Source organism: Sulfitobacter sp. 1A12056 (assembly GCF_043558125.1).
Lineage (GTDB): Bacteria > Pseudomonadota > Alphaproteobacteria > Rhodobacterales > Rhodobacteraceae > Sulfitobacter > Sulfitobacter faviae.
This window is the reverse complement of sequence record NZ_JBIFFY010000003.1, coordinates 279,231-329,232: the sequence shown is the minus strand read 5'-3', so window position 1 is coordinate 329,232 and position 50,002 is coordinate 279,231. Positions and strand designations below refer to the sequence as shown.

The following is a 50,002-nucleotide window of genomic DNA, read 5'->3' as shown; positions in this document are numbered from 1 at the left end:
CTCGGTAAAACGTGTCTTCTTCATCGGAATCTCCTCGTTCATCCTGCCGAGAAAATTCTACTTCCGCATCCCCTTAAGATCGGGGGGGATTACCCCCTCTGGCCGGCATGGTGCAATTGGCTACCGAGTGCTGCGTGGGGAAACCGGTAAGAACGCCGCTGACATACTTGTGGCACTGGATGCGCTGGAATTGGTGCTATCCAAAGATATACGTTGTTTCGTAATCGCATGTTTTGATGGTGGTTTTACCCAACTTACCGCCAGACTTCAGTAGCACGGAACAAAGGTCATAGGGCTGGAGCTGTGCGGGGGATAATCATCTGACCTTCGCTCCAGAACTCTGCTTTACTTTTCTCTCCGAGAGATAGATTTCGAATAGATCGAGAAATTAGTTGTGCTGCCTCATCTAAATCTATTGCGCCGGTAAGAATATGGGCTACGTCAATATCGATACTCGCGCCCCAATCCTCTAACGTCCGTGTATTGCCACAGATTTTGATGGTCGGCGCAAGCGGCATTCCTGAAGGATTAAAGACGCCCATAGCAAACAAGGAAACCTGTGCACCTCCCAATATCATTCCAGACAATGACACTGGGCTAAAGAACGGGGTATCCATAAAGAATAACCCCTGCCCTTCTGGCGCTTCGGCGAAATCAAGACAGCCAGAAAACCGATTTTTACCGATTTTACACAAGGCGCCCATAGTCTTTTCTGTAAGCGTAGTCAGACCAGCTTCGATATTTTCCTGCGTAGGATTTACACCTCTATAATCGTGTCCATCGGCCAGCATCAGATTCTCAACAGATTGAATTCGCGCGATTATTTCCTTAGCAATAGCAGGACTATCGCAAGACTGCTCAACCACATGTTCGCCACCTAAGAACTCGGCTGTTTCTGACACTATCGCGCGACCACCTCTGGACAAAAGATGGTCGACAAAACGCCCGATAGCAGGATTGGCGCAAATCGCAGAAGTGGCATCCGACCCACCGCATTCCAAAGCAACAGTCAAATCTCTCCATTGAAGTTCGACCTTTTCATTCTGTGCTGCCTGATCAGATAGAAATTCCAGCAAATTCGCCATTTCAGAAACGGCACTTTCCATACCGCTGAAGCCCATTAACGCACAAACTTTTATAGGCTTCGGAAGGACTGAAAACTCAGCTTCCAACGCAAGTGCAGCAGCGCGATCATGAGTGACAACGAGAGCGGCGCCAACATTGGGATGCTGCACAACTCGTTTTATGACCTCCGCCTGCAGTGTTGCATCATTTCCACGAAGCCCTCGTTCAAATTGTGGCAGCAGTTCAAGCGACCCGGGAACCCTCTCCGCGGCCATCGCCACCGCACGGTCAGCCAGTGCCACCGTTGAGAAAGCAATGACATGATTTCTGATACCTGGCGCGCTATCGGTTCGCGCCCAACCCAAACCGGGTTCAGGCCACATTATGGACATGCACGTGCTCTCCAATGCAGATATCTTCGCTCGCGGTACCAATGGTGATACCGTACTTAATGATCGGTTCTCCCTTCCGAATTGCGCAGATTGCGACTTTGTGACCAAAGGGGACACCTAATGCACAGTCTTTACCGTCAGCCAAACGGTTTACCGTCTCTTTCGCATCAAGCACTGTCGTCACATTATCTGCGGTATGCACAGTTAAGGACATACGCCCCCCCCGAGTGATTGCCCGTTCTTCAGTCATGCGCGGTCTTTCCGGTAGACAGCATGCTCAGTAGTATAGAATTGAATGGTCGATGCCCCGTTTGATCCACCCACGCCGAGAGCACTGTCCTTGACACCCACAAACGGCATGTGGTTTTCGGGAAAGCTTCCAGCATTAACGTGGATCATTCCGCTTTCGCTACAATTAACAAATGCTTCGATCACTGGGCTCTGTTCGGAGTACAGACACGAAGATAGACCGAAAGCAACGCCATTGGCGATTTGGAGAGCCTCGTCGATATCTTTATAGCGAAGTACAGCGACAACCGGCCCAAAAACCTCATCGCGGGCGATCTCCATATCGGGCGTCACGCCCGAAATCAAAGTCGCCGGGTAGTAATGGCCGCCGGAGTTCGTATCTACTAAGGTTCCGCCGACTTCTATTGTTGCACCGGCAGCACGGGCTCGATCGACAAAACCAGCAACATCCTCCAGGTGTTGGCCTGAAGACAAGGGTGCGAGGCCGCTATTCGGGTCGGTACCATCGCCGGGTTTGAGAGCGCTAAAGCGGCGTGTCAGCCCGTCGATAACTGAATCAAAAATTTCCTCACGTACAATGACTCGGCTGATTGCTGTACACCTCTGACCCGACACTGCCATAGCTGCAGCAGTTATCTGGTCCAGCGCAGATCCAATATCCGAGGTGTCATTTAGGATGACTGGGTTTTTCCCCCCAAGCTCCAAGCTTACTTCGGACAAATGCGATACTGCCGCGATCGCAACTTTCTTGCCTACTTCTACGGAGCCGGTAAAGCTGACCGCATCAATACCTGGGTGCTCGCAAAGAAACTGTCCCATTCGTCCGGGACCAATTACAACTGTCAGTAATCCCTGAGGGAGAAAATCACGCGCGACTTCTTCGATGAGGACCACTGCCCCAGGGCATAGGCTGGCTGGTTTTAATATGATCGCATTACCATAGAGGAGCGCGGGCGCCAATTTGCGTATTGGAGTAGAGAATGGAAAATTCCATGGGTTAATTCCAAGAACGACACCGCGTGGCCGTCGAGTTGAATATGCTCCCACGCCGTGGGTTTGTGACGGCAGCACCTCTCCCAGAGGAGCGCCAGCTCGTGAAATCGTTGCACGGGCCTCTGCGAGACCCTTACCAATCTCACCTTTGGATTCGCGAAGCAATTTACCCATTTCCAACGTGATCCTCTCCGCAATCTCATCCGTACGTGCCTCCAGTGCATCAAAGAATGCACCCAAGATGCGACCACGTTCAGGTTGAGGAACCCGCGCCCAAGTCAATTGAGCTTCCCGAGCTCTATCTACTATTGCGTCAAGTTCACTGGCTTCGGTTTCGTCGTAATGCGCAACAATTTTTTCGGGGTGCGCTGGATTAGAAATTTTAAGTTTAGACATAACCTACCTGAGAGATCTAAGGGTTTCTGGCAGCCACAGACTGATCTGGGGAATGATAATTAAGATCAGCATGGCGATGACCAATGTTGCCACGTAGGGCAAAATTGCTACGGCGACCTTTTCAAACCGGATTTTGGCCAGCGAACTCGCAACGAAAAGATTTACGCCGAGGGGAGGAGTTAAGAACGCGATTTCGACTGTCACGATCAGAATGATTCCGAAATGAACAGGATCAATCCCATAGCTTTTTACCAGCGGAACGAGAATCGGCGCCAAAATGATGATAGCACTCATGGTTTCCATGAAAGTACCAATTACGATTAGTAACGCACAAATCAGGATAAGCAGTTTTACCGGACTATCAGTGAGGCCTCCAAACACATCCACCACGTCCTGCGGTATACGCTCCAAAGTTATTACTGTCGCAAAAAGTGTGGAACATGCTACAATGATCATCAAGGCGCCGGAAAGGCGCACCGCATTTTCGAAAGCTTCCATCAACCGCGCCCAAGTTAACTCGCGATACACTACAACACTTACAATCAGGGCGTAGACTACGGCGCAAACTGCGGCTTCGACAGGTGTGAAAAGCCCAAGATAAATACCGCCGAGGATAAAAAGTGGTAGAAAAAGCGCGAATTTCGCATTCCAGACAAGCTTGAGGATACGAGGTTTCGGTTCTTCGCCCGGTTCGTCAACTGGCGCCTGCATAACAGCCCCCGTACGGAGCGCCATAACATAAGCTACTACGGCAAGGAGTAGTGCAACCAGGATACCTGGAATGAGCCCGGCAGCGAAAAGATCCGCAATTGAGACATTAGCAATAATACCGTAAATGATCAGGGGGTTCGAAGGTGGGATCATTACACCGAGTGTCCCGCCAGTAGCCGAAACGCTCGCGGCATATGCAGGCGGGTAGCCGTACTTGACCATCGCCGGAATCATGATCGCGCCAATCGCTGCAACTGTTCCGGGGCCTGAGCCCGATATTGCCGCAAAAAACATACACGAAAAAATCGTTACCAGACCGAGACTGCCTGGAATATGGCCAAACGCGCTTCGGAATAGGCCGATGATGTCTCCAGTGATTCCACCCCTTTCCATGATGTTACCTGCAAGGATAAACCCTGGAATGGCGAGAAGCGGAAATTTATCCAATCCATTTAGTACATTCTGGGTGGCAAAGACCAATGGCGCATCGGTCATGTAGCTGATTACCAATCCTGTAATCCCAAGCCCGGCATAAATCGGTAGGCCGATCAGTAGTAAAATCGGGAACAGTGTCAGAAGCACTATGACGACATCACTCATGAAGAGTACCCCCAGTCATAAGTACCAATAGGTCTCTAAGGTGGATAAGGAATATGACAACGAACCCAGTACACATCGCCACGAATAGGTGGTTTTGATTGAACCCAATGGCCGGAGAAATATTGGGATACTTTAGCCCATCAAGGAAATTGAGCCCTGAAAATACCACCATAACCCCGGCGAAGCAGAGTAAGATGATTGTGTGCACAAATTGAATTGGACGCTTACCAATCCACTTTATCATTAACTCTGCGAATACGGTCACACGAAGGTGCGAGCGAGTCAGCGTGCTGTATGCAGCTGCAAAAAACACCATGGATATAAAGGCGAACCGGCTAATCTCTTCAGTCCAGTCAACTGCCAAATTTAATTCTCGCGCCGACACTTGCAGAAAAAGAGAAGCCACCATTAGGGCAATCCCAGCTGCAGATATTATGAACAAGATTGTCCTCAGGATTGCCATTTAGCAGATCTCCATCATTCGAGTTCCCGTCAGCCCGGATGGGCTGACGAAATTTCGTTTATGTAGGCTTCATTCGTCGCCGGGGTAACCGTCGAGGATTTCGCGTGCCTTCTCGACAACTTGTTCGCCATCCGGTCCGATCGCGTCATAGTAATCCGGCCAGATGGCCCGAGCCTTCTCCATCCACTCGGTCTCATCCTCAATCTTTGTTATTTCGATCCCGGCCTCGCGTGCCATGTCCCAATAACGCTCGGCATCTAAAGGTTGCCACCAGCGAATATACTGCGTTGCCTCTTCACCCGCTCGCAAGATTGCCTCTTGATGGTCTTCTGACAGACCTTGGAACCACCGTTCAGAAACCATGATGGGGTGAGTTAAGATTGTGTAATGAAAGGTGGTCATACGGTTGACTACCTCATTGAACTTCATGCCCATGACGTCGGGCACCGGGTTGTCTCCCCCTTCGACGACACCCTGTTGAAGGGCACTATACAGCTCCGACCACGCGATTGGCGTTGGTTTGCCGCCCCAAGCCTCATACGAGGCAATCATAATCGGGTTAGGGGGTACACGCATCTTCAAGTCGGCAAGGTCAGCGGGCTTTTCTATTGGATTGTCGGACTTGTAAAAGAACGACCGCCAGCCCGAATTTTCCCATCCGACGATGCGAACACCTGCCTCTTTAATGACGCGCGGCACGAGATAGGGCGTCAACTCGTCCTGAAGATAGTTTACTTGGTCAGTTGACGTCGCGAGATACGGCAGAATGAACACGTTAAGTGAAGGCGCGAGAGCTGCCGCGTTGTTGGTCGCGGGTAAGGTAACATGCAATGCACCTTGACGTGCCTGTTGCAACATTTCGCGCTCTCCACCCAACTGTGCGCCGGGGTAAATTTCGCCGCGAATCTCGTTGTCGGTATAGATTGCTACCAATTCTGCAAACCTTTTCAGCGTTGCAGTATGTGACGACCATTCCATGTTTACCGAATGGCCAATCTTCATTGTGATCTGATCTTCCTGCTCAGGGATCGAGCGCCAGTCGAACGGATTGTGCTCCTGAGCCATAGCTGGCAGCGCGAATATCGCTCCCGCAAGACCAACTGCCGCAGCATTAAAGAAATGTTTCATTATTTTCCTCCTCCTGTTAAATTTTACTGGGCAAATGGGTTGCTCCAGCTTCTCCCAGAATGATTGCGGCTCCCTTCTCCGCGATCATGTACGTCGGCGCATTGGTATTTGCGGAAGTGATTTTCGGCATGACTGAGGCATCCACAACGCGGAGCCCTCTTACGCCCCGCACTCTGAGCTGAGGATCAACGACCGAGCAATCGTCTGAGCCCATGCGGCAAGTGCCAACAAGATGGTATACCGTACCAGCCATACGCCGGACCGCTGCCAAGATCTCTTCGTCAGTCTGGACCTCAGACCCCGGCACGACTTCATTTTTCCAACGATCGCGGAAAGGCTGCTCATTATACAGCTGTCGAACGATCCGGACACCCTCGACTATGACATCCCGATCACGCTGGGTACTAAGGTAATTGAGTCGTATCTCGGGATCGGCAAACGGATCGGCTGACGTAATTTGGATGCTACCTCGGCTTTCAGGATGACATTGCCATAGCGAAGTGGTGAAACCGGAATAGCGGTGAAGAGGCGCACCCGGTTTATCTACCGACAGAGGCATTACAAACAGCTGAAGATCAGGGCGATCGCCTTGTGCATACTTTGTTCGCACCGCACCACCGACCTGCCCGGCCCCAACAGTCAAGGGCCCCCGCGCATTAAAAAGCCAATCCAGTCCGATGCCCGCAAGCTTAAGCGGATTCCACACATGATCGTTTAGAGAGTCTTTTTTGTCCGATAATTCAACTATGGTACGCATCTGGAGGTGGTCTTGCAGGTTCCTCCCCACCTCTGGCGAGACATGTTGCGGCTTAATTCCCGCCTTTTCGAGAACGGTTTCAGGCCCTATGCCCGAGAGCTGGAGCAGCTGAGGAGTTTGCACAGCTCCACCGCAAAGCAGCACTTCTTGGTCAGCGCGTACCTCATACTCCCTTCCCTCTTTTAAGTAGGCCACTCCAACCGCGCGATCGCCTTCAAATAGGATCCGCGTAACCTGAGCTCGCGTTCGAAGGGTCAAATTTTTGCGGGTTAACGCTGGCTTTAGAAATGCCGTAGCTGCACTATCACGCCATCTTCCCCGCAGCGTCAGTTGATAGCTTCCCACGCCATAGGACTCAGCACCATTAAAGTCTAAATTACTGGGGTAGCCCGCATTTCTTGCGGCTTCGAGCCAGTCATGACAGGCAGGATTCTCATTACGAAGGTCCGAAATGCTTAGAGGTCCATGAGCTCCACGGAACTGGGAAGGCGGACCTTGATAAGACTCTACGCTTCGAAAATAGGGCAGCACGTCTCCGTAGCCCCATCCATCTGCGCCAAGGGCGGCCCAATCGTCGTAATCTTCGCGCTGACCCCGGATATAAATAAGCCCATTTATCGAAGAGGAGCCGCCTACCACCCTACCACGAGGGCAATCCATTTGCCGTCCAGCGATCCCATCATCAGGTTGGCTTCGGTAAAGGTGTGAAACACGCTCATTATATATTGAACGAAAATAGCCAACTGGAAGTTTGAGCCAAAATCCGCGATCCTCCCCACCCGCTTCAAGAACGAGGACGCTGAAGTGACCGCCTGCGGAGAGGCGGTTCGCAAGGGTGGAGCCTGCGGTACCCGACCCAACTATGACATAGTCATATCCCTGCACTGCCTCGACCCCGCGATTAATTCTAAAGTTCTACTTATAGACATAAGTGCGATTCGGGGTTGCATACAAGCATAAAGTGCTAACAATAGGACTATACAACTTTTTTGACCACGAGGCCTCTTTGAAATGAGCCAAACGCCATTGAGACAGGGACGATCCCCTCTCTATCTCCAACTGACAGAAGTATTGCGACAGCGGCTTGCTCGCGGCGTTTGGGCGGAAGGCGAAAAGCTGCCAACCATCGAACAGCTTACCTCAGAGTACAAAGTCTCGAGAGTTACAGTACGCCAAGCAATTAAAATACTTGAAGAAGAAGGACTGGTTTTTGCACAACGTGGCCGCGGGACTACCGTTCTCGCGAGACCAGATGGCCTTCGCCCACTCAAGGTCGAAACCAGCCTAACAGACCTTGTAGAGATGTATCGCGGTGACGAGGCCGACCTTATCCTCTTGGATGACACAGAGGCAAACCTTCCAGAAGGTGACTACGATGGGTCAATATGCGATAGCGGATATCACATGCTGCGCCGCGTGCATGCGCGTAAAGCAAAGCCATATTGCATTATTACCCTCTACTTCGCTAAGCCCATTTTCGAAAAGCATGAAGCTCGGTTGCGGAAAGACCTTGCTCTACCAGTGCTTTGGGATGAACCCGAAATTAACGTCGCAACAGCGCGTCAAACGCTGCTCATCGATCGGTGTGACATGGAAACCGCGAAGCTGATCGATCTGGAAATAGGTGCGCCGATCGCCGAAGTACGCCGAGTGTTGTGTGACAACGATGGAACCATAATATATTTGGCAGATGTGGTCTATCGAGGCGACTATATCCGCTTAGATATGGACCTCTTGGCATGAATACGGGAATGTCTATTACCCGGATTAATGCTTTCGCATATCGCGCTCCGATCGACACTCCCGTGGAGACTTCATTCGGAATCATGCGGGACCGGCCGGCTGTCTTTGTTCGCCTTGAAACGGAAGATGGGGCATTCGGCTGGGGAGAAGTCTTTGCAAACTGGCCGTCTGCGGGAGCCGAACACCGGGTCAACTTGTTACGCGATGATATCGCGCCGCTTATCATGGGGCGACGATTTGAAGCGCCAGGGGACCTGTTCAAGTTTTTGGATCGCGCAACCCAAATAAGAGCCTTGCAATGCGGCGAGGAAGGGCCGTTCAGACAGGTGATTGCCGGGCTCGACATAGCGATGTGGGATCTGTTTTCAAGAAGGGCAAGTTTGCCAGTCCGGGAACTATTGAACGGTAATGCGCCCGCTGCTGTTCCAATTTACGCCAGTGGAATACACCTACATGCAGCTCAGGAAATTATCCAGAATGCTGCTTCCAACGGTTTCAGCATCTTCAAAGTGAAAGTTGGGTTTGGGCCCGATGAGACCGCTGCCGTTAAGGAAATCCTGTCGGAGCTTGCTTCGGACCAAACTTTAGCCATCGATGCGAACCAGGGATGGTCAATTGCTGAAGCAAGTGCCTTTTTGCAAAGTTTCAGCGCAGATGAGCTTATGTGGGCAGAGGAGCCTATGCCAGCTTACGCGCCGCTTTCGGACTTGGATCGGTTAGCGGATATGATTGATGTTCCGCTTGCGGGCGGTGAGAATATTTCGGGTTATCGAAATTTCGCACATGCAATTACGAAGAGTCCCATGGCCGTGCTTCAGCCGGATGTCATCAAGTGGGGCGGCCTTAGCGGATGCTACCGAATCGGATCAGCCACGTTAGCCTATGGCAAACGGTACTGCCCTCATTACTTAGGCGGCGGAATTGGATTGGCGGCCTCAGCAGAGCTGCTGGCCAGCGTGGGTGGAGATGGAATTCTGGAACTTGATGTTAATCCTAACCCGTTACGGGAAGAGATCGTGTCGACCACCCACCATGTGAAAGATGGAAAATGGAAACTGCAACATAGCCCTGGATTAGGGGTCGATGAACTTCCTAAATCCCTTCTGCGCTACAGGACTTCGTCTATAGAGCTAACTAAAGGCGGTTAAGGTAGGTTTGGCAGCGTTTATACTTCGGCGTCGCAGTGAGAGATGATCTCGTCGGCCCATCGGGCGAAACACACTCAGCTGCCTTTATAGCACCCGGACGACCGAAGCCTTGGTGAATGACACTTCAAGGACACACCCAGCGGCGTGGGACACCCATCTCATAGACCATTGAATTCTATAGGCTTCGTTAAGGGAGGGCGTGGGACACTGTGTTGTTAAAAATCAGCTACTTATGCTCAGGGTTCGATTCCCCTACGGGCTGCCACTTTTCTTCTCCAGAATTCAAAGACAAGCCTCCAGAGGCACTAAAGAATCCCCTCGGAATCGCGCAGCTGATCCGGGGTTTTGGCGCTTGCCCGCCTGCGCCCTGCGCCCAACTGTCGCCCATTTATCGCCCTGACATTATTGTGAGAATTGCGCGATGGCTGGTGGCTTGTGCCTCTGCAACCTCGCTATCCGAAGGCACATAAGCTTAGTGGCCGACACCTAAGACAGATGATTACCCGGAACTTCAGAACCCTATAAGTCTCATATTTATTAACGACTTAATATCTCATCTACGCCTGCGCACGCCCTCCCCTCCACCATCGAACGCCACACATCTGCACCCCATGGCGCCCCCATAAGGCCCTCAACTCACTCCTAAATTCCCACCTGCCCGCCGCCCCGCGAAACAGTCTGTTTCTGAGAAAAAGGATCGAATAAGGCGAAAAGGTGGTAACAAATGATACATATCCTACCTGAACGTATAGGCCGGATAGGTCGTTGAGACGGAGCGGTGCGAAGGCGCCGTGGCCGAAACGGTCCGAATGAATGCGATTGAACCCTGGGGGGTTTGGAATGAAGTACTTTGACGCACACAGCCATGCCTATGGCTCGATGGAAGTGATCGCCGGTCCTGTGCTGGGCCGTGCACAGCCCGCCATGGCGGGGACTGCGGTGCTGCCCGCGCCGCGGGCGCTGGCGGCCCTTCGTCTGCGTCCGACCGGCCTTTATGGCCGCTACGCGAAACCGCTTCTCGACCGGCTGCTGATCCTCGCGTCCCTGCCCATCGCCCTGCCGATCATCGCGCTTTGCGCGCTGGCGCTGTGGATCGAAAGCGGTCAGCCCTTCTATACGCAAAAGCGCCTTGGCCGGGGGGGCAAAGGATTCTCCATCCTGAAGCTGCGCACCATGGTGCGCGATGCCGACGCGGTGCTGGAGAGCTACCTTGCCGCGAACCCCGCGATACGGGCCGAATGGGACGAGATGCAAAAGCTCAAGGACGATCCGCGCATTACGCGGGTCGGCGCTTTTCTGCGCGCCACCTCGCTGGATGAGCTGCCGCAGCTGTGGAACGTGTTCAAAGGTGACATGAGCCTGATCGGCCCGCGCCCGATGATGCCCGACCAGCTTGAAATGTACGGCGATGCGAAAGCCTATTTCGCGCTGCGCCCTGGCATCACTGGGCTGTGGCAGGTCTCGGCCCGTAACAACAGCCGTTTCACCTATCGCAATGAGGTCGACGCCGCCTATCGCCGCAATCTGTCGCTGCCGATGGACCTGACCATTTTGCTGAAAACCGTCGGCGTCGTCTTGCGCCGAACCGGGTGCTGAGCGATGCTCGCCGCGCCCGGCAATTACGAGAAATCCAGCGCCTCATGTTCAAGAAATCGAAAGGGAAGACGATGAGAGACCTCTACGCATCCGATGCCCTCGGCGCGGACAACAGCGATGTGACGGCGCAGTTCGGCGGCCCGGGGATGCGCCACAGCATCCGCCCGCGCCGCACCGTGATCGACCATGAAGATGAGTTCGACGGCGATTTCTCCGAAGGCGACCTGACCTTTGAAGACAGCCTGCCCGCCGCCCCTGCCGTTTCCCGCTACATCGGTGACGACCGCGCGCCGCGCTGGCAAGATTTGCCCATCGCCACCCCCGGCCCCGGCGGCGACATGCCGCTGGTCGACGATCATCGCAACAGCGCCGCCGCGCGGGCCTTTGACCTGCTGCGCACGCGCCTGCGTCAAACCACGTTAGAGCATCGCTGGGTCAATATCGCCATCACCGCCCCCACCTCGGGCTGCGGCAACAGCTTTTCGGCCACCAATCTGGCGCTGAGCCTGTCGCGCGTGCCGGGATCGCGCACCGTGCTAATGGACATGAACATGCGCAGCCCCGGTCTGGCCCGTGCGTTCGACATGCAGGCCCCCGGCGCGATGAGCGATCTGCTCAGTGGCCGTGCCGACCTCGGCAAGGGGATGCTGCGGGTAAGCGATACGCTTGCCCTCGGCCTGAACGACCGGGCCGAAGTGAACGCCGCCGAAATCTTGCAAGACAGCGCCACGGCGGAGACCCTGCTGCGCCTGCGGGCCTCCCTCCAGCCGGAAATCGTCCTTTACGACATGCCGCCGATGCTGGAGCATGACGATCTCTCGGCCTTCTTGCCGCAACTAGACGGTGTTTTGCTGATCTCAGACGGCAGCCAGACCATGGCGCGTCACCTGCGCGAGTGCGAACGGATGCTCGAAGGTCAGGTTCCGCTTTTGGGCATTGTGCTGAACCGGGCGCGGGCCTCTAGCCTGCCGAAATATGCCTGACACCCCCTGTCGCCGTCCTTGCTTGCGCCCTATTATCGCCCAAGTCATCTGATCTAGGCGGGGAAACTCCGCCGGGCAACGGTCGGGGGCTTTGGGCAGGTTGGAAAGAGGCACATGGGACCGATCTATACATTCGATGACTTCATCGACATGATCCGCCGCCGCGCGGGCGTGATCATTTTGATCACGCTTCTGGGCTGTATCGCCTCGGTCTATTGGGCGCTTGCGACGCCGCATGTCTACCAATCCTCCGAAGTCATCCAGATCGAGCAGCCCAAGATCGCCAATGATCTGGCCCCCTCTACGGTCGAAGGGTCTTCGGCGCGGCGTTTGCAATTGATCGAACAGCAGTTGATGGCGCGCGGCACTTTGGTCGATATCATACAACGCTTTGATCTTTATGACGATCTGACCGCATTGCGCATGTCCGAAAAAGTCGATCTGCTACGCCGTTCGGTCACCATCACCGGCGTCGCCGCCCCGCGCGAAGGCTATGCGGATGACGGGACCATCTCGGTCATGACCTTCACCGCCGAGATGGACAACCCCACCGATGCGCAGGCCGTGGCCCGCGAATTCGCCGACCGCACGCGTCAGATGTCCGCCGCCCGACGCCAGAGCCAGACGCAAGAAACCTTGGAGTTTTTCCAGCGCCAAGAGCAGAACCTGATCCGCGACATTTCGGAGCTTGAGGCCGAACTGGCCGATTACCGGGCCGAAAACGACCTGTCGCTCGAAGGCAGTCTTGAGTTTCGCCGCGGCGAGATCAGCAGCCTCAATGACGCCATTCTTGAACTTGACCGTGAAATCATCGCCACGCGGCTGGCGCGCGATCGGGTCAACCCCGATGCCCGCGCCGCCACCATCGCCCGCGAACAGGCCGAGCTGGATGCCACGCTCGAAAGCCTGACCACGCAGCGCGATCTGCTGCAAGAACAGCGCGAGACCCTGACCGCCAGCCTACAAACCTCGCCCGAGGTCGAGCGGGAGCTGGCCCGGTTCGAACGCCGTCTGACCCAGTTGCAAGACCAGTTGGAGGTGATCACCGCCCGCCGGAATGAGGCGGAGGTGGGATTCTCTCTCGAATCCGATCAGCGGGGCGAGAAGCTGATCACCTTGGAGCAGGCCGAACTGCCTGATTACCCCGTATCGCTCAGCCGCAAGAAACGCGCGGCGGTGGGCGGGATGGCCAGCTTGGCGCTGGCGCTGATCGTGGCTTTCCTGCTGGAACTGCGCCGCCCGGTGATCCGCTCAGCCCGGCAAATGACGCGCGAGACGGGGTTGATCCCTGTCGTCTCGATCCCCGACCTCAGCCCCCGCGAAAAGCGCCGCACCTTGGGCAAGGTATGGCAGGAACGCTTGAAGGCCGGCAAAGAGGGCCGCGCCGCGCGCATGGCCCGCAAACAAAAGGGCTGAACCGCTTAGACTGTGGCGCTCAGCCCCAGCACCCGATCCCAATGCAACCAAAGCGCCAGCGCACCGAGCGCCAGCCCTAAGAGGGCGAAGGTCAGATCATGCCGCGCGTCCCAGACGCCATGCGCCCTTGCGAGCCAGATCAGCACTAGATGCGACAGCACCATCGCGGCCCCCAAACCGATCAGCGCTCCCGGCAGACCGGCGGTGATCACCCCCGCCAGCAGTAGCCCCACTTGCAGGCTGGCCCTTGAGGCCGAAGAGATGAAGAACCGCCGCGAATCCCCCGCGGCCAAAGCCGCTTGATCATAGGTCATCCCGATCACCTGCGGCATCAACGCCAGCGCCAGCATCACCAGAATCGCGCCGCTTTGCAGATAGCGCGGGTCATAGAGGATTGAGACCAACCAAGGCCCCGCCAGCGCCATGACCACCAAAAGCGCCAGTAACCCGCCGCTTAGCCCATAGCGCATCCGCTTGAGCTTGGGATGATCGCCGCCCCCCGCCTCTCGGTAGATTGGGATCATCACCCGCCCGGTGACATTCTGGCCCAGCAGCAGCGGAAAGCTGGCCAGAAAATAGCCGATATTGTAGATGCCCAACCCTTCGAGCGAGAGGAACTTGCCCAAGATCGCCTTGTCGCCCTGACTGGCAAAGAACCAGAACATGGTCGACAGGAAGATCCATTTGCCGAAATGCACCAATTCGCGCACCGCCGGACGCTCCCAGCGAAAGCGGTTGCCCGGCCCCGGCAGGAAGGCATGGGTCAGCGCCAGTTTCGCCAAGGCGCTCACCACACCGCCGACCACCAGCGCCGCCACCGATTTATAGAGCGCCGCGCCCAAGATCATCACCGCGATGCCCATTACCTGCGATGTCAGGTCCAGCAGCGTCAGCCGCCCCATTTGCAGATGCCGATGCGCCGTTTCGATCCGCGTTGGGTTGAACCCGGCCACCACAAGGCTCAGCGCCGCGATGGGGAGATAGGTCAGCAGGAGCGGCTCGTCGTAAAACGCCGCCACTGGCCATGCTAATGCAGAGGCGGCCAGCCACAGACACGCCCCCCGGATCGCTTGGATTGTCCAAGCGGTGTTCAGGAAATCCGGATCATCGCCACGCTTGCTCTGCGCGATGGAGGGGGCGATGCCCACGTCCGAGAACAGCGTCAGCCCGACAATCACCACCTGTATCAGCGCCATCAGGCCAAAGGCTTCGGGGAACAGCAGCCGCGTCAGGATCAGGTTCGACGCCAGCCGGATCGCCTGCGACCCGCCGTAGCCCAAGATGATCCACGAGGTCGAGCGCAGCGCCCGTGCCATCAGGCGATTGCCCGTTACCGCTTGGGAAAGCTTGGAAAACACCCGTTGCTGCGCCTCTGCCAGTTCTCTGCGAGAGCCTAAAGCCTTGCCCGCCCTTGTGCCAGTGGCAAGCGGGCGGGTAACAAGGTTTATCAGCCCCAAGCCAAGGCCGCACCGCCCGTGAAGATCGCCTATATTCTGAACACCTATCCGCAGCCCTCGCATTCCTTCATCCGGCGCGAGATCGCGGCGCTGGAAGCGGCAGGCCATGAGGTGAAACGTTTCGCCATGCGTGGCCCCGATGTGCCGCTGGTCGATCCACAAGACAAGGCCGAGATGGCAGCCACGCACTATGTGCTGGCCGCCGGTGGCAGCGTCCTCGCCCGTGCCAGTTTGCGCATGATGCTGCGCGCGCCGCGGCGGTTCGGCCAAGCGCTGCGCGATGTCTGGCAAGCCGCCCGGCGGGCCGAGACGGGGCGCGCGCGCCATCTGATCTATCTGGCCGAGGCCTGTTATCTGCGCGCCCGGCTTGAGGGCAGCGACATCCAACATCTGCACGCCCATTTCGGCACCAACGCCGCGATGGTCGCGATGCTTTGCCACAGGTTGGGCGGGCCGCGCTATAGTTTCACCACCCACGGGCCCGAGGAATTCGACAGCCCGCGCGCCCTTTCGCTCGGTGCGAAAACCCACCACGCGGCCTTTGCCGTGGCGATCAGCCAGTTCGGGCGCAGCCAGCTGTGCCGTTGGGCCGACCCGGCGGATTGGCCGCGCATCAAGGTCGTGCATTGCGGCATTGAGCCCGCCAAATTCACGGCCCCCGCCCCCCTGCCCGATGGCCCGCGCCGCCTCGTCTCCATCGGACGTTTCGTGGAACAAAAAGGCCAGCTTGCCCTGATCGATGCCATGGCCCGGCTCCGCGAGAGCCACCCCGCTCTGCATCTGACCCTGATCGGCGACGGCCCCCTGCGCGGCGCGATCGAGGCCGAAATCGCCCGCCACGGCCTGCAAGAACGCGTCACCCTGACCGGCTGGGTCGATGAAGCCCGCGTGACGGCGGAACTCGGCGCCGCCCATGCGCTTGTGATGCCCAGTTTCGCCGAAGGCCTGCCCATCGTGGTGATGGAGGCGATGGCCGCCGCGCGCCCGGTGATCGCTACCTATATCGCAGGCACGCCGGAATTGGTGCAGCCGGGCGAGACCGGATGGCTGGTGCCCGCAGGCGATGTGGCGGCCTTGGCCGAGGCGATGGCCGCCCTGCACGACGCCCCCCTCCCCGCGTTAGAGGAAATGGGGACGAAAGCCCGCACGCGGGTCTTTGCACGCCATGATGTCGCCCGCGAGGCGGCGAAACTCGCCCAGCACATGCAAGAAGCCGCCCGCTAGCGCCCCCGCACCCAACGGTTGGAGCTGCGCAAAACCGGCGCATGGATCGTAAGCCGCACGGCAACAAAGACCAGCGCGCCCAAGGGATCGGCCAGCGCCCGCCGCCAAAAGGGGTGCAGTCGGTCATGGGGATCGTCATTGCGCATCAATTCAGGGAACAGCCGCGCGACCTCGGCCACGCCTGCATCCTGCCGCCGGCGCACCCGCACCAGTGGCGCGAAACCTTCGATCATCGGCCAGTCATAGCGGGCGGGCACGGCGATACGCTCCTCGGGGCGAAAGTTCAGCCGCGCGAAAGTGTCGTCCGAGATGATATCGGGCCACGCCCCCCACCGCGCCCGCCCGGCGCGGTTCATCGCAAAGACACCAAAGCCCGGCACGCCATGGGTCATGAAACCGGTCGTCCGCCAGAACCGCGTGTAATGGCGCGTCACCCAATCGCCCGAGGTCGTCACCCGTGGCACCCCGCTGCCATAGCGCGGCGCGTCCCCCGCCAGCGCCTCTTCTAACTGGCTCAGCAAGGGCGGTGACACCAGCACATCGGCGTCGAGATAGACCAGAACCGCCCCCCGCGCCGCCGCCTCGCCCGCGTTCCACGCGCCCAGCTTGCCGCCTTGGGCTAGTTCCAGCACCCGCAACACCCAGCCCCGCACCTCGAATGACGGGATCGCCGCGCGGGCAAGTTCGGCAGTGTTGTCCGAGCAGCCATTGGCCACGACGATCACCTCAACCGGCCCTGCCAGCGGCGCGGAAGCGCAGAGCGCATCAAGGCAGGCGGGCAGCCAGTCGGCCTCATCATGGGCGGGGATCAACACGCTCACCCCGTGGAACGCGCCGTTGTTCAATTCCATGCGGCCAAAGCGTGCCAACGCGGATTGTCGTCCGCCAGATAGCGCAGCGCCCCCCAAGAGCCCCATTTCGTCGGGGCGTAGACGTCGGAGTAATGGGTGAAAAGCTGCCCGCCAACAGCCCGCCAGCCCGCCATCAGATCGGTATAGAGCGCGCCCATCTCTGCGGAGTAATTCAGATGGTGAAAGAACTCGGTCAGTCCTTCGTCATTCACCTGCGCCCCAAGGCCAACCACATGGCTGCCGCCTTCGTACATCACCAGATCGAGGTCATGCGCCCGCGCCACGGCAGCGTGATGGGGCCAAACGCGGCCAATGAGATCGGCCAGCGTGTCGGTCTCCAAACCGCTGGTGCCCCCGTTGCGCAGGTCCTGCGCCGCAAGGGCTGTTGCCGCATCAAAGCGGTGGGCCGCGATATAATCGGCCAAAGCCGCGCCGCTCAGCCCCTGCGCCTCCCCCTCGGCGCGGGCCTTGGCAAGGCTATCGGCCAGCCAGCCGCTGACCAATTCGGCATTCTCCTCCAACCCCAGCACGCCGCCGAAATACCCGGTGATCGCATAGGCATCGAAGGCCGTGGCGGGGGCGCTGTTGCCCGCCTGCTCGGCCACGTAAAGCGGCGCGTCCAAGACTTCGCGCTCAAGCCCTAACCACCCGGTTTGGCTCGCGATCACATTGCGCAACCGCGCCTCGGCCTCACCGCCGAAAACATCCGTCCAGATGCGCGCCACTTCGGCGGCCCGCAGGCCGTAGAACTGCATCCCCTTCTCGGCCTCATCCCAGCGGGCCTGCGCCATCTCATCGGCCCATTGGGTCTGGGCGAATTGCCAGTTCCACACCTCGTTCGAGAACTCCACATAGGCTTTGCGCTCGCCCTCCAACGCCTCTTCGACATAGGTCGCAAAGGCGGTCACATAGCCATCATCCGCCAGATGCGGCATGTTGAACCACGGGTCGATCCCCAGTTCATTGGCCAATGCGACCATCACCTCCACCGGGACGCCGCGCAGGGCATAGGTTACGTCCTCGGGGCGCGGACTGTCCTCCCAAGTGGCGATGGGGCTGTCGTTGGTGGCCATCCAATCCATGAAGCGCAGCACCTTCATCCCCGTCAGATGCCGCGTCCAATCAGGGTTGAAACGCGCCCCGGCGTCGTAATCGGCGACGCGGTCTTCGCGGACCACGGTGATCTCACGCGGCGGGTCGCTGCGGTGCATGCGTTGAATGCGAATGTCGACACTGCCCGGCCCCGGCGCATAGTCGAACCGCACCTCGTTCTTGCCATAGCGTACATTCTCGGCCCGGCCCGTGACCTCAATCACGCCTTGCCCTTCGAAGCGCAGCAGATAGCGGCCCTTGAGCGTCGTCGCCTGTGCCGGCATGTCGGTGAGGATCAGCGTGCCGATGCTGCCAAGTTCGCGCGTTATCTTCACCGGCCAGCCCTCGGCATCGAGATAGCCGCCTTCGACCAACTGCGCATATTCCATCCCGCCAAAGCGCCCGGCCACATGGCCAAGCCACGGGCGGGCGGTTTTCATCAGGTCGAGGAAAGGCGCCTGCACGCTCCAATCCGCAATGGCGGCGAGGCCGATGCCCATGTCGCGGGTGCCCGCAACGGCCTCTTCCGGGGTCGTAATTTCAAATGGCGTTGGCGGATCGAGGGGCTTCGCGGTCTTGGGCGCATCGCTGACCGGGGTCTGCGCAGGCGGGCCGGTCGGGGCAATCGGCGCGGTCTGCGCGTTGTCCTCGGCGACGGGCCGCGTCGCGGGGGGCGCTGGCATCACGGCACCGCCCTGATAGTCCTGCACCGCCTCCCAGGCCACCCGTTGCAGGGCACGGGCAAGATCAGGCTGGGGCGTGTCGAAAGCCTTGCCCCAGCGATCGTTAAAATCCGTCGGGAGACCCAGCGGGTCTTTGCCCGTCAGCGTGGCATATTGCACCATGGCGACGAAGTAGTGGCCGAGGTCGTTCAGATGGATGTCATCCGCGAAGAGCGCGTCGATCCCGGTCAGCCCGGGGAGGTTTTCGGCAGCGAGCTCATCATACAGCCGGGCCATCGCTTGCCCGGCTGGGATCACCTCGATCGTCGCTTTCTCCGAACTGCGCCCCGCGCGCACCGCCGATGCGATCCCCTCCCACGCGGGCAGATCGCTCTCCAACCTCTCGCGCCACGGGATATGGGCGTGATCGTCATAGGCCACCGCCTCCCCGCTGCCGCTTTTCAGCGAATGCCATGTCTCTTGCAGATAGACTTTCACTTCCGGATTGGCCGCCGCCGCAAGATCAAAGAAGGCCTGCGCATAGACTTCGGTGTCCGACCAGCGGGTGTGATTGGCCAGCGGGATCGCCTCGGTCAGGATGAGATGGGTGATGTCCCCCTCGGGCAGCAGCGCACGGGCATCTACCCCCTCGGCCCGGTCCGATTCATCCCAATTGTAGCGCAGGGGCGCGCCGTTGATGATCTGCGCGCGCACTTCGCCTTGGCCCACCCCGGCGCGCAGCGCCTCTTGCAGCATATCCGGCCCGTCGGCCCCGAAAAGACTGTGGCCCACCATCAAGACCGAGAACAGCCCGCCCAGACCGCTCATGCCGCGACCCCGCTGTCTGGATGGGCGCGGACCACGTCCCAGACCACCCGCTGCATCAGCCGTGCGGCCTCCGCGCTTGGCGCCTGCGCCGGGGTGCCATCGGCGCGCAGCAGTTCGTGCGGCAGCCCCGCCGGGTCGCGGTGATAGAGGGTCGCGTAATGGGTCAGCGCCACGAGGTAAGCCCCCTGATCGTTAAAGTGGATCGTATCGGGGCGGCCATTCTCATCGCGCGAAAAGAGGTCATGCAGGCTGATGATACCACCCACCCCGCCAGCGGCGTCGACCGCCCGGACAAAGGCCGCCATGACCTGCCCCGCGGGGATCAGATGAATGGGCACCTCCGCTTCCTGCAAGGCGGGGTAGATCACCTGCCGCCGCCAGTATTTCTCCAAGTCCCGGTCGATGCGCTTCAGCCACCCGTAGCCGTCATCTGTATGGTGCCATGTCTCATAGAGGTAAACGCGGGTGTCGGGCCGGGCGGCATGGGCCAGCCGCGCCCAATGGGCAAGGTAGTCGGGGCTGTCGTGATAGCGGATGGCATCGGCAATTTCGACCATCTCGGTCAGCACCACCGCGTCGTAATCGCCCGAGCCGATGGCCGCCCGGGCGGGCCGATGCTGCGCGTGATCGTTGGACCGCGCGAACCCGTTCACAGGCACATCCGGCTCCCAATGGTCGCGCAGCGAACTGCCCCACCCGGTCTGGCTGTGATAGCTATGCCCCGCCCCCGCCAACTGCGCCAACATCGCGGGCATGTCGCGGCCCACCAGCGAATGCCCCAGATGATAGACCTGCATTGGCCCCGAAGGCGCGCTCAGCGGCGGGGCATAGAGTTCCTCCGCCCGGCCCTGCAACTGTGCCCGGCGAAAGACCCAAGACCCGCCGCCGAGGCTGGCAAGCGCGGCGCCCCCCAAAAAGAGACGGCGTGAGAGTGCGACCATGAGATCAAGCTCCTTTGCGATCAATCTGCCCAATCGCCACCCCGCTGACAAGGTGGCCCGCCACCGACGCGATCCGCCCCCGCAGCTTATCGCCGCGGCTAAAGCCCTCTGTGTCTTGGGTAAATCGCGCGTCGAAGGTGGTATTACCGCCAGATAGGGTGACCTCAAGCCGATCAAAGCCAAAAAGCGCCTTGGTCGCTGGGTACTGCGCCTTATAGGCCGCCTCCTTGGCGCAAAAGATACGTTTCGCAGCCGCTAGGTCCGCACCGCCGAGGCGGGTGATTTCCGCCGGAAGGCAGATTTCGGTGAGCAGGTCTGCGGCCAGCGGGCTGTCGTCTTCGATATCGACGCCGAGGGTCTCCACCTCTGCCCTGCGCGCCAGAACCGCGATGCACCAATCGGCACAGTGGCTGATTGAGCCGGTCAGGCCGGGTGGCCAAATCGGCGCGCGGTCGGGGCTGGCCAGCACCGGCGCGGGCGGATGGCCAAGCGCCTGCATCGCCTCCCGCGCGGCGTGGCGTCCGGCGGTAAACTCGGCGACCCGTTTGGGCTGTGCCCGTGCGATGAGGGCGGCTTCGCCCGCCAGCAAGGGCGGATAGGCTCTGCCGGGGCGGGTCACGGCGACGGCGACCGGCAGATCGAAAAGAGCCTGAACGGCCGTCCTGATCTCGCCCTCCGCCGTCACCTCAACCCCGCCCGCGGCCACGCGCGGCCCGCATGAGGCGACGTTTCGACATGGTCTCGGACCGCGCGGGGGGCTCGGCGGCAGAAGGCGTCTTGGCCGGTGCGGCGATCTTGCCCCCCAGCCCGTCGATATGTGCCGCCAGTCCGGCAAGGGTCGGGAAACGGAAGATATCGGTGATCGACAGCGCGCTGACGCCCAAAGCCGCCTTGATGTCGCGATGCGCCTGTACCGCCAGCAGCGAGTGGCCGCCGAGGGCAAAGAAGTTATCCTCGTCGCGAATGTCCCCTACCCCCAAAAGTGCGCTCCAGACCTGCGCGATCGCCGCTTGGCTGCCGACCGCGGGCGTCTCGGCCTGCGGCGTGGCATTTGTGGGCGCGCTTTGTCGGGTCGGGGCGGGCAACGCCTTGCGGTCGATTTTCTTGTTCGGCGTCAGTGGCATGGCAGAGAGTGTGACGATGGCCTGCGGCACCATGATATCAGGCAGATGCGCGGCCAATTGCCGCCGCGCGGCGTCGCTATCAACCGTCTTTTCCGCAACCACATAGCCGATCAACTGCGCGCCGCCCTGCCCGGCATCCTCGCGCAGCACCGCCACGGCTTGGCGCACGCCCGGCAATTCGGCGAGACGCGCCTCAACCTCGCCCAGCTCAATCCGGTGGCCACGGATCTTGACCTGCGCATCGGCGCGGCCCTCGAAATGCAGCACGCCCTCGGCGTCCATCCGCACCAGATCGCCCGTGCCGTAAAGGTGGCCCCTGCCGGTGAAAGAATCGTCGATGAAACGCGCCGCCGTCATCTCGGCCCGTTGCCAATAGCCCTGCGTGACGCCATCGCCCCCGATCCAAAGCTCCCCCGAAGCACCGATGGGCAGCGGCTGCCGCGCGGGGTCGAGGATATGAACCCGCGTATTGGCAATTGGCCTGCCGATGGGCGCGGTGCTGGCCTCGGCACTCTCGAGCATATGGGTCGTGGACCAGATCGTCGTCTCAGTCGGGCCATACATGTTCTGGATCTGCGCCGGGGTCGCCGCGCGCAGCCCGCGCAGCAGGGTGCCGGGCAGCGCCTCCCCCCCGATCATCAGCGACTTGATCCGCGCCAAAGCGCCGCGCGCCTCGTCGTTCATCACCATCATCTGCGCCATCGAAGGCGTGCATTGCAGATGGGTCACCCCGTGGCGGATGATCTGCGCGGCGATGGAGTGGTCATCCGCCGCCGGTTGCCCGCCCGCATTGGCGCGGTGCAACACCTCGGCCAAGGGCGCAAGCCCCGCCATCACCTTGTCGGTCGGAATGCCATAGTCGATCAGACAGGCGATCTCATCCACGCCGATGCGCTTGAGTTGCTCGGCCCGCGCCAGACCATCGGCCACGGTGCCGAACATGCCGCTGTCGTTGAAATAGCGTTGAAAGGCAAACTCGAGGATCGCGTCCATTTCCTCGGACGAGAGGCCATCGAGGTCGATCTCAAACGGGTTCGTCGTGCCCGCCGGTTTCTTGAAGGCCGGGAAGGCCCAAGCGTATTGTTTGATCAGCCCCGCCGCCGAGCGCAGGTAGTCCTTCATCGGCTCGCGCGCCGTCTTTTCAGCCTCGGCGCGGGTCTCGGCGAGATAGCTGTGCAGCATGACGGTAACCCGATGGTCCGCCGGATCATGGCCCGCCGCGCGCAGGGCGTCATGGTAAATCTTGATCTTCTCGGCAACCTCTTCCACGGACTGGCCCAGTAGGTGGGTCAGCACATTGGCCCCGATCTCCCCCGCTTCCTTCCACGTCTGCGGATTGCCCGCCGTGGTCACCCAGATCGGCAGTTTGTCAGAGACGGGGCGCGGCTGGGTCACCACCGCGTGGGGCGTGCCATCGGCGCGGGGAAACTCTACCGGCTCCCCGGCCCAGAGCCTGCGCAACTGGTCAATGGCGTCATACATCGCGGGCTTGTTTTCGGGCGGCGTGTTCTCGGGGCGCAGCACGAAATCGTCGGGCTGCCAGCCGCTGGCGATGGCCAGGCCGACGCGCCCATTGGTCAGATTGTCGATCACCGCCCATTCCTCGGCAATCCGTGCGGGATGGTGCAGCGGCGCCACGCAAGACCCCGCCCGCACGTCGAGGTTTTGCGTCACCGCCGCCACCGCCGCGCCGGTGACGGAGGGGTTGGGGTAAGGGCCGCCAAAAGCATGAAAGTGCCGCTCGGGCGTCCAGACCGCGTTGAACCCGTGGGCATCGGCGAATTTCGCCCCTTCAAGCAGCAACTCGTATTTCTTGGGGCCGACGCCATCGTCATTGCCCCAATAGAACAGGTTAAAGTCGATCCTACGGTCGCTCGTGGCAATTGGGCCGTTCGACATGAGCGCCCGGCTGTCATCGCCCGCCAGCACCAGTTTGAAGCCTCGCGCGAGGGTCCAGAAAAGCTCCAAGACCGAAATATCGAAGCTGAGGCTTGTCACGGCGAGCCAGACCGCCCCCGCCTCATGATCGATCCGGTCGTCCATCCCGGCAAAGAAATTCGCCACATTGCCATGGCTGACCATCACCCCCTTGGGCGTCCCGGTCGAGCCGGAGGTGTAGATCAGATAGGCGAGGTCATCCGGCCCGGCGATGGCGGCGGGGTTCGCCGTCGGTGCCGTGGCAAGGCGCTTGTCGCGGTCGATCTCAACCACCTGCGCGTCATGCGACGGCAGGCTGGCGATGAGGGCCGATTGCGTGACCACAATAGATGCGCCGCTGTCCGAGAGGTAATGCGCCAGACGGTCCGCCGGATAGGCTGGATCAAGCGGCACATAGGCGGCCCCGGCTTTCAGGATGCCAAGCGTGCCGACCAGCAGGTCTACGCCCCGTGCGACGCAAAGCGCCACCGGCATCCCCGGCCCCGCCCCCCTATCACGCAGCAGATGCGCCAATTGGTTGGCGCGGGCGTTCAATGCGGCGTAGCTCAGCGTCTCACCTTCAAAGACCAGCGCGAGCGCGTCGGGGGTGCGCTCCACCTGCGCCTCGAAAGCGGCGTGGATGGTGTGGGGGGCATAGTCGCGCGTCGTCGCGTTGACGCGGGTTAGAAGCTGCGCCTCGGTATCTGGAAGCGCCCAGACGGTGCTGCAGTCCGAGGCGTCGGTGATCTTGGCAAAGGCCGCCTCAAAGCGCGCGGCAAGGAGGTCGACCGCGGCGTCGGACAGCCGCGCACCGTCGGCACGGAGCCGCGCGCCCTGTGGGGTGAGGCAGAGGGTCAGCGCCGCCCCGACAAGCGGTTCATCGCTAAAGGAGATCGCGAAATCCGGGGCGGCAGCCATATCAATTGCCGGATCGCGCAGCGGCAGGTCGCGGGCAAAACCCGCGGCATCCTTCGCGCGGGTGAGTTGCGGGTCCAACTGAGCCAGTAACTCCGCCACCGGTGTCTCCGCCTCTGCCGAGATGGTGATCGGCAGCCAATCGGCGATGAGCGGCGCGGGCGCGCCTTCACGCAGCATCGCGATACCGCCTTCGGTGGCCCCGGCGCTGCGCAGCGCGACGAGGGCTGCGGCGGCGACTTGGTGCAACGGGTCGCTTCCCTGCGGCAAGGTGATCTCTCGCGCCCCCCCTGTCTTCGGCGATTCGCTTGCGGTGGCCAAGGGGACCGGCAGCGCGTCGAAGCTGGTGAGAGCGCGCCGCCAATATGCCTCATCAGCCGGAGCCGGAACCGGGCCTGCCGTCTGGGGCAACATATCCCCGAGGGCGAAAAACTGCGCAGGTGCAACGCTTTCGCCCGCCATATCGCGCAGATCATGGAGGGCGATATGCCCGTCCTGCGCCGCCACGATCACCCGCGCCTCGTTGACCTCAACAACCTCGCCGGGCGTGCCGCCCTGCCCCGCCGCGCGTTCCACGCGGGGCACGGAGAGCACCGCGCCACCCGTGCCCAGAATTTTCGCCGTGGTCAGCGGGTTCCAATAGCTTCCGAAATCAAGGCCGCGGACCAGCGCGCCGATCTCCTCCGCCGTTGTGGTAAAATCGATCAGCCCGCCGTTCTCGGGCCGTTTGTCCTTCGCGAAATAGCTGCGCTGGCTCAGGTCTTGGGCGGTGCCTTGCAGGCTGCCGCTTTCCAACTGGGCCAGAACCTCGCCAAAGCTTTCCATCCCGGCGGCGTAGCATTTGGAATTGAGGCTAAAGGCCGTCTCATCGGCTGCGATATCAACCTCCCGCTGCGCCAGCAGGTCGCCGGTATCGACGCCGGTCTCGATCAGATGCCAACTGACCCCATGCCGCGCCTCGCCATTGATGATCGCCCAAGCGGGTGTGTTAAGCCCGGCATAGCGCGGCAGCGGACCATCGTGAAAGTTGACCGCCCCGCGTTTGGGCAGCGCCAGAACCGTCTCGGGGATCAACCGCAGGTTGGCGATGCTCAACAGCCAGTCGGCGGACAGCCCCATCGGCAAGAGTTCCTCGGCATCGCGGCAAAGCGCCACCCCCTGCCCCTCGGCCCAAGCACGCACCGCGTCGTCGCGGGTGATCACGGCAGCGATCCGGTGTCCGCCCGCCAGCAGCATGTCGCCGCAGGCGATGGTCAGGGATTCGTCGCCCATCAAGAGGGCGGTGAACGGGTCTGTCTTGAAGCTGACGGTCATCAACGGTCCTCCGTGGCGGGGCTACGGCTTGGGTCTTGAACGGCGGGGGCCGCGCGCCGCGCGGTGAGCGCATGGGCCGCAAGGTCGCGATAGAAACCCGGCGCGTCTTCCGGGCGGCGCCCGGTGAGCAGGCAGCGCAGATGGTGCGACCCGCCCCCGGCAAGCCGCGCAAGCGTGGCCAGTGCGGCATAGGCGCGGCCATGGTTCTTGGCGAAATAGCGGTGGCGGCTGTCGAACCAATAGCGCGGCATGCGCCGCCATTCCTTCATCCCGGTCGAGACTGAGCCGACATGCACGCAGCGCGCCTGCGGCACATACCAGCAGTCCCAACCCGCCCGCGCGGCCCGCAGACAAAGGTCGGTTTCCTCGTAATAGAGGAAATAGGCTTCGTCGAAGAGGCCGATCTCGGCCAGCATGTCCCACCGCATCATGACACTGGCCCCGGCCACCCAATCGACCTGCGCCGCCTTTTCAGGCAGAGGCGGCGCCACGACCGAGGCAGAGAGCAGCCGCGTCAGCGGGCCAAAGCGCGCAGCGGCCTCCAACTCTCCGGCGGCAGAGGGAAAACGAAAGGCCGTGGCATGGGGCAGATCATCCTCCCCGCGCACATGGCTTCCGGCCAATCCGGCGCGGGGGTGGTTTTGCAGATGATTTAAGAGCGCCCCGATACAGCCGCGATCGAGGAAGGCATCCGAGTTCACCACATGCACGAAATCCGGCGCGGACCCGTCCGACATCCCCGCCCGCATGGCCAAGTTGTTGCCCGCGCCAAAGCCGCCATTGCGGGGCGAAGCGATCAGCCGCACCCGGTTGCCCGCGCCCCAGCCCCGCGCGGCGATCTCCTGCGCCAGTAGCGCGGCAGAGCCATCGCCGCTGTCATTGTCGACGATCACCAATTCGGCACCCGCATCGGGCATATCGGCCAAAGCGGCCTCAGCCGCGCGCAGGGTCATCTCTGCGGTCCGGTAATTGAGGATGACGACCAACAGGCGGGGCGGTTGTTGCATCATTCCGCCGCCGTGGCTTGGGTGTGGTCTTGGCCTGCGCCTTCGGGCAGGGCTGCCGCAATCACCTCGGCCAGTTCTTGCGCCAGCACGGTCACATTCGGGGCCAGCACCATGCTGACGTGATCGCCCGGCACTTCGATCACCTGCAAGCGCGGCGCATATTGCCGCCACTGGTTGTCCTCATAGACATATTCCTTTTCCGCCGTGACATACTGCCCGTCAGAGACCGCCCAATGGCGATCCAGCGGCGGGCGGAACAGGGTCATCGGCCCGTCCCACTGCGGGGTTTCATACCGTCCCACCGCGCGGAGGAACGCCGCCTGAATGCGCAGACTGTTGAAGGACACCCCCTCACCTTCGCCGCTCGTCTCTTGCGGCGCCCGACGCCGCTCACGCTCCCACGCCCAGCGGTTGCGCGCCCATTCCAGCAGATAGGCCGGGCCTTTGCGGCGCAGTTCGGCCAATTTGATATGCGCCTTGTCGATCTTGCTGAGCGACGGGCGTACGGGCAACGGCGTGTCGAGCATCGCAAGAACGGCCACCTCCTGCCCCGCGGCCTTCAACTGCTGCGCCATCTCATAGGCCGTGATCCCACCGCCAGAGTATCCAGCCAGCAAATAAGGCCCTTGGGGCTGCAAGGCGCGGATTTCGGTGATGTAATCCGCCGCGGCGGTCTGCACCTCTTCATGGGGGGCCGCGTCACCGATCAGCCCACGGGCCTGCACCCCGTAGACCGGCCGCTCATTGCTAAACGGCAGGGCAAGATGGCGTAGGTTCAGCACATTGCCGAACATCCCCGCGACCACGAACAGCGGCGTCGCGTCTCGCGAGGACTGGTTGAGCGGCACGAGGTAGTCAAAGCGCTGTTGCGAGCCCGCCGCGTCTGTCTCGACCGCCTCCGCCTGCGCCACATCCCCGCGCTCCGCCGCGATGAGCGCTGCGCATTTGGCGATGGTCGGCGCTTCGAAAAGGACGGAGATCGGGAACTCCACCTTGAACTCCCGTTTGACCGCCGCGAAGAGGCGCACCGCGATCAGGGAATGGCCGCCGAGGTCAAAGAAACTGTCCTCGACCCCCACGGGGCTGACGCCCAAAAGGTTCGACCAAATCTCGGCCAATCTCTCTTCGATCCCATTGCGCGGGGCCACGAAGGAGCCGTCGAGATCGGGCCGCTCAAAGCTCTGCCCTTGGGTGGCGGCATCGGTCAGCGGCGCATCGGCCTGCGCGATCAGCCCTTGCAGGGGCAGCGAAGAGACTATGACCTGCGGCGCCTCCAGCGCCAGCGCGCGGCGCAGCGCCTCTGGCCCCTCCTGCGTGCGGATGCCTTGGCGCACCAGACGGGCCAGACGCTCTTCGGCGGGGCTGAGGCTCCCGCTGCTGTCAGCATCTTCAAAGGTCACTTCGCGGGCGTCAGGCGGGGGCACATCGGCAAAGGCCCCTTCAAGCCGCTTCATCGCGAAATCGCGGACCTTGACCAGAACCGTGCCCTGCGGATCGGTGATCGTGACGTCGAAACGGGCCAAACCCTCGGCCCCCGTGCCCTCGGCCAGCCGGACATGCGAGCGGACTTCGGCAGGCAGCGGCGCGTGGAGCGTGATTTCCCCATAGGACAGCGGCACCCAGAGGTGGCGCGCGGCATAGCCGGGGATCAGCGCCATGGCCCAACCGGTGGCGATATCCATCAGACCGGGGTGCATCAGGTAGCCATCGGTCAGATCAGCCTGTGCTGCCTCGGGCAGGTGCAACGTGGCGATGCCCTCACCCTGCCCGAGGGAAGTGCATTGCAGCACATGCCAGCGCGGGCCGAACTTCAAATGCGCTTCTTGAACCGCGGGCAGATGGCGCCCGGGGGCGGCCTCGGCCACATCCTCGCAACGGGCGGCGATGGCCGCGAGGTCAAGCGGTTCGGCACTGCCGTCTGCCGGAGACAGCCGCGCTTGGACATGCAACTGCCACGCAGGCTTGCCGTTGACCACACAGGCGCTGTGCAACTCGGCGGCGAAACCTTTGCCCTCCGGGGTCAGGGTGATCTTGATTTTGCGCCGCGCCCCATCGGCCAGCGGCAGTGGGCGCAGGAAGTAGAGGTCTTGAAGGGTGAAGCCGTCTAGCCCTTGGGCCGCCGCCGCTTCGGCCAAAAGCTCGATATAGCCCGTGCCGGGCATGATCGCGCGGCCATCCAAGGTGCGGTGTTGGGCGAGCAGCCAATGCGAGGCTGCAACCTCGGTCGTGAATTCGGGCGCGCCGCTCTCGCCCGACCCGGCGGTTTCCAGCAGCGCCGCCTTGATCGGGCGGGCGGGCAGCGCCACGGCACCGCCGCCGCCAAGGCTCTCTGCCGCCATGCCGACATCGCCCCAAACGCCCCAGTTCACCGCCACCACGCGGGTCTGCGCCGCGCGCCGCGATTGCGCAAAGGCGTTGAGCCAGGCATTGGCCGCCACATAATCCACCTGCCCCGCCGCGCGGGTCGCGGTGGAGGTCGAGGAGAAGAGCACCATGAGGTCGAGCGTGCCATCGGGCAGCAGTTGATCCAAGACCCGCAGCCCCTGCACCTTGGGCGCAAGCACCGCGTCAATATCCGCATCCGTCTTGGCCAAGAGCGGCGCGTCATCCAGCACCCCCGCGGCATGGATCACCCCCGTCAGCCCGCCGTGGCGCACGGTCAGGTCGTCGATCACCCGGCGCATCTGCGCAAGGTTGGCAACATCGGCCCGGGCCACCTCGACCGCGCCGCCCGATTGCGCCGCCTTGGCCTCAAGCCGCAGGATAGCCCGCAGACGCCGCGCCGTGGCATCCGCCGGGCCGTGGCTGGCAAGGTAGCTGTCCCATTCATGGCGCATCGGGAGGGCCGCGCGGCTTAGCAGGATCACGCGGGTGCCGGACGTCTCCAAAATATCCGCCGCGAGGGTCATGCCGATGCCCCCGAAACCGCCGGTGATGAGGTAGCTTCCCTGTGACTTCCAGCCTGGCAGATCAGCCTCGGGCAGCGCGGCGGCGCGGTAGCCCAGCTCATAGCGGCGGCCAGCACGATGGGCGACTTGGAGGTTGGCGGGGGTCGCCAAAAGCTCTTCGATCAGGTCCGGGGGGTCAATCACCGGCGCGGGCGCCACCGGTTTCGCGAACCATCCCGAAGGGGCCACAGGCGCGACCTCGGGCAAGTCGATCTGAGTTGCCGTCAGCCCCGGCACCTCGCGCGCCATAACCCCAACGGGGCCGGAAATGAGCGCTTTTTCGGGATAGGCCAGCCCATCCTTTGCCACCTGCGTGGCACCGGTGGTGAAGACGCTGAGGTGCAGCGGCGCGGGGTTCTCGGCCTCGGCCAAAGACTGGGCGAGCCACGTCAGGCTCCAGAACCCCTGTTCGACATTGCGGTCAAACCGGCTGGAGCCGGGGCGCGGGGCGGCCTGATCATCGGTCAGCCAGAAATGCGCGATCCGGTCGGGCCTCTGCCCATCGGCCTTAAGCGCTGCGATCAACTGGTCATAGCCCGACCGCCCCTGTTCGGCGGCAAGCGTGAAATGATCGGCGCTGACGCGGTCAAAGGCATCCCCCGCCGTGACCTCTGCCACCCGGTGCCCCTCGGCCCGCAACCGTGCCGCAGCCTCGCCCCCCAGCCCCGCTGTGTCGGCAAAGACGAGCCAATTCAGCGGGCCGGAGAGGTCCAAATCCCGTTCGGCATAGCGCGGTTGCCAATGAGGCAGCGCGCCCCAGTCGCATATGTCCTCCAGCCGTTGCAGCGGTTGCTCGGCCGGGCGTGCCGCCGCCTCACCCGGCTCGATGAAATAGCGTGCACGTTGAAATTGATAGGTCGGCAGCACCACACGGTTGCGCCGTGCCTCGCCCCAAATCTGCGCCCAATCGGCCTCGACCCCGCAGGCCCAGAGCCGCCCGATCACCCCAAGGAAATAGGCATCATCCGCGATCTCTTGCTCGGCGTGGCGCAGCGAAGACATCACCTGCCCCGGAGCCACATTGGCGTGCATCTGCGCCAAGGCGGAAAGCGCCTTGCCCGGCCCGACCTCAAGGAAAACCCGCGGCACATCGCTGCTCAGAGTATTGATGCAATCGGCGAAATTCACCGTGTGACGCAGCTGTGCGACCCAATAGTCGGGGTCCGTCGCCATCTGCGCCGTGATCACCTCGCCACTGCGGTTCGACAGGAAGGGCATCTGCGGCGCGCGCAGGTCAAGCGTGGCGAGGAAGGCGCGGTATCGGTCAAGGATTGGGTCCAACATCCGCGAGTGCGCGGCGATGTCGATGGCGATGCGCTGATGGTCAAGACCGGCGGCGTCTAGCCGCTCTTGCAGCGCCTTTAGCGCGTCTTCGGGGCCGGAAACGGCGATCAGTTCCGGGCCGTTCACGCTGGCGATATCAAGGGCCTCGCCCAGAAGCGGCGTGATCCGGTCCAGCGGCGCGGCAATGCTGATCATCCCGCCCGACGGCACCTCGTCGAACAACTGCCCGCGCAGCAGCACAAGGTCGATACAGTCCTCAAAGCGCATCACCCCGGCAAGGCAGGCGGCGACATTCTCGCCCATGGAATGCCCGACCATTGCGGCGGGTTTCACGCCCCAAGACAGCCAAAGCTGCGCCAGCGCATATTCAACGATCATGATCAGCGGCAGTTGCACCGAGGGGCGTTTCAGCTTGGCCTCGGCTGCTGCGCGGCCCTCAGGCTCCGGCAGCCAGATCGCGCGAATGTCGTAGTCGAGTTGCGGGGCCAGATGGGCCAGCCCCCGGTCCATCCATTCGGCAAAGACCGGCTCGGACTCGTAAAGATCGCGCGCCATATCGGCATATTGCGCGCCGCCGCCGGGGAACATGAAAACGACTTCGGGATCAGGGCCGAGGTGGTCATGGGTAAAGACACGGCGGCTGTCGCCCGCCTCCAGCAGGGCCGCGGCTTCCTCATGGCTTTCGGCCACCAAGACGCGACGCTTGTCAAAACCGCGACGGCCCTCTTTCAAGGTGAAGGCCACATCGGCCAAGGGCTGTTCGGGATGGGCGCGCAGATGTGCCGCGAGCGCGGCGCTATTGGCGTCCAAGGCCGCTTTGCTGCGCCCCGAAAGGCAGAGCACATGGAAAGGGAAATCGCTGTCTTCTGAGGCCGCGCGGGCCGGTGCCTCTTCCAGGATCATATGCGCATTGGTGCCGCCCACGCCAAGCGCATTGACGGCGGCGCGGCGCGGGGTGCTTTGGCCGGGCCAGTCGTAAAGCCGGTCATTGACGCGGAAGGGCGAGCCCTCAAAAGGGATCGCCGGGTTCGGCGCCTCATAGCCTAGCGAGGGCGGGATCTGCTGGTGGTGCAGCGACAGCGCCGCCTTGGCCAGCCCCGCCACGCCCGCCGCGGTGTCGAGATGGCCGATGTTTGTCTTGACCGATCCGATGCGGCAGAAATCTTCCGCCTGCGTTTCGGCCCGGTAGGCTTGGGTCAGCGCGGCCACCTCGATCGGGTCGCCCAGATAGGTGCCGGTGCCGTGGCATTCGACCATGCCAATGCTCTGCGCCGCCACGCCCGCATCATTGAGCGCGCGGGCGATGGCCGCTGTCTGCCCGTCCACCGAAGGTGCCAGATAGCCCGCCTTGGCCGCCCCGTCGTTGTTCACCGCCGAACCTTTGATGACCGCCCAGATGTGGTCACCATCCGCGACTGCATCCTCCAACCGCCGCAGCGCCACGGCGCCTGCGCCAGAGCCAAAGACGGTGCCCTGCGCGCGATGATCGAAGGCATGGCATTCGCCGTCGGGCGAGAGGATCTCGTTTTCCTTGAATTCATAGCCGCGCCCCTGCGGCAGTTCGATCGTTACCCCGCCGGCCAGCGCCATGTCGATCTCACCCGCGCGCAGCGCCTGCGCGGCGTAGTGGATCGCCACCAGCGAAGTCGAACAAGCGGTTTGCAGGTTGATCGACGGGCCTTTGAGGTCAAGCACATGGCTCACCCGGGTCGAGAGGAAATCCTTGTCGTTGCCGGTATGGCGCAGCAGGAACATGCCCACATCGTCGACGAGGGCTGGGTTCGAACAGATGTTGAAATAGAAATAGCTTCCCATGCCGCAACCGGCATAGACACCCACCGGGCCGGAAAGGCTTTCGGGCATATGGCCTGCCTGCTCCATCGCCTCCCATGCGATCTCAAGAAACTTGCGGTGCTGCGGATCGAGGATGGCGGCGTCTTTTGGCGAAAAGCCAAAGAACTCCGCATCGAACATATCATAGCCGGGCATATCGGCAGTGACGGGCACATAGTTTGGCCGGGCCATCCGCTCGGCGCTCTCTCCGGCGGCGCGCAGCTCTGCCGCGTCGCGGCGCTTGAGCGCGCTCACCCCATCGCGCAGGTTCGCCCAATAGGCATCGATCCCTTCGGCGCCCGGCACCGTCACCGACATGCCGACGATCGCGATGTCACCGCGCGAAAGAGTGTTGTCCGTGCTATTCATTGCGACACATGTCCCACCGCCCGCTTGGCCAGAGTGCGGCACCCTTGAGGTTCAATTTAAGCTTCGGGTGAAGCATACAACAGGCAAATCTGGCGAAAATGAGCCGATAACGTGCCCTAGGGTCACTTTCGGCCAAAATCACTTCACAGCGCCGTGAATGGGTCGCGGTTTAGAAAACCGTCCGCTTTGCGTTCAACGCGGGGGCGTCGATCCTGTTCCGCCCTTTGCGCGCCGCCGCCAACCCTTCGGCATGGCCAAGGATCGCCCCAGCCGTGAGCCAAGTAAGCGGGGTCAGCGTGGCATTAAGCAACATGTCCATCATGGTAATGCCAAGGATCAAAAGCAGCGGTGCGAGCCATGGGGATAGGCCCGCATCGCCCATCCGGTAGAGGTGCAGCCCCACAAGGATGATCGGCAGCGCCAGAAGGCCCATTTCGCATAGGTAGCCAAGCCAGCCGAAAGTGCCGAAAACGATGATCCAGCGGCCATCGGGGATCGACAGGATGTTGCCGTTCGTCGCATGGCGGATCAGGTTGCGTCCCCATCCGCCCCAGCCGAACCACGGTTTCTCGGCGGCCCGCGCCAGCAGTTGCTCTTCGTTCATAAAGCGGTAGCCAAGCGATTGCGCCCGATCCGCGCTGATCGCCTCGGCCTGAGCGAGGATCGCATCGAGCGGCACCAGACCGGCATTGCGCAGCATCGGATAGATCACCGCCACGATAGCAAAGACCACCGCCAGACGGATCTGCCACCGCGCCGGGGTCAGCAGCACCATCGGCACCAAAAGCAGCGCATAGGCCAGCGAGGCAAGGCTTTTGCACAGCAGCAGAACCACGGCGAGATAGCCCGCCAGCAAGAGCATCTTCCAACGGTCGATCACCGGGGTCTGCCGCGCCAGCGCCACCGCCGACAGCAGCGCGATACACATAAACAGCGCCAGCCACAGCGCATGGGGCAGGAACACGATGGGGCGAAAGCCCCCATTGCGCATCATCTGCTCAAAGGAGTGCTGGAAGAACCCGTAGATCCATGTGTTGAGCTGCGGTGAGAAACGGATCTCGAACAGCGAAGGCACTGAGTAGATCACCCCGCCAACCATGAAGGCCAAAAGCAATTCCCGCAGCCCCTTTTCATCCGCAAGGAACTGCCGCGCCAGCAGGAAGGGCACCAGCATCAGCACCTGCCCGATCAGCACCGAGCCGATGTCCCGGATCGAAAGCCCCGGCAGCGTGTCGACGGGGAAAAGGATCGGCTCAAAGCCGCGGATCGACTGGAACAGGATCGGATCGCCATTGGTCAGCACCGTGGGCACCGCCGAAAATACCAGCCCCAGCACCAAAAGCCCCGCCAGACGGGAGGCGGGCCAAAGCTGCAGTTTCTCTTGCGTGCCCAGCCAGATGATCAGCAAGACACTCAGGTTCGGGATCGACACTTTGTCGAGCCCCGGCACCAGCGGCAGGTTGAACTCCGCCAGCGGGGGCAGGAATAGATAGCCGCCAAGGATCGACCAGATCAGCGCCCGCTGGAGCGGCAGGTTGCGAAACAGGGCCAGACAGACGATGGGCCAGATCAGCAACATCAGATAGGCGACGGGATTTGGCATGACGTCCTTCGCGAAAGCCGCCTCGGGGCGCGGCAGGATGGGGCCGGGCGAAAATACCATCTGGCCCCGGCCCTGTCATCCCGCTAGTTTTGCCGCAGGTTCACTTTGGCGCGGGCTTGTTTGATAGATGGCACATGAAATCAATGGCATAGAGCGCGCAGCTTATGTTCCTTCGCCTGCCAGCGTCGGCGTGACAGCGGAGGGCGCGGCATGAAGTATGGCACGGGCACTGCCGCCGTGGAGGTCAATGTGGCGACGCGGGCCGCATTGTTTCAGGCCCTGCGCGCGCGCTTTGCCACGGATCAGGGATTCGCCCTTGCTACGCTCAACCTCGACCATCTGACCAAATTGCCCCGCGATGCGGGCTTCGCCGCCGCCTATCGCGCGCAGGATTTCATCGTGGCCGATGGCCGCCCCGTGGTCTGGCTTTCGCAACTCGCCAACCAGCCGGTCGAGCTGATGCCCGGCTCCGATCTGATTTTGCCGCTCTGCGAATTGGCCGCCGCACACTCGCTGCCTGTCGCCTTTTTCGGCAGCGATGAGGGCGCGCTGCAAGGGGCCGCAGCGGCCCTGCGGACCCACCTGCCGGGGTTGGAGATTTGCCATATCGCCGCCCCGCCCATGGGCTTTGACCCCGAAAGTGCCGAGGCGGATACCGCCCTGTGGGAGATCGCCCAAAGCGGCGCGCGTCTTTGTTTTCTGGCCCTTGGCGCGCCCAAGCAAGAGATCCTTGCCGCACGGGGGCGCGACATAGCGCCGGGGGTGGGCTTTGCCTCGATCGGGGCGGGGTTGGACTTCCTCGCCGGGCGGCAGCGCCGCGCGCCGAAATGGATGCGGATGCTGGCTTTGGAGTGGCTTTGGCGGGCTATGCAAAGCCCGCAGCGGATGGTGCCGCGCTATGCCCGTTGTTTCGCGATCCTGCCGCGATTGACGCTGGCGGCATGGCGCGCGCGCTAGCCCTCAGCGGTATTCGATGATCCGCCCGTCGCGGCGCATGTGGTATTTGAGCACGCCCAAGGCTTCGGGGAATTTGCCCAGCAGGGTGAAGAAGCCCCAAGCCACCCCGCCCCGCCGCATCAACCGCAACAGTTGCAGCGGATAAAGCAATGCCAGCCCAAGCCCGGCCCAAGGGAGCACCAGCGCCAAGAGCAGGATCACGGCGGGCAGAAGCGCCCCCCAGAGCAGCGCGCGGCGCGTTTCGGCCACCCAATGCCGATCCGGCCCGCGGCCATGTAGCGCGGCTCCTTCGGCAAAGGCATGGCCCGCCCGCAGGCTGCGCCGCCACCACTGACCGACCTTAGTGATCTGCGCGTCGTGCCATGTCATCTCGGCGTCGAGCCGCCATATCTGCCAGCCCGCGCGGCGCAGCCTTTGGCAAAGCTCCGGCTCTTCCCCGGCGATCATCTCGGCCCGGTAGCCGTCCACGGCGCGCAGCGCGTCCAAGCGCATCAGCGCGTCACCGCCACAAGCAAGCGCCTCGCCCACGGGCGTATCCCACTCGCGGTCGATCAGCCTGTTGTAGACGGAAGCCTCGGGGTTTTCCTCACGTCGTCTGCCGCAGACCACGGCGACCTGCGGATGGGCGCTCAGATGGGCCTCCGCCACCGCCAGCCAACCGTCTCGAAGGATGCAATCCCCGTCGAGGAACTGCACCAGCGTGATCCCCTCACCCAATGCCGCCATGCCCGCATTGCGCGCCCGCGCGGCGGTGAAGGGCTGCTGCATGTCAAGCTCGATCACCTCGGCCCCCAGCCCCCGCGCCATGGCGACCGAGCCATCGGTCGAGCCGCTGTCGACATAGACGATCTGCGTCACCTGCCCTGCCAGTCCTTGCAAGGACCGCTCCAACCGCGCGCCCTCATTCCGGCCGATGACGACAGCACCGATGCTCATGCGGCATGCTCATCACGCCAAGCGGCGACATGGGCGCTATAGGCCTCCGACGGCACCAGAAAGCCCGCACGATAGAGAAGTTCGACCCGGTTCCAGCGCCGCGCGTCCAGCGAGAAGAGCGACACATCAGGGTTCTGCCCGATCACCGCCATGCGCCGCGCGTCTTCGCCATGAGACAGGTTGCCCGCGCCCAGCGTCTCGGCATCCCGCGCGGCGGCGTCATTGGCGAATTTATAGTGCTTGATCACCGCCGTCATATCCGCCACCCGCACCCCCGAAGAGAGATGCGGATGCGGCGCGGGCGTGACCTCTGGCCCATTGAAAATCAGCGGATGTTTCGTCAGGCAGCAGTCTTCGCCAAAGACCTTGCCACGCACGCCGCCGAAAGCGAATTTCACCGCCTCGTTAGAAAGCGCATTGTCGGCCAGCAGGGCGGAGAACGGAATCTCCGGGCTGTGGTAATCGATTTTGCGCACCGCGCTGATGTCGTAATACAGGAAGGATTGCAGCGCCTGTTTGTAGGGCATCCCCGCCGCCGCCGCGAGGCTGGTTTTGGGAAACATCTCAAGCATCTGCGCGGCCAAGGCGGTATAGCCTTGCCGGTCGAGATAGGTGGTCAGCCCCTTGATGCCGATCTGGCTGCGCCCTTCGAAATCGAAAATCTCGTCCATATCGACATAGAGACACCAGCGGTCCTTGCCATAGGTCTGCGCGGGGTATTGGCGGATCAGGTCTTCGTATTCGGCCAACGGCAGAGTGCAACGGTCGATCACCGTGCCCTTTTGGGCCTTGACCCGGGCGATGGTGTCATCACGTGAGCCGTTGTCGATAAAGACGAAATGCTGCACCCCCATCGCGCGGTAATGGCGAAAGAAAGCGTCGAGGTAATAGCTGCCGTCGCGCACCAAGGCGATCAGCACCACCTCGGCCGGGGCGGTGTCGAGTTTGCTCGGCCCATGCAAATGCTGCAAGGAGGCGGCAAAACGCGCGCGACGGCGGGCGTTGTGCAGGCGTTGGCGCAGGCGGCGGAACAGATGCAGGGGCGATTTCATGCCCTTGTGATACGCCAGCCGCTCTGCGCGGTCCACTGCCCCCGTGCCCTTCCGCCCTGCCCCGCAGCGCCCCCGAGCGATTAGCCGCCGCCCTTTTCGACAGGTGCGGCGACCATCCCGCCCCCCACGCGCAGGGCGGGGTCAAAGAAGGTATGCCGCGCCCGGCCTGCGTGTTTCGAGGCATAGAGCGCGGCATCGGCATTGGCCAAGACCACGTCGCGCGATCGCCGGTCACCCCGCTGAATCCAGACCGTGCCGATGCTGGCAGAGACTTTGCAGACCTCGCCCTTAAAGTGAATGGGCTCTTCGAGCCGGTCGATGATCCGCTGGCCGATCCCGCGCAGGATGCCCTCGCTGCGCACATCGGGCAGAACCACGGTGAACTCATCCCCGCCCAAACGCACCACCATGTCAGAGCTGCGCGTCTCTTGCTGCATGATCCGGGCGACGACTTGCAGCACATGATCGCCCGCCGCATGGCCCAATCGGTCATTCACCGCTTTGAAATAGTCGAGATCGACATGCATCACGGCAAACCCCTCACCGGCGGTGATCAACCTCTCCAGCACCGCGTTGAGCGCGCGCCGGTTTTTCAGCCCCGTCAGCGTATCGGTAAAGGCCTGTTCCTCCGCCGCGATCCGCGCCTCTTGCAGGCGCAGGTTCAAACGGCGCGAGGCTTCCATCGCGGCGGATTTCGCCTCCATCAGGTACAACATCTCGATCGCCAGATCGGTGGCGGCGAAATCCGCATTGGTCAGCGCATAGTCCTGCACCCCGTCGAAAATCGAAATCCCGAAAGAGAGGTTCACGATCAACCGCCGATCCCCCAGCGGCACCAGCAGGCCCTTCAACTCGGTCCGCGGCGCATCGCGAAAAGCGAGGTGCAGCTTGACCCCTGCCGCCCGGCGCAGGTCCTCCATCCCCGCTATGCCACGGGGCCGTTTGACGGTGACCGTATCCAGAAACCGCCGCCCCGCCAGCGGCGTCCGCGGGCGCAACTTCTGGATCGTGGGCCCAGCGTGGCGAATTCTGCCGCTGGCTGAGAGCAGCAGATGCATCGGGCAAAGCTTGTCCAGAACCGCCGGATCGTGGCCTGCGCCACTCATGCCCGCGCCCCAAGCTCAAACCGGCGCCCTTCGGAGAATTCGGCCACGACCAGAATGATTTTCAACGCTTCGACGCCTTCGGATCGCCCGCAATGCTCCAACAGCACCAGCGCGCCATAGTCGTCGGCCATAGCACGCAGAACCCCCATCATCAGATAGCCGTATCCCACGAGCGGCGCCTCACAGATCAGGGAATACTGGCCATCGGGGTCTTCGCGCAGTTCGACCGGGGGCAGATGCAGTTCCGACAGGGCAAGGCGGGTCCGGTCCGGCAGATCGTCGAGCGATTGCAGGAAATCGCTGAAGCTGACCCCGCCGAACCGCAGCAAGCGCCGCACGGCCTCATAGCCCGGCTGCGCCACGAGGAAGGTGCCGACATCCTCCATCACCTCGGCCAGGGGCCGGTCCAGCACGGCACAGACCGCTTCGAGCACCGCCGGGGTGACGTGATCCGGATAGGTCATCATCGCCTCGAATTCGGTGAAATCCAACCCGGCCCGCGCGGCCACATCGGCCCAGAGCCTCTGCCCGTAGTTCGCGCAAAAGTAGTTTTGAATGCTGCGGTTGATAAGCCCGTGCATGATTGCCTCATTCCCATTTTCCCAACCCCAGATTGCGGGGGCAGTGGTTAAGATTGACCTGATGAATACAGTTGTCGGGAAATTGCCTTGGCCCCGCCCCGCCCCGCCCCGCGCGCGGAACCGCCGCCATATGCTGCGCGTTCGGTAAAGGAAGAAGAGGCGATGCCCCGTCTCTCCCCAGCCTGAGGAGACTTTCCATGAGCGATGATCCCAAACACCCCAAGGACGAGAACAAGACACCGCCCAAGAAACCTCAAGAAGACCTGCACCGCCCTGAGGCCACATTGGACGAAGCCCCCGCCGGCAGCCCCAACGCCGAAGAACGCTCACGACTTTCGGATTGATACTTTGGGTCCGACCACGGGGTCGGACCTTTGACCGACTAAGGCGGCCAAGAAGGGTTACGCAACATGAACAATGACGTCACAGCACCCCGGCAGCACAGCGCGCCGGGGTTTATGGTCTGTCTGGGCTGGGTGGCCATTCTTGGCTGTGTGATATTCGCCGTATCGATCCTGATCGCGGATTTCGTCGTGCCGGATCACGATTGGATCGCCGACACGATCAGCGATTTGGGCGCGGGACGGTATGAGTTCATTGTCGACATCGGCATCTATGCCTTCTCTGCCGCGCTCATCGCCTGCGCCCTGCTTTGCGCCCATGTGCATTTCGGCGACCGCTGGTGGAGCATCGCCACCATCGGGCTCGCCCTGCTGGGGCTCATCGTCTTTCTGGTCGGCGCGCGCAACGAATACGGAGACCGCGATTCCGATGGTGTGGTGATCCATATCTATCTGGTCTACGCGCTCGGCCTGATCATGCTCACCGTGCCTTGGCTGCTGTCGAAGGGGTTCGCCGATATATCAAGCTTTCTTGCCAAATCGCTCAAGGTGATCTCGCTCCTCTGGCTGGTCTCGGCCCCGCCGTTCTTTTTTCTGCCCACCGGCATTGATGGCGTCTATGAGCGCTATCTGGGCCTGATTGCCATGGCGATGGTGGTGCTTCTGGGGCGGTTCTTTATCCAACGGGGCCGGGCATTGAATGGGGGGCATGGCTGATGTTCTTTGATCACCTCTCGCTGGATATCCTCGCCCGGGCGCTGCTGCTTTCGGCCATTGCGCTGACTTGGGTGATCATCGTTGTCCGGGTCATCGGGCTGCGCACCTTTTCAAAGATGACCGCTTTTGACTTTGTCGCCACGGTCGCCACCGGCTCGCTGCTAGCCGGCGCCTGTCAGGCCACCACTTGGCCGGAGTTTGCGCAGCCGACCTTGGCCATCTCCGCCCTGCTCGGCGCGCAATTCGTCATCGCGAAAATACGGCAGGCTTCCGACAGCTTTGAGCAGGCCGTGCAGAACGAACCCGTGATCCTGATGCGGGAGGGTGAGATTTTCGATGCCGCCCTCAGCGAGACCCGCGTCGCGCGCGCCGATCTGATCGCCAAGTTGCGAGAGGCCAATGCACTGCGCTTCTCGGATGTGCGCGCGGTGGTCTTGGAGACCACGGGCGATATCTCGGTCCTGCATGGCGATACCCTTGAAGAGGGGCTGCTCGAAGGCGCGCGCATGGTCGAAAAATAAAGCGTCCTCAGGTCAAGCGCTCCGCCAAATGGCTGATATCCGGCAAGACCAAATCAGCATAGGGGGCGAGGTCTTCCGCCGTGGCGGGGCCGGTCAGCACCGCGACCCGCAGCATCCCCGCCACCCGCGCGGCTTCCAGATCGTGAACACTGTCTCCGATCATCGCGACAGAGGCGGCGGGAAGGTTCACATGGGCGGCAAAGGCGTGCAACTGCCCCGGCGACGGCTTGCCCCCATGGCCGCTGTCAAATCCTGCGATAAAGTCGAACATATCGACCACCCCCGCGGCCAGCAGATGGGCCCGCGCGGGGTGTTCGGCATCATTCGTCGCCACGCCAAGGCGCAGACCCCGGTCGCGGAGCCCTTGCAGAAACGGTTTCAGCGGCACCGCCTCGCGCTGTGGCGCGGCGCTGGCTTCGGCGTTGATGATGTCCAACAGATCCGCTGGCAGCAGGTCTGGGAAATGCGGGACCAAGGCATCGACCACCTCATGCGGCGTGCCGGCGATGGCGATGCTGTCCGGTGCGAAACGGCGCGTGGCGAGGTCAAAGCCGATGTCCGCGCCCACCCGTGCGGCCAGCCCGCGATCCCCCTCGCAGACCCGCAGCAAGAAGGCCTCGGCCCAAGGCTCCCAAGTCGCGGCGAAGTCGAAAAGCGTGCCATCCTTGTCGAACAGCAGCGCTTTAACATTTCTTAAGTCCAATGCACCTGCTCCCCCCCGGGCAGCGCCGCGCGGGCTTGCATGATCCGCTCATAGGGGATCGCCAGATGGTCGCAAAACCCGATCACCCACGCGTCGTCCATCATCAGGAAATCCAGCACAGCGCCCAGAAAAATAGGGTCGCTTGCCTGCGTTTTGAGGTCCGCTTCGGAGGCACCGGTGCTGCCCAGAAACACCGGCAACAGATCATCATTCGCCGCCAGCCAGCCCAGCGCCTGAAGCGCCAAAGTCTCGGCGGTGTCTTGGGTATAGGACATTGGAAAACCGTCTTTTGCTGAAGGTTGGAAACCCTTTGTTAACCATTAGGGGGCAAAGACTCTCGCATCAAACTGATTTGTACGGTGAAGGAGTTGTCGTGCAAGGGACCATCCTTATTGCAGATGCGATCGCGACCAATCGCATCGCCCTCAAGGTCAAGCTTTGTGCGGCATACTATCACGTCGTTCAGGCCGAAGACATGGAAGAGGCTTTGGCCTGCCTGCGGGAAAACCCGCCGGATCTGGTGATCTGCGCGCTGACATTGCCGGGTGGCGGCGCGGCGGACCTCTGTCGCGTGCTCAAAGCCTCTCCCGATACCGCGCAGCTACCGGTCTTGGCCATCGGGAATAGCGATCAGGCCGTCGACCGCTTTACAGCACTCGAAGCGGGGGCGAGCGATGTGCTGCTGAAACCGCTTGATTGCACGTTGCTGTTGGGCCGGACCCGCAGCCTCATCCGCGCCCGCAACGCGGCGGACGAATGGGAAATGCGCGAGGATACGACCCGCGCGCTAGGGCTGGCGGAGCCTGCGGCGGAATTCACCGCCCGCAGCCACTGTGTGATCATCCATTCCGACAGCGCGGTAAGCGTGAATTGGGCCAAACAACTCCGCCCTCAGTTGCGCGCGCGCCTCACCCTCGCCAATCCGGAAGAGGCCATTCGCGCCGCCGCCAATGGACCGCCCGACGCATTCGTTTTGGTTCTGCCCAAAGACCCTGTGCCCGCCACGGCAGCCTTGCGTCTGATCTCGACCCTGCGGGCCAACGCCCAGACCCGCCACACCGGGCTGCTGGTGGTGCAGCTGGCCCCGGATGCAGCGCTTGCTGCCACCGCCCTTGATCTGGGGGCGGATGATTTGATGACCGAAGGTTTCAACCCGGCGGAAATGGCGCTGCGCCTGCATGCGATCTTGCGCCGCAAGCGAATGACGGACCAACTGCGCGACACGGTGCGCACGGGGCTGAAGGCCGCCGTTTTCGACCCGCTGACAGGGCTGCACAACCGCCGCTATGCCCTGCCCCATCTGGACCATATCGCGGAACATGCCGTTGCGACCGCCCGCCCCTTTTCGGTAATGGTCGCCGATCTGGACCACTTCAAAGGCATCAATGACCGTTACGGCCATGCCGCGGGGGATTCCGTTCTGGTGCAAACGGCGGAACGGCTGCGCAACAACCTGCGTGGCATGGACCTTGTGGCCCGGATCGGGGGGGAGGAATTTCTGATCGTCATGCCCGGCACCGGCCTTGCGGATGCAGAGAAGACGGCGGCGGCCATCTGTGCCGATATCGGCAACCGCGGCTTTGTCGTTCCCGGCACGCCCCAGCCGATCCATGTGACCATCAGCATCGGTCTTTCCGTCGGCCCAGTGGAAGAGGAAGGCCACCCGCTGTCAGCCGAAGCCTTGATGGCGCGGGCGGATCGGGCGCTTTACACGGCAAAAACCCATGGCCGGAACCGGGTGAACCTGAGCCGCCCCGCGGCCTGAGGTTCGGACAGGCGGGGCGCGTTGCCGCTGGAAGTTGGGCAAGGTCCTCTGCCTTCAAGAGCGAGGTGCTGATCGTGCCTTTGCCTCTGCCTCTGCCTCTGCCTCTGCCTCTGCCTCTGCCTCTGCCTCTGCCTCTGCCTCTGCCTCTGAGAAAAAGCACGAGACAACAGCAATCAAACTTCAACCAAAGATTGCATTTGCACCAAAGCTTCCTTAGCGTAACGCAATGCAACAGGATCGGCCCCTCATCGGAATAGCCCTCATGATGGGCTTCTGCATCGTCGCCCCCGTGGGCGATGCGGTGGCCAAATTACTGGGCGCTTCGGTCCCCTTGGGGCAGGTGGTGCTGCTCCGCTTTGTCATTCAGGCGCTGATCCTGATCCCCATCGTCTGGAACTCCGGGCGCATCTGGCGGATGCGGGGCCGGGTGTTACGGCTGACCTTTCTACGCTCCCTTTTGCATATGGCGGGCATCGCGGCGATGTTCACCGCGCTGAAATACCTGCCCCTCGCCGATGCGGTTGCCATTGCATTCGTCATGCCTTTTTTCATGCTGCTGCTCGGCAAGTTCATCCTGAACGAAGAGGTCGGCCCCAGACGTTTGGGCGCGAGCATCGTGGGCTTTCTCGGCACGCTTTTGATCGTGCAGCCGAGCTTTGCCAATGTCGGCTGGCCCGCGCTGCTGCCCGTCGTCGTGGCGGTCGTCTTTTCTTTCTTCATGCTGGTGACGCGCCAAATCGCGAAAGAGACCGATCCGATCAGCCTGCAGGCCGTCAGCGGGGTCATGGCGGTGGTGATGATCCTGCCGCTCCTTGCGCTTGGCACCATGACACAGATTGCGCCGCTTCGGCTCATCCAACCCGATGCGCTCGACTGGACCCTCCTGCTCGGCATCGGGGTGCTCGGCACGGTGGCGCATCTTTTGATGACCTGGTCCCTGCGCTTTGCCCCCTCGGCCACTTTGGCGCCGATGCAATATCTGGAAATTCCCTTTGCCACGCTGCTTGGGCTGTTGATCTTCTCCGACTTGCCCAACCCATTGGCGGGCCTCGGCATTCTGATCACCGTGGGCGCGGGGCTTTACATCGTCATGCGCGAGCGGGCCACGGCGCGTGCTCTGGCCGCAGCAGTTGCGCCGCCAGTGGCGCCATAAGACGGCGCGGCAGAATCAGCAGCATATCAGGGCCATCGATCTCAAGCGTGACCGGCCCCAAGGCGCGGTTCGACGTGCCGGTCCGGCCACCCGGCGCGAAATCCAGCCCGTCGATCGGCCATTCCAACCCTTGGCTGCGCCCCGTCACCGGGGTCAGAGGCATGAGTGAGACCACATCCCCCGCCGCCGTCGGCAGCGTGATCCGCGGCGGGGCCAGCAGCACGATCTCATGCGCACCCAGCAAGATGCAGGAGCGATGTGGATGGGTGGCGAGCGTGTTAAAAGCCGCAAGCTGATGATCCAACCGCGCCCCGGTAAAACCGACCCCGAGCACCAGCGGCGCGTCGATCCGCGTCAGCGCCTTGTCGAAATCGGTGCTCTCTTGCTCGGCGATGCGGTGGCGCCGCGCGGCCGGGATTTGGGCCAACACCTCTGCCGGGGCGGAATCAAGATCGCCGATAACCGCGGCCAGTTCCACCCCCGCCGCCACGCCCACCGCAGCCCCGCTGTCTGCCGCCACGCAGGTCGGGGCCAGCGCCAGCGCCGCCTCAATGTCCCCCGCGAAGACCTCTCCGCCGCCCAGCAGCGTAACTGGCCCCTCCTCCCTTACGATATGCTCTGAAGTGGTCAATTAATGCCCCTTTTGGAAATCTGCCTTAATCTTGCCTTGAAATCATACGTTGAATGGCACAGATTCGAGCCGCTTTGGTCTTGGACATCGTGGTAAACGATACCTGCAACACCGCAGAGGACGAGCATCCGATGATGAACAGCAACAAAATCTTGACGGTCTCCTATGGCACTTTTTCGTGCACGCTGGAAGGCTTCGACGATTCCTTCGGCACGATGAAGGCCATTGCCGAGTATTTCCGCGATCTGGCCTCGGATGACCGCTACTTCGGTGCCGAACCACCGCAACCCGATGCCGAGATGCTCGCCCGGATCGCGCAGCGCGAAGTTTCCCGCCGGGTGCAAGCCCGCGAGCAAGAAGGCAAGATCGTACTGAGCGCGCTGGAGAACCAAAGCGCCGAAGCTCCGGCCCAAGCGCCTCCAGCGGCGGCCCCCGCCGCCGCGCCGGCTCAAGCTGAGGCCGCAGCGCCGCAAGCCCCCGTCGCAGCACAGCCTGCACCGGTAGAGGAAGAGGCCCCCGCCCCCCTCAAGGCCGAGATCGCCGACACCGCCGCCGTGGAAGCGCCCGCCACACCGGAACCCCAGATCGCAGAGACCGCTGAAGAGCCCGCGCCTGCCCCAGAGCCTGCACCGGCTGCCGAGGCCGAGGACACCAGCGAAGCCGAAGCCTTCTTTGCCGCCAGCCCGCAGCCGCAGACTCATTTCGAGGACGAAGCGCAGGAGGCCAGCGTCGAAGAGCTGCCCACCGCAAGCGCCGCCCCTGCCGACAGCATCGCCGCGAAGCTGCAGCGCATCCGCGCCGTCGTCGCCCAGCAGGACGAAGACGAAGCGGCTGGCTATGACGAAGAAGAAGCCGCGCCCGTGGCCCGCGCCACCGCTGAAACGCAAGCCGCGCCGGAAGAGAGCCAAGCCGCCATCGCCGCCGCCCGCCGTGACATCGAAGACGCGCTGGAGGCCGATGAAGCGACCGAAATGGCGCAGGAGGCTGCGGAGGATGAGGACGACGATCTCGCCGATATCCTCTACCGGCTTGAGGCCGAAGAGGAGGATGAGGCCAAAAGCGCCGAGACGGACGAGAGCCTGTTCGACGCCGAGGCCGATGAGCAGCCTGAGTCCGAAGCCCAAGCCGAAGCCGCACCGGAAATCGACGCCGCCGACCTGCCGCGCAAAGGGCGCGTGATCAAGGTCAAGCGCGCGCATCTCGAAGCTGCCGTGGCGCGGGGCGATCTTGAAGAGGTCTCGGACCCTGCACCGCAAGAGGCACCTGCCGCGAAGACAGAGGAAAAGCGCAGCTCTTCCCTGTCGCCCGAGGATGAAGACGAGCTGGCCCGCGAATTGGCCGCATTGGAAGCCGAACTCGGTGCCGCCGCTCCGCAAGAGGCCGAAGAGACGCCTGCGCCTGCGGTTGAAATGGCCGAGCCGGAAGCGGCGCCCGCTCAGGAAGAGCCCGAAGAGGTCGAAGCCGCCGCGGAGCCAGTCGAAGAGCAGCCCGAGCCTGCGCAAGCGGCCCGTCACAGCCTGCCCACCATCGACGATGAGACCGGCCCCGACATGTCGCGCCTGATGGCGGAAACCGACAGCAAGATGGATGAGGCCGAAAGCACCACGCGCCGCGATGCCTTTGCCCATCTGCGCGCCGCCGTGGCCGCCAAGAAAGCCGACGAAGCAATGGGGGGCCGCGCCACCACCGCGACCTCGGATGACGCCTACCGCGAAGACTTGGCCGATGTGGTCCGCCCGCGCCGCCCCGTCACCCGCCCGGCCCGGACCGAGCGGCCCAAGGCCGATGCCCGCTCCGCCCCGCTGAAACTGGTGGCCGAACAGCGCATCGATGTCGACAAGCTGCGCAGCGCGGGCCCCGTGCGTCCGCGCCGAGTGGCCGCCGTGGTGGAGCCGGTCAAAACCAACCCCGATGCCGAAAGCTTTGCCGATTTCGCCGCCGACATGGGTGCCACCAAGCTGCCCGAACTGCTTGAGGCGGCGGCATCATACATGTCTTTCGTCGAGGGACGTGACCAATTCTCTCGCCCGCAGTTGATGGGCAAGGTCCGCTCGATCGGCCTGCCGGATTTCACCCGCGAAGACGGGCTGCGCTCCTTCGGTCAACTGCTGCGCGCAGGTAAAATCGAAAAGATCAAAGGCGGGCGTTTCACCGTCTCGGATGAGATCGGTTATCGCCCCGATCACCGCGCCGTGGGTTAAACCACGGCCCACCGCTGATTACGAAAAAGCGCCCCGCGGGGCGCTTTTTTATTGGGTTTTAACGATCGTCTTCCGCATCGGGGTCGGCCTGTCCGATGCCCCGAAAGACAAATTTGAACGGCAGCGCCCAAACGATGCCAAGGGCGACATAGATGCCAAGCTCAAGCAGCACCGGCGGGCGGTCGAACTGGGCCACCGTCCAGACCGCCACGGCGATATAGCTCGGCAGCCCGATCAGCAGGATCACCAGCGCCCAACGGCGACGCGCCTTGTAGCTCAGCGCCATCAGATCAATCCGCGAAAGGGTCGGTCACCAGAATGGTGTCCTCCCGCTCCGGCGAGGTCGAGACGAGGGCCACGGGGCATTGGATCAACTCTTCGACCCGGCGCACATATTTGATCGCATTGGCCGGAAGGTCGGCCCAACTGCGCGCGCCTTCGGTCGATTCGGACCAGCCCGGCAGTTCTTCGTAGATCGGCGTGCAACGGGCCTGCTGTTCGGCCGCGGTGGGCAGATAGTCGAGCCGTTCACCGTCCAACTCATAGCCCACGCAGACCTTCAGCGTCTCGAAGCCGTCAAGCACGTCAAGCTTGGTCAGACAAATGCCAGTGATGCCGGAGGTGGCGCAGGTCTGGCGCAGCAGCGCCGCGTCGAACCAACCACAGCGGCGTTTGCGCCCGGTGGTGGTGCCGAACTCATGGCCGCGCTCGCCCAGACGTTGACCGTCCGCATCTTCAAGCTCGGTCGGGAAGGGGCCTTCGCCAACGCGTGTGGTGTAAGCCTTCACGATGCCAAGCACGTAGTCGATGGCGGTGGGGCCGAGGCCCACACCGGTCGCCGCTTGCCCCGCGATCACGTTTGAGGAGGTGACGAAGGGATAGGTGCCAAAGTCGATGTCCAAAAGCGCGCCCTGTGCGCCCTCAAAAAGGATGCGCTTGCCCGCTTTGCGCTTCTCTGCCAGCACCTTCCAGACGGGGGCAGCGAAACGCAGGATTTTCGGTGCGATTTCTTGCAGTTGCGCGATCAGCGCGTCGCGGTCGATGGCCTCGACACCCAGCCCCTTGCGCAGCGGGTCGTGGTGCTGCAGCGCGCGGTCGACGCGGGCCTCCAATGTCGCGGCGTCGGCCAGATCGGCCACGCGGATGGCGCGGCGGCCAACTTTGTCCTCATAGCACGGCCCGATGCCGCGCCCGGTGGTGCCGATCTTGGTGCCCTTGCTCGCCGCCTCTTCGCGGGCGCGGTCAAGCTCACCGTGGAAGGGCAGGATCAGCGGCGTGTTTTCCGCGATCATCAGGTTCTCGGGGTTGATCTCAACCCCCTGCCCTTCGATCGTCTCGATCTCTTTAAGCAGGTGCCACGGGTCCAGCACCACGCCATTGCCGATGACAGACAGCTTGCCGCCGCGCACAACACCCGAAGGCAGCGCATGCAGCTTGTAGACCTTGCCGTCGATGACCAGAGTGTGGCCCGCGTTATGCCCGCCTTGGAAGCGTGCGATCACATCGGCGCGTTCGCTGAGCCAGTCAACGATCTTGCCTTTTCCCTCGTCACCCCATTGGGCGCCGACAACGACGACATTGGCCATGATATATTCCTTTGCGATGTCCCGCGCCCGTATAGCGACAGTGGCAGGCGTGTGAAACTCGAAAAAACGCGGGAGCGGATTTAGACGCTTTGCCCCGCCTTCAGATGCACCGGCTCGCCATGCGGGGTGCTGAGATAGGCGGCCTCCCACCCGTCGCGCAGGGCGCGCAGATCACCGGGGCGGGCATGGCCCGCGTCGATCAGCAGGGTTTCGAGGGTTTCGAGCCAAGCGTTGAAATAGTCCTCCCCGCCGTTCAACGCGCGCGCCAGCCCGTGGCGCGCCAAAGTCGCGCCAAAGCGGGCGGCCCAGAAGGGCCAGTCGAAAAGGCCGCTTTCGTTAAGATGCACCGTCAGCGCGAAAAGCTGCGCGTGCCATGGCGCCTCGAACACGGGCTCCGGGGCGCTCATGGGGCCTCCAGATAGCTTTGCCAGAGGTCGAGCACGACCTCATCGCGGGGATGTTCAGGGTGCGCCCAAAGCTCAGAGGCCGGGAAGGCCACCGCGTAAAGCGGCTCAGGCGCTTCGCCCAGATCATGGGCGTTGCTATCAGGCAGAACATGGGTGCCATGCAACCGCAGCACCCGCCCCGAAGCACCCGCGGCATAGGCGGGCAGCCGGGTGTGCCCGCCCGGAACAATGGCGTTTTCCGGCTGCTTGCGGGTGACGACCCTGTCGCCCGGCGCAAAGAGCGGCGTGACGTCCGAGGGGCGATCCGCCGGACCACCACGGGCCAGCACCCCGGCC

The 50,002-nt window shown here is 62.3% G+C and carries 41 protein-coding genes (1 of these 41 running past the window's edge); 14 read left to right on the top strand and 27 right to left on the bottom strand.

What is annotated here, in order from left to right; genetic code table 11:
- Nucleotides 1–274: NYN domain-containing protein (locus ACGYLD_RS09750; RefSeq protein WP_394402333.1), on the top strand; the 274-nt coding region annotated here is incomplete at its 5' end.
- A gap of 13 nt (nucleotides 275–287) precedes the next feature.
- On the opposite strand, the gene ACGYLD_RS09745 is transcribed toward ACGYLD_RS09750, so the two are convergent.
- The 7 genes from ACGYLD_RS09745 to ACGYLD_RS09715 form a co-directional block, all read right to left on the bottom strand.
- On the bottom strand, nucleotides 288–1,448 hold the full coding sequence (locus tag ACGYLD_RS09745) for a UxaA family hydrolase (protein ID WP_394402348.1): 1,161 nt from the start codon (nucleotides 1,446–1,448) through the stop codon (nucleotides 288–290).
- Nucleotides 1,438–1,707, bottom strand: a complete 270-nt coding sequence (locus ACGYLD_RS09740) for a UxaA family hydrolase (RefSeq protein ID WP_271693321.1) — start codon at nucleotides 1,705–1,707, stop codon at nucleotides 1,438–1,440. The genes ACGYLD_RS09745 and ACGYLD_RS09740 overlap by 11 nt, the downstream gene beginning before the upstream one ends.
- The gene (locus tag ACGYLD_RS09735; protein WP_271693320.1) at nucleotides 1,704–3,095 is read right to left on the bottom strand and encodes an aldehyde dehydrogenase; all 1,392 of its coding nucleotides are present in this window, start codon (nucleotides 3,093–3,095) and stop codon (nucleotides 1,704–1,706) included. Before ACGYLD_RS09735 ends, ACGYLD_RS09740 begins: the two co-directional genes overlap by 4 nt.
- 3 nt (nucleotides 3,096–3,098) lie before the next feature.
- The gene (locus ACGYLD_RS09730) at nucleotides 3,099–4,406 is read right to left on the bottom strand and encodes a TRAP transporter large permease (protein WP_271693319.1); all 1,308 of its coding nucleotides are present in this window, start codon (nucleotides 4,404–4,406) and stop codon (nucleotides 3,099–3,101) included.
- Entirely contained in the window at nucleotides 4,399–4,815 is a 417-nt protein-coding gene (locus ACGYLD_RS09725; protein ID WP_394402345.1) for a TRAP transporter small permease, read from the bottom strand. Before ACGYLD_RS09725 ends, ACGYLD_RS09730 begins: the two co-directional genes overlap by 8 nt.
- A gap of 123 nt (nucleotides 4,816–4,938) precedes the next feature.
- Nucleotides 4,939–5,997, bottom strand: coding sequence for a TRAP transporter substrate-binding protein (locus ACGYLD_RS09720; protein ID WP_271693318.1), 1,059 nt, complete (start codon nucleotides 5,995–5,997; stop codon nucleotides 4,939–4,941).
- A 16-nt stretch (nucleotides 5,998–6,013) separates the two neighbouring features.
- Nucleotides 6,014–7,639 carry a GMC family oxidoreductase gene (locus tag ACGYLD_RS09715; RefSeq protein ID WP_271693317.1) on the bottom strand — a complete coding sequence of 542 codons (1,626 nt, stop codon included), beginning with the start codon at nucleotides 7,637–7,639 and terminating at the stop codon, nucleotides 6,014–6,016.
- 126 nt (nucleotides 7,640–7,765) lie between these two features.
- Between ACGYLD_RS09715 and ACGYLD_RS09710 the strand changes: the two genes are divergently transcribed.
- The 5 genes from ACGYLD_RS09710 to ACGYLD_RS09690 all read left to right on the top strand — a co-directional run bounded on the left by ACGYLD_RS09710 (nucleotide 7,766) and on the right by ACGYLD_RS09690 (nucleotide 13,640).
- Nucleotides 7,766–8,497, top strand: a complete 732-nt coding sequence (locus ACGYLD_RS09710) for a GntR family transcriptional regulator (protein WP_271693316.1) — start codon at nucleotides 7,766–7,768, stop codon at nucleotides 8,495–8,497.
- Nucleotides 8,494–9,645 (top strand): mandelate racemase/muconate lactonizing enzyme family protein, encoded by a 1,152-nt coding sequence (locus tag ACGYLD_RS09705; protein ID WP_394402327.1) that lies wholly within the window; start codon nucleotides 8,494–8,496, stop codon nucleotides 9,643–9,645. Before ACGYLD_RS09710 ends, ACGYLD_RS09705 begins: the two co-directional genes overlap by 4 nt.
- A gap of 879 nt (nucleotides 9,646–10,524) precedes the next feature.
- Nucleotides 10,525–11,241 carry a sugar transferase gene (locus tag ACGYLD_RS09700; protein WP_394402342.1) on the top strand — a complete coding sequence of 239 codons (717 nt, stop codon included), beginning with the start codon at nucleotides 10,525–10,527 and terminating at the stop codon, nucleotides 11,239–11,241.
- A gap of 71 nt (nucleotides 11,242–11,312) precedes the next feature.
- The gene (locus ACGYLD_RS09695; protein ID WP_394402324.1) at nucleotides 11,313–12,224 is read left to right on the top strand and encodes a CpsD/CapB family tyrosine-protein kinase; all 912 of its coding nucleotides are present in this window, start codon (nucleotides 11,313–11,315) and stop codon (nucleotides 12,222–12,224) included.
- 114 nt (nucleotides 12,225–12,338) lie between these two features.
- A complete protein-coding gene (locus tag ACGYLD_RS09690) occupies nucleotides 12,339–13,640 on the top strand; it encodes a GumC family protein (protein WP_394402321.1) in 1,302 nt (433 codons plus the stop codon).
- Nucleotides 13,641–13,645: 5 nt separating this feature from the next.
- On the opposite strand, the gene ACGYLD_RS09685 is transcribed toward ACGYLD_RS09690, so the two are convergent.
- A complete protein-coding gene (locus ACGYLD_RS09685) occupies nucleotides 13,646–14,956 on the bottom strand; it encodes an oligosaccharide flippase family protein (RefSeq protein ID WP_394402318.1) in 1,311 nt (436 codons plus the stop codon).
- A gap of 159 nt (nucleotides 14,957–15,115) precedes the next feature.
- On the opposite strand from ACGYLD_RS09685, the gene ACGYLD_RS09680 reads away from it, so the two are divergent.
- Nucleotides 15,116–16,321, top strand: a complete 1,206-nt coding sequence (locus ACGYLD_RS09680) for a glycosyltransferase (protein WP_271693311.1) — start codon at nucleotides 15,116–15,118, stop codon at nucleotides 16,319–16,321.
- Here ACGYLD_RS09680 and ACGYLD_RS09675 read toward each other — a convergent pair.
- The 8 genes from ACGYLD_RS09675 to ACGYLD_RS09640 all read right to left on the bottom strand — a co-directional run bounded on the left by ACGYLD_RS09675 (nucleotide 16,318) and on the right by ACGYLD_RS09640 (nucleotide 35,069).
- On the bottom strand, nucleotides 16,318–17,172 hold the full coding sequence (locus tag ACGYLD_RS09675; protein WP_394402315.1) for a glycosyltransferase family 2 protein: 855 nt from the start codon (nucleotides 17,170–17,172) through the stop codon (nucleotides 16,318–16,320). The genes ACGYLD_RS09680 and ACGYLD_RS09675 overlap by 4 nt on opposite strands.
- Nucleotides 17,163–19,754, bottom strand: a complete 2,592-nt coding sequence (locus tag ACGYLD_RS09670; RefSeq protein WP_394402312.1) for a hypothetical protein — start codon at nucleotides 19,752–19,754, stop codon at nucleotides 17,163–17,165. The genes ACGYLD_RS09675 and ACGYLD_RS09670 overlap by 10 nt, the downstream gene beginning before the upstream one ends.
- Nucleotides 19,751–20,695, bottom strand: coding sequence for a hypothetical protein (locus ACGYLD_RS09665; RefSeq protein ID WP_271693308.1), 945 nt, complete (start codon nucleotides 20,693–20,695; stop codon nucleotides 19,751–19,753). The genes ACGYLD_RS09670 and ACGYLD_RS09665 overlap by 4 nt, the downstream gene beginning before the upstream one ends.
- Before the next feature lie 4 nt (nucleotides 20,696–20,699).
- Nucleotides 20,700–21,401 (bottom strand): 4'-phosphopantetheinyl transferase, encoded by a 702-nt coding sequence (locus tag ACGYLD_RS09660; protein ID WP_271693307.1) that lies wholly within the window; start codon nucleotides 21,399–21,401, stop codon nucleotides 20,700–20,702.
- Nucleotides 21,382–25,965, bottom strand: coding sequence for a MupA/Atu3671 family FMN-dependent luciferase-like monooxygenase (locus ACGYLD_RS09655; RefSeq protein WP_394402308.1), 4,584 nt, complete (start codon nucleotides 25,963–25,965; stop codon nucleotides 21,382–21,384). The genes ACGYLD_RS09660 and ACGYLD_RS09655 overlap by 20 nt, the downstream gene beginning before the upstream one ends.
- On the bottom strand, nucleotides 25,965–26,972 hold the full coding sequence (locus ACGYLD_RS09650) for a glycosyltransferase family 2 protein (protein ID WP_271693305.1): 1,008 nt from the start codon (nucleotides 26,970–26,972) through the stop codon (nucleotides 25,965–25,967). The genes ACGYLD_RS09655 and ACGYLD_RS09650 overlap by 1 nt, the downstream gene beginning before the upstream one ends.
- The gene (locus tag ACGYLD_RS09645) at nucleotides 26,972–33,406 is read right to left on the bottom strand and encodes a type I polyketide synthase (protein WP_394402305.1); all 6,435 of its coding nucleotides are present in this window, start codon (nucleotides 33,404–33,406) and stop codon (nucleotides 26,972–26,974) included. Before ACGYLD_RS09645 ends, ACGYLD_RS09650 begins: the two co-directional genes overlap by 1 nt.
- 169 nt (nucleotides 33,407–33,575) lie before the next feature.
- Nucleotides 33,576–35,069 carry a hypothetical protein gene (locus tag ACGYLD_RS09640; RefSeq protein ID WP_394402302.1) on the bottom strand — a complete coding sequence of 498 codons (1,494 nt, stop codon included), beginning with the start codon at nucleotides 35,067–35,069 and terminating at the stop codon, nucleotides 33,576–33,578.
- Between the two features lie 150 nt (nucleotides 35,070–35,219).
- Here ACGYLD_RS09640 and ACGYLD_RS09635 point away from each other — a divergent pair, with 150 nt between their 5' ends.
- Nucleotides 35,220–35,966 carry a WecB/TagA/CpsF family glycosyltransferase gene (locus ACGYLD_RS09635; protein ID WP_271693302.1) on the top strand — a complete coding sequence of 249 codons (747 nt, stop codon included), beginning with the start codon at nucleotides 35,220–35,222 and terminating at the stop codon, nucleotides 35,964–35,966.
- A 3-nt stretch (nucleotides 35,967–35,969) separates the two neighbouring features.
- Here the strand turns inward: ACGYLD_RS09635 and ACGYLD_RS09630 are convergent, their stop codons facing one another.
- Genes ACGYLD_RS09630 through ACGYLD_RS09615 form a run of 4 tightly spaced genes read right to left on the bottom strand, consistent with a single transcriptional unit; the run spans nucleotide 35,970 to nucleotide 39,641 of the window.
- A complete protein-coding gene (locus ACGYLD_RS09630; protein ID WP_271693301.1) occupies nucleotides 35,970–36,902 on the bottom strand; it encodes a glycosyltransferase family 2 protein in 933 nt (310 codons plus the stop codon).
- A complete protein-coding gene (locus ACGYLD_RS09625) occupies nucleotides 36,899–37,990 on the bottom strand; it encodes a glycosyltransferase family 2 protein (protein WP_394402298.1) in 1,092 nt (363 codons plus the stop codon). Before ACGYLD_RS09625 ends, ACGYLD_RS09630 begins: the two co-directional genes overlap by 4 nt.
- Before the next feature lie 44 nt (nucleotides 37,991–38,034).
- Nucleotides 38,035–39,060 (bottom strand): diguanylate cyclase domain-containing protein, encoded by a 1,026-nt coding sequence (locus ACGYLD_RS09620; protein WP_394402295.1) that lies wholly within the window; start codon nucleotides 39,058–39,060, stop codon nucleotides 38,035–38,037.
- Entirely contained in the window at nucleotides 39,057–39,641 is a 585-nt protein-coding gene (locus ACGYLD_RS09615; protein ID WP_271693298.1) for a heme NO-binding domain-containing protein, read from the bottom strand. The genes ACGYLD_RS09620 and ACGYLD_RS09615 overlap by 4 nt, the downstream gene beginning before the upstream one ends.
- 197 nt (nucleotides 39,642–39,838) lie before the next feature.
- Here ACGYLD_RS09615 and ACGYLD_RS09610 point away from each other — a divergent pair, with 197 nt between their 5' ends.
- The 3 genes from ACGYLD_RS09610 (at nucleotide 39,839) to ACGYLD_RS09600 (ending at nucleotide 41,220) form a co-directional block, all read left to right on the top strand.
- Nucleotides 39,839–39,985 carry a hypothetical protein gene (locus ACGYLD_RS09610; protein ID WP_156505607.1) on the top strand — a complete coding sequence of 49 codons (147 nt, stop codon included), beginning with the start codon at nucleotides 39,839–39,841 and terminating at the stop codon, nucleotides 39,983–39,985.
- Between the two features lie 66 nt (nucleotides 39,986–40,051).
- Complete coding sequence (locus tag ACGYLD_RS09605) at nucleotides 40,052–40,699, top strand: DUF998 domain-containing protein (protein WP_394402291.1); 648 nt, start codon at nucleotides 40,052–40,054, stop codon at nucleotides 40,697–40,699.
- Nucleotides 40,699–41,220: a DUF421 domain-containing protein gene (locus ACGYLD_RS09600; RefSeq protein WP_271693297.1), complete on the top strand. Its 522-nt coding sequence runs from the start codon at nucleotides 40,699–40,701 to the stop codon at nucleotides 41,218–41,220. Before ACGYLD_RS09605 ends, ACGYLD_RS09600 begins: the two co-directional genes overlap by 1 nt.
- Before the next feature lie 7 nt (nucleotides 41,221–41,227).
- On the opposite strand, the gene ACGYLD_RS09595 is transcribed toward ACGYLD_RS09600, so the two are convergent.
- Nucleotides 41,228–41,923: an HAD family hydrolase gene (locus tag ACGYLD_RS09595; protein WP_271693296.1), complete on the bottom strand. Its 696-nt coding sequence runs from the start codon at nucleotides 41,921–41,923 to the stop codon at nucleotides 41,228–41,230.
- Entirely contained in the window at nucleotides 41,914–42,198 is a 285-nt protein-coding gene (locus tag ACGYLD_RS09590; RefSeq protein WP_271687853.1) for a DUF3572 domain-containing protein, read from the bottom strand. Before ACGYLD_RS09590 ends, ACGYLD_RS09595 begins: the two co-directional genes overlap by 10 nt.
- Nucleotides 42,199–42,296: 98 nt before the next feature.
- Between ACGYLD_RS09590 and ACGYLD_RS09585 the strand changes: the two genes are divergently transcribed.
- Together ACGYLD_RS09585 and ACGYLD_RS09580 are read left to right on the top strand one after the other, a co-directional pair.
- The gene (locus ACGYLD_RS09585) at nucleotides 42,297–43,688 is read left to right on the top strand and encodes a diguanylate cyclase (RefSeq protein WP_394402287.1); all 1,392 of its coding nucleotides are present in this window, start codon (nucleotides 42,297–42,299) and stop codon (nucleotides 43,686–43,688) included.
- Between the two features lie 226 nt (nucleotides 43,689–43,914).
- A complete protein-coding gene (locus ACGYLD_RS09580) occupies nucleotides 43,915–44,841 on the top strand; it encodes a DMT family transporter (protein WP_394402284.1) in 927 nt (308 codons plus the stop codon).
- On the opposite strand, the gene ACGYLD_RS09575 is transcribed toward ACGYLD_RS09580, so the two are convergent.
- The gene (locus ACGYLD_RS09575; RefSeq protein WP_333909706.1) at nucleotides 44,777–45,472 is read right to left on the bottom strand and encodes a thiamine diphosphokinase; all 696 of its coding nucleotides are present in this window, start codon (nucleotides 45,470–45,472) and stop codon (nucleotides 44,777–44,779) included. The two genes, ACGYLD_RS09580 and ACGYLD_RS09575, sit on opposite strands and share 65 nt — an antisense overlap.
- A gap of 53 nt (nucleotides 45,473–45,525) precedes the next feature.
- Here ACGYLD_RS09575 and ACGYLD_RS09570 point away from each other — a divergent pair, with 53 nt between their 5' ends.
- Nucleotides 45,526–47,673, top strand: a complete 2,148-nt coding sequence (locus ACGYLD_RS09570) for a hypothetical protein (RefSeq protein WP_271693291.1) — start codon at nucleotides 45,526–45,528, stop codon at nucleotides 47,671–47,673.
- Nucleotides 47,674–47,731: 58 nt separating this feature from the next.
- Here ACGYLD_RS09570 and ACGYLD_RS09565 read toward each other — a convergent pair whose 3' ends face one another.
- The 4 genes from ACGYLD_RS09565 to nthB form a co-directional block, all read right to left on the bottom strand.
- Nucleotides 47,732–47,959 carry a DUF2842 domain-containing protein gene (locus ACGYLD_RS09565; RefSeq protein WP_067262328.1) on the bottom strand — a complete coding sequence of 76 codons (228 nt, stop codon included), beginning with the start codon at nucleotides 47,957–47,959 and terminating at the stop codon, nucleotides 47,732–47,734.
- A gap of 4 nt (nucleotides 47,960–47,963) precedes the next feature.
- Complete coding sequence (locus ACGYLD_RS09560; protein ID WP_067262332.1) at nucleotides 47,964–49,259, bottom strand: adenylosuccinate synthase; 1,296 nt, start codon at nucleotides 49,257–49,259, stop codon at nucleotides 47,964–47,966.
- A gap of 80 nt (nucleotides 49,260–49,339) precedes the next feature.
- Nucleotides 49,340–49,666 (bottom strand): nitrile hydratase accessory protein, encoded by a 327-nt coding sequence (locus ACGYLD_RS09555; protein ID WP_271693290.1) that lies wholly within the window; start codon nucleotides 49,664–49,666, stop codon nucleotides 49,340–49,342.
- On the bottom strand, nucleotides 49,663–50,002 hold the 3' portion of the coding sequence (gene nthB / locus ACGYLD_RS09550) for a nitrile hydratase subunit beta (protein ID WP_271693289.1). Its footprint extends 335 nt past the window's final position; 340 of the gene's 675 nt are visible here — the last part of the coding sequence; the start codon falls outside the window, past its right edge; its stop codon occupies nucleotides 49,663–49,665. Before nthB ends, ACGYLD_RS09555 begins: the two co-directional genes overlap by 4 nt.

Bases quoted from the DNA above. Each gene is read 5' to 3' on its own strand.
- ACGYLD_RS09745 (WP_394402348.1), bottom strand. From the start codon at position 1,448: ATGTGGCCTGAACCCGGTTTGGGTTGGGCGCGAACCGATAGCGCGCCA.
- ACGYLD_RS09740 (WP_271693321.1), bottom strand. From the start codon at position 1,707: ATGACTGAAGAACGGGCAATCACTCGGGGGGGGCGTATGTCCTTAACT.
- ACGYLD_RS09735 (WP_271693320.1), bottom strand. From the start codon at position 3,095: ATGTCTAAACTTAAAATTTCTAATCCAGCGCACCCCGAAAAAATTGTT.
- ACGYLD_RS09730 (WP_271693319.1), bottom strand. From the start codon at position 4,406: ATGAGTGATGTCGTCATAGTGCTTCTGACACTGTTCCCGATTTTACTA.
- ACGYLD_RS09725 (WP_394402345.1), bottom strand. From the start codon at position 4,815: ATGGTGGCTTCTCTTTTTCTGCAAGTGTCGGCGCGAGAATTAAATTTG.
- ACGYLD_RS09720 (WP_271693318.1), bottom strand. From the start codon at position 5,997: ATGAAACATTTCTTTAATGCTGCGGCAGTTGGTCTTGCGGGAGCGATA.
- ACGYLD_RS09710 (WP_271693316.1), top strand. From the start codon at position 7,766: ATGAGCCAAACGCCATTGAGACAGGGACGATCCCCTCTCTATCTCCAA.
- ACGYLD_RS09705 (WP_394402327.1), top strand. From the start codon at position 8,494: ATGAATACGGGAATGTCTATTACCCGGATTAATGCTTTCGCATATCGC.
- ACGYLD_RS09700 (WP_394402342.1), top strand. From the start codon at position 10,525: ATGGAAGTGATCGCCGGTCCTGTGCTGGGCCGTGCACAGCCCGCCATG.
- ACGYLD_RS09695 (WP_394402324.1), top strand. From the start codon at position 11,313: ATGAGAGACCTCTACGCATCCGATGCCCTCGGCGCGGACAACAGCGAT.
- ACGYLD_RS09690 (WP_394402321.1), top strand. From the start codon at position 12,339: ATGGGACCGATCTATACATTCGATGACTTCATCGACATGATCCGCCGC.
- ACGYLD_RS09685 (WP_394402318.1), bottom strand. From the start codon at position 14,956: ATGGCACGGGCGCTGCGCTCGACCTCGTGGATCATCTTGGGCTACGGC.
- ACGYLD_RS09675 (WP_394402315.1), bottom strand. From the start codon at position 17,172: ATGGAATTGAACAACGGCGCGTTCCACGGGGTGAGCGTGTTGATCCCC.
- ACGYLD_RS09670 (WP_394402312.1), bottom strand. From the start codon at position 19,754: ATGAGCGGTCTGGGCGGGCTGTTCTCGGTCTTGATGGTGGGCCACAGT.
- ACGYLD_RS09665 (WP_271693308.1), bottom strand. From the start codon at position 20,695: ATGGTCGCACTCTCACGCCGTCTCTTTTTGGGGGGCGCCGCGCTTGCC.
- ACGYLD_RS09655 (WP_394402308.1), bottom strand. From the start codon at position 25,965: ATGACCGTCAGCTTCAAGACAGACCCGTTCACCGCCCTCTTGATGGGC.
- ACGYLD_RS09650 (WP_271693305.1), bottom strand. From the start codon at position 26,972: ATGCAACAACCGCCCCGCCTGTTGGTCGTCATCCTCAATTACCGGACC.
- ACGYLD_RS09645 (WP_394402305.1), bottom strand. From the start codon at position 33,406: ATGAATAGCACGGACAACACTCTTTCGCGCGGTGACATCGCGATCGTC.
- ACGYLD_RS09640 (WP_394402302.1), bottom strand. From the start codon at position 35,069: ATGGTATTTTCGCCCGGCCCCATCCTGCCGCGCCCCGAGGCGGCTTTC.
- ACGYLD_RS09635 (WP_271693302.1), top strand. From the start codon at position 35,220: ATGAAGTATGGCACGGGCACTGCCGCCGTGGAGGTCAATGTGGCGACG.
- ACGYLD_RS09630 (WP_271693301.1), bottom strand. From the start codon at position 36,902: ATGAGCATCGGTGCTGTCGTCATCGGCCGGAATGAGGGCGCGCGGTTG.
- ACGYLD_RS09620 (WP_394402295.1), bottom strand. From the start codon at position 39,060: ATGAGTGGCGCAGGCCACGATCCGGCGGTTCTGGACAAGCTTTGCCCG.
- ACGYLD_RS09615 (WP_271693298.1), bottom strand. From the start codon at position 39,641: ATGCACGGGCTTATCAACCGCAGCATTCAAAACTACTTTTGCGCGAAC.
- ACGYLD_RS09610 (WP_156505607.1), top strand. From the start codon at position 39,839: ATGAGCGATGATCCCAAACACCCCAAGGACGAGAACAAGACACCGCCC.
- ACGYLD_RS09605 (WP_394402291.1), top strand. From the start codon at position 40,052: ATGAACAATGACGTCACAGCACCCCGGCAGCACAGCGCGCCGGGGTTT.
- ACGYLD_RS09600 (WP_271693297.1), top strand. From the start codon at position 40,699: ATGTTCTTTGATCACCTCTCGCTGGATATCCTCGCCCGGGCGCTGCTG.
- ACGYLD_RS09590 (WP_271687853.1), bottom strand. From the start codon at position 42,198: ATGTCCTATACCCAAGACACCGCCGAGACTTTGGCGCTTCAGGCGCTG.
- ACGYLD_RS09580 (WP_394402284.1), top strand. From the start codon at position 43,915: ATGCAACAGGATCGGCCCCTCATCGGAATAGCCCTCATGATGGGCTTC.
- ACGYLD_RS09570 (WP_271693291.1), top strand. From the start codon at position 45,526: ATGGCACAGATTCGAGCCGCTTTGGTCTTGGACATCGTGGTAAACGAT.
- ACGYLD_RS09565 (WP_067262328.1), bottom strand. From the start codon at position 47,959: ATGGCGCTGAGCTACAAGGCGCGTCGCCGTTGGGCGCTGGTGATCCTG.
- ACGYLD_RS09560 (WP_067262332.1), bottom strand. From the start codon at position 49,259: ATGGCCAATGTCGTCGTTGTCGGCGCCCAATGGGGTGACGAGGGAAAA.
- ACGYLD_RS09555 (WP_271693290.1), bottom strand. From the start codon at position 49,666: ATGAGCGCCCCGGAGCCCGTGTTCGAGGCGCCATGGCACGCGCAGCTT.